The sequence below is a fragment of the Streptomyces scopuliridis RB72 genome (assembly GCF_000718095.1).
Taxonomy (GTDB): Bacteria; Actinomycetota; Actinomycetes; order Streptomycetales; family Streptomycetaceae; genus Streptomyces; species Streptomyces scopuliridis.
This window is the reverse complement of the sequence record NZ_JOEI01000014.1, coordinates 229,226-278,255: the sequence shown is the minus strand read 5'-3', so window position 1 is coordinate 278,255 and position 49,030 is coordinate 229,226. Positions and strand designations below refer to the sequence as shown.

The 49,030-nt window shown below is 69.4% G+C and carries 48 protein-coding genes (1 of these 48 only partly in view); 25 read left to right on the top strand and 23 right to left on the bottom strand.

The features are described 5' to 3' along the window. Window positions 1–4: 4 nt before the first annotated feature. The 8 genes from IF11_RS0120010 to IF11_RS0119975 all read left to right on the top strand — a co-directional run bounded on the left by IF11_RS0120010 (window position 5) and on the right by IF11_RS0119975 (window position 6,939). Window positions 5–946 carry a type II secretion system F family protein gene (locus IF11_RS0120010; RefSeq protein WP_030353022.1) on the top strand — a complete coding sequence of 314 codons (942 nt, stop codon included), beginning with the start codon at window positions 5–7 and terminating at the stop codon, window positions 944–946. A gap of 31 nt (window positions 947–977) precedes the next feature. After that, complete coding sequence (locus tag IF11_RS0120005) at window positions 978–1,865, top strand: DUF5936 domain-containing protein (RefSeq protein ID WP_030353021.1); 888 nt, start codon at window positions 978–980, stop codon at window positions 1,863–1,865. Between the two features lie 86 nt (window positions 1,866–1,951). Then, window positions 1,952–3,289 (top strand): sensor histidine kinase, encoded by a 1,338-nt coding sequence (locus IF11_RS0120000; protein ID WP_051746068.1) that lies wholly within the window; start codon window positions 1,952–1,954, stop codon window positions 3,287–3,289. A 78-nt stretch (window positions 3,290–3,367) separates the two neighbouring features. Further along, on the top strand, window positions 3,368–4,456 hold the full coding sequence (locus IF11_RS0119995; protein WP_030353019.1) for a response regulator transcription factor: 1,089 nt from the start codon (window positions 3,368–3,370) through the stop codon (window positions 4,454–4,456). Between the two features lie 281 nt (window positions 4,457–4,737). Next, the gene (locus IF11_RS0119990) at window positions 4,738–4,974 is read left to right on the top strand and encodes a hypothetical protein (protein ID WP_030353018.1); all 237 of its coding nucleotides are present in this window, start codon (window positions 4,738–4,740) and stop codon (window positions 4,972–4,974) included. Between the two features lie 2 nt (window positions 4,975–4,976). Next, window positions 4,977–5,651, top strand: coding sequence for a pilus assembly protein TadG-related protein (locus tag IF11_RS0119985; protein WP_240627605.1), 675 nt, complete (start codon window positions 4,977–4,979; stop codon window positions 5,649–5,651). Window positions 5,652–5,683: 32 nt separating this feature from the next. Further along, complete coding sequence (locus IF11_RS0119980; protein WP_030353017.1) at window positions 5,684–6,283, top strand: hypothetical protein; 600 nt, start codon at window positions 5,684–5,686, stop codon at window positions 6,281–6,283. Further along, on the top strand, window positions 6,283–6,939 hold the full coding sequence (locus tag IF11_RS0119975) for an OmpA family protein (protein WP_030353016.1): 657 nt from the start codon (window positions 6,283–6,285) through the stop codon (window positions 6,937–6,939). The genes IF11_RS0119980 and IF11_RS0119975 overlap by 1 nt, the downstream gene beginning before the upstream one ends. Before the next feature lie 72 nt (window positions 6,940–7,011). Here the strand turns inward: IF11_RS0119975 and IF11_RS0119970 are convergent, their stop codons facing one another. Both IF11_RS0119970 and IF11_RS0119965 read right to left on the bottom strand, forming a co-directional pair. Continuing rightward, a complete protein-coding gene (locus IF11_RS0119970; RefSeq protein WP_030353015.1) occupies window positions 7,012–7,203 on the bottom strand; it encodes a hypothetical protein in 192 nt (63 codons plus the stop codon). Between the two features lie 11 nt (window positions 7,204–7,214). Continuing rightward, window positions 7,215–8,066, bottom strand: coding sequence for a helix-turn-helix domain-containing protein (locus tag IF11_RS0119965; protein WP_030353014.1), 852 nt, complete (start codon window positions 8,064–8,066; stop codon window positions 7,215–7,217). 275 nt (window positions 8,067–8,341) lie between these two features. Between IF11_RS0119965 and IF11_RS0119960 the strand changes: the two genes are divergently transcribed. From IF11_RS0119960 to IF11_RS37850, 5 genes are all read left to right on the top strand, one after another. Beyond that, window positions 8,342–8,887, top strand: coding sequence for a hypothetical protein (locus IF11_RS0119960; protein WP_051746067.1), 546 nt, complete (start codon window positions 8,342–8,344; stop codon window positions 8,885–8,887). An 81-nt stretch (window positions 8,888–8,968) separates the two neighbouring features. Continuing rightward, complete coding sequence (locus IF11_RS0119955; protein WP_030353012.1) at window positions 8,969–10,555, top strand: polymorphic toxin-type HINT domain-containing protein; 1,587 nt, start codon at window positions 8,969–8,971, stop codon at window positions 10,553–10,555. Window positions 10,556–10,590: 35 nt separating this feature from the next. Continuing rightward, on the top strand, window positions 10,591–11,103 hold the full coding sequence (locus IF11_RS0119950; RefSeq protein WP_030353011.1) for a hypothetical protein: 513 nt from the start codon (window positions 10,591–10,593) through the stop codon (window positions 11,101–11,103). 219 nt (window positions 11,104–11,322) lie between these two features. Next, on the top strand, window positions 11,323–11,865 hold the full coding sequence (locus IF11_RS0119945) for a hypothetical protein (protein ID WP_051746066.1): 543 nt from the start codon (window positions 11,323–11,325) through the stop codon (window positions 11,863–11,865). Between the two features lie 173 nt (window positions 11,866–12,038). After that, entirely contained in the window at window positions 12,039–12,821 is a 783-nt protein-coding gene (locus IF11_RS37850; RefSeq protein ID WP_157848442.1) for a hypothetical protein, read from the top strand. Here IF11_RS37850 and IF11_RS0119930 read toward each other — a convergent pair. Continuing rightward, window positions 12,814–13,185, bottom strand: a complete 372-nt coding sequence (locus tag IF11_RS0119930; RefSeq protein WP_030353008.1) for a DUF192 domain-containing protein — start codon at window positions 13,183–13,185, stop codon at window positions 12,814–12,816. The genes IF11_RS37850 and IF11_RS0119930 overlap by 8 nt on opposite strands. A gap of 126 nt (window positions 13,186–13,311) precedes the next feature. Between IF11_RS0119930 and IF11_RS0119925 the strand changes: the two genes are divergently transcribed. Together IF11_RS0119925 and IF11_RS0119920 are read left to right on the top strand one after the other, a co-directional pair. Continuing rightward, the gene (locus IF11_RS0119925; protein ID WP_030353007.1) at window positions 13,312–14,310 is read left to right on the top strand and encodes a prepilin peptidase; all 999 of its coding nucleotides are present in this window, start codon (window positions 13,312–13,314) and stop codon (window positions 14,308–14,310) included. Between the two features lie 108 nt (window positions 14,311–14,418). Beyond that, window positions 14,419–15,201 carry a class I SAM-dependent methyltransferase gene (locus IF11_RS0119920; protein WP_030353006.1) on the top strand — a complete coding sequence of 261 codons (783 nt, stop codon included), beginning with the start codon at window positions 14,419–14,421 and terminating at the stop codon, window positions 15,199–15,201. Between the two features lie 320 nt (window positions 15,202–15,521). On the opposite strand, the gene mgrA is transcribed toward IF11_RS0119920, so the two are convergent. Continuing rightward, window positions 15,522–16,559 carry an L-glyceraldehyde 3-phosphate reductase gene (gene mgrA / locus IF11_RS0119915; protein WP_030353005.1) on the bottom strand — a complete coding sequence of 346 codons (1,038 nt, stop codon included), beginning with the start codon at window positions 16,557–16,559 and terminating at the stop codon, window positions 15,522–15,524. Window positions 16,560–16,708: 149 nt separating this feature from the next. On the opposite strand from mgrA, the gene IF11_RS0119910 reads away from it, so the two are divergent. From IF11_RS0119910 to IF11_RS37845, 5 genes are all read left to right on the top strand, one after another. After that, window positions 16,709–17,470: an isoprenyl transferase gene (locus IF11_RS0119910; protein WP_030353004.1), complete on the top strand. Its 762-nt coding sequence runs from the start codon at window positions 16,709–16,711 to the stop codon at window positions 17,468–17,470. Between the two features lie 374 nt (window positions 17,471–17,844). Further along, window positions 17,845–19,179 carry an RNA 5'-3' helicase PhoH2 gene (gene phoH2, locus IF11_RS0119905; RefSeq protein ID WP_030353003.1) on the top strand — a complete coding sequence of 445 codons (1,335 nt, stop codon included), beginning with the start codon at window positions 17,845–17,847 and terminating at the stop codon, window positions 19,177–19,179. Window positions 19,180–19,567: 388 nt separating this feature from the next. Next, window positions 19,568–20,278, top strand: a complete 711-nt coding sequence (locus IF11_RS0119900) for an aggregation-promoting factor C-terminal-like domain-containing protein (RefSeq protein WP_030353002.1) — start codon at window positions 19,568–19,570, stop codon at window positions 20,276–20,278. A gap of 150 nt (window positions 20,279–20,428) precedes the next feature. Further along, window positions 20,429–21,808, top strand: a complete 1,380-nt coding sequence (locus tag IF11_RS0119895; protein WP_051746064.1) for an AI-2E family transporter — start codon at window positions 20,429–20,431, stop codon at window positions 21,806–21,808. Further along, complete coding sequence (locus IF11_RS37845) at window positions 21,805–22,575, top strand: hypothetical protein (protein WP_051746063.1); 771 nt, start codon at window positions 21,805–21,807, stop codon at window positions 22,573–22,575. The genes IF11_RS0119895 and IF11_RS37845 overlap by 4 nt, the downstream gene beginning before the upstream one ends. Window positions 22,576–22,660: 85 nt before the next feature. Here IF11_RS37845 and IF11_RS0119885 read toward each other — a convergent pair whose 3' ends face one another. Then, window positions 22,661–23,191, bottom strand: coding sequence for an alkyl hydroperoxide reductase (locus IF11_RS0119885; protein ID WP_030352999.1), 531 nt, complete (start codon window positions 23,189–23,191; stop codon window positions 22,661–22,663). Window positions 23,192–23,197: 6 nt separating this feature from the next. Further along, the gene (locus tag IF11_RS0119880) at window positions 23,198–23,752 is read right to left on the bottom strand and encodes a peroxiredoxin (RefSeq protein WP_030352998.1); all 555 of its coding nucleotides are present in this window, start codon (window positions 23,750–23,752) and stop codon (window positions 23,198–23,200) included. A gap of 147 nt (window positions 23,753–23,899) precedes the next feature. Between IF11_RS0119880 and IF11_RS0119875 the strand changes: the two genes are divergently transcribed. Further along, window positions 23,900–24,910: a hydrogen peroxide-inducible genes activator gene (locus tag IF11_RS0119875; protein WP_078490789.1), complete on the top strand. Its 1,011-nt coding sequence runs from the start codon at window positions 23,900–23,902 to the stop codon at window positions 24,908–24,910. A gap of 19 nt (window positions 24,911–24,929) precedes the next feature. Here IF11_RS0119875 and IF11_RS0119870 read toward each other — a convergent pair whose 3' ends face one another. The 5 genes from IF11_RS0119870 to IF11_RS0119850 all read right to left on the bottom strand — a co-directional run bounded on the left by IF11_RS0119870 (window position 24,930) and on the right by IF11_RS0119850 (window position 29,795). Continuing rightward, on the bottom strand, window positions 24,930–27,335 hold the full coding sequence (locus tag IF11_RS0119870) for an FtsX-like permease family protein (protein ID WP_030352996.1): 2,406 nt from the start codon (window positions 27,333–27,335) through the stop codon (window positions 24,930–24,932). After that, a complete protein-coding gene (locus IF11_RS0119865; RefSeq protein ID WP_030352995.1) occupies window positions 27,332–28,018 on the bottom strand; it encodes an ABC transporter ATP-binding protein in 687 nt (228 codons plus the stop codon). The genes IF11_RS0119870 and IF11_RS0119865 overlap by 4 nt, the downstream gene beginning before the upstream one ends. Beyond that, window positions 28,015–28,539 (bottom strand): PadR family transcriptional regulator, encoded by a 525-nt coding sequence (locus IF11_RS0119860; RefSeq protein ID WP_030352994.1) that lies wholly within the window; start codon window positions 28,537–28,539, stop codon window positions 28,015–28,017. The genes IF11_RS0119865 and IF11_RS0119860 overlap by 4 nt, the downstream gene beginning before the upstream one ends. Before the next feature lie 69 nt (window positions 28,540–28,608). After that, window positions 28,609–28,905, bottom strand: a complete 297-nt coding sequence (locus tag IF11_RS36785; RefSeq protein WP_051746062.1) for a type II toxin-antitoxin system antitoxin — start codon at window positions 28,903–28,905, stop codon at window positions 28,609–28,611. Next, window positions 28,851–29,795, bottom strand: a complete 945-nt coding sequence (locus IF11_RS0119850) for an SPFH domain-containing protein (protein ID WP_030352992.1) — start codon at window positions 29,793–29,795, stop codon at window positions 28,851–28,853. Before IF11_RS0119850 ends, IF11_RS36785 begins: the two co-directional genes overlap by 55 nt. A 258-nt stretch (window positions 29,796–30,053) precedes the next feature. Between IF11_RS0119850 and IF11_RS0119845 the strand changes: the two genes are divergently transcribed. Continuing rightward, window positions 30,054–32,285 (top strand): transglycosylase domain-containing protein, encoded by a 2,232-nt coding sequence (locus IF11_RS0119845; protein WP_030352991.1) that lies wholly within the window; start codon window positions 30,054–30,056, stop codon window positions 32,283–32,285. A gap of 70 nt (window positions 32,286–32,355) precedes the next feature. Here the strand turns inward: IF11_RS0119845 and IF11_RS0119840 are convergent, their stop codons facing one another. The 8 genes from IF11_RS0119840 to IF11_RS0119805 all read right to left on the bottom strand — a co-directional run bounded on the left by IF11_RS0119840 (window position 32,356) and on the right by IF11_RS0119805 (window position 43,884). Further along, complete coding sequence (locus IF11_RS0119840) at window positions 32,356–33,819, bottom strand: catalase (RefSeq protein ID WP_030352990.1); 1,464 nt, start codon at window positions 33,817–33,819, stop codon at window positions 32,356–32,358. A 186-nt stretch (window positions 33,820–34,005) separates the two neighbouring features. Further along, on the bottom strand, window positions 34,006–35,883 hold the full coding sequence (locus IF11_RS0119835; protein WP_030352989.1) for an ATP-binding SpoIIE family protein phosphatase: 1,878 nt from the start codon (window positions 35,881–35,883) through the stop codon (window positions 34,006–34,008). 333 nt (window positions 35,884–36,216) lie between these two features. Further along, window positions 36,217–36,930 carry a hypothetical protein gene (locus tag IF11_RS0119830; protein WP_133243222.1) on the bottom strand — a complete coding sequence of 238 codons (714 nt, stop codon included), beginning with the start codon at window positions 36,928–36,930 and terminating at the stop codon, window positions 36,217–36,219. A gap of 17 nt (window positions 36,931–36,947) precedes the next feature. After that, window positions 36,948–39,299: a DUF6571 family protein gene (locus IF11_RS0119825; protein ID WP_051746061.1), complete on the bottom strand. Its 2,352-nt coding sequence runs from the start codon at window positions 39,297–39,299 to the stop codon at window positions 36,948–36,950. Beyond that, window positions 39,296–39,709, bottom strand: coding sequence for a hypothetical protein (locus tag IF11_RS0119820; RefSeq protein WP_240627606.1), 414 nt, complete (start codon window positions 39,707–39,709; stop codon window positions 39,296–39,298). Before IF11_RS0119820 ends, IF11_RS0119825 begins: the two co-directional genes overlap by 4 nt. A gap of 172 nt (window positions 39,710–39,881) precedes the next feature. Beyond that, entirely contained in the window at window positions 39,882–40,556 is a 675-nt protein-coding gene (fomD, locus tag IF11_RS0119815) for a cytidylyl-2-hydroxypropylphosphonate hydrolase (RefSeq protein ID WP_030352985.1), read from the bottom strand. A gap of 74 nt (window positions 40,557–40,630) precedes the next feature. Further along, window positions 40,631–42,028 carry a class II fumarate hydratase gene (locus tag IF11_RS0119810; protein WP_030352984.1) on the bottom strand — a complete coding sequence of 466 codons (1,398 nt, stop codon included), beginning with the start codon at window positions 42,026–42,028 and terminating at the stop codon, window positions 40,631–40,633. A 167-nt stretch (window positions 42,029–42,195) separates the two neighbouring features. Beyond that, complete coding sequence (locus IF11_RS0119805) at window positions 42,196–43,884, bottom strand: fumarate hydratase (RefSeq protein ID WP_030352983.1); 1,689 nt, start codon at window positions 43,882–43,884, stop codon at window positions 42,196–42,198. Between the two features lie 345 nt (window positions 43,885–44,229). On the opposite strand from IF11_RS0119805, the gene IF11_RS0119800 reads away from it, so the two are divergent. Together IF11_RS0119800 and IF11_RS0119795 are read left to right on the top strand one after the other, a co-directional pair. Continuing rightward, on the top strand, window positions 44,230–44,928 hold the full coding sequence (locus tag IF11_RS0119800; RefSeq protein WP_030352982.1) for a DUF1707 SHOCT-like domain-containing protein: 699 nt from the start codon (window positions 44,230–44,232) through the stop codon (window positions 44,926–44,928). 238 nt (window positions 44,929–45,166) lie between these two features. Then, window positions 45,167–45,541, top strand: a complete 375-nt coding sequence (locus IF11_RS0119795) for a WhiB family transcriptional regulator (RefSeq protein WP_030352981.1) — start codon at window positions 45,167–45,169, stop codon at window positions 45,539–45,541. Window positions 45,542–45,618: 77 nt separating this feature from the next. Here the strand turns inward: IF11_RS0119795 and glpX are convergent, their stop codons facing one another. Beyond that, a complete protein-coding gene (gene glpX / locus IF11_RS0119790; RefSeq protein WP_030352980.1) occupies window positions 45,619–46,650 on the bottom strand; it encodes a class II fructose-bisphosphatase in 1,032 nt (343 codons plus the stop codon). A gap of 123 nt (window positions 46,651–46,773) precedes the next feature. Here glpX and IF11_RS0119785 point away from each other — a divergent pair, with 123 nt between their 5' ends. Beyond that, the gene (locus tag IF11_RS0119785) at window positions 46,774–47,358 is read left to right on the top strand and encodes a DUF4245 domain-containing protein (protein WP_078490788.1); all 585 of its coding nucleotides are present in this window, start codon (window positions 46,774–46,776) and stop codon (window positions 47,356–47,358) included. A gap of 96 nt (window positions 47,359–47,454) precedes the next feature. On the opposite strand, the gene IF11_RS0119780 is transcribed toward IF11_RS0119785, so the two are convergent. The 3 genes from IF11_RS0119780 to xseA form a co-directional block, all read right to left on the bottom strand. Next, on the bottom strand, window positions 47,455–48,045 hold the full coding sequence (locus IF11_RS0119780) for a malonic semialdehyde reductase (protein WP_030352978.1): 591 nt from the start codon (window positions 48,043–48,045) through the stop codon (window positions 47,455–47,457). A 132-nt stretch (window positions 48,046–48,177) separates the two neighbouring features. Next, a complete protein-coding gene (locus IF11_RS0119775; RefSeq protein ID WP_030352977.1) occupies window positions 48,178–48,414 on the bottom strand; it encodes an exodeoxyribonuclease VII small subunit in 237 nt (78 codons plus the stop codon). 81 nt (window positions 48,415–48,495) lie between these two features. Then, window positions 48,496–49,030: the 3' portion of an exodeoxyribonuclease VII large subunit gene (gene xseA / locus IF11_RS0119770; protein WP_030352976.1), read on the bottom strand. 674 nt of this gene lie beyond the right edge of the window; 535 of the gene's 1,209 nt are visible here — the last part of the coding sequence; its start codon lies beyond the right edge, outside the window — the gene reads right to left on this strand; it ends in the stop codon at window positions 48,496–48,498.

The following is a 49,030-nucleotide window of genomic DNA, read 5'->3' as shown; positions in this document are numbered from 1 at the left end:
CGACATGGATAATCTCCCGCTCCTGACGATCGGCGTCACGCTGCTCACCTGTGTGCTCGCCGTCATCGGCGTGCACGTCTACTCGTCGGGCAAGGCCCAGCGGCAGGTACTCGTCGCGCGCATGTCCCAGACAGGACAGATCACCACGGCGTCCGGCCGCCGCCGGCGCTTCGTCGGTATCGACCAGTGGCTGCGTACGACGAAGCTCGGCAAGCGCATCGAGCGCAAGATCGCGGTGACGGGCCTCGATCTGACCCCCGGCGAGTACTTCGTGTACGTCGTGGCCGGGCTGCTGGCGCTGTACTTCACCATCGGGGCGATCTTCGCCCAGTTCTTCGGCCTGCTGGCGGCGCTGATCGGCGTCTGGGGCGGTAACGCCTTCCTCAACTGGCAGCGCGCCAAGCGCACGGAAGCCTTCATCAACCAGCTGCCCGAGCTGACCCGCGTACTCGCCAACGCCACCCAGGCCGGACTGGCGATGCGTACCGCCCTGGCGATGGCGGCCGAGGAACTCGACGACCCCGCGGGCGAGGAGCTGCGCAGGGTCGCCGACCAGCTCGCCGTCGGCCACTCCATGGACGACGCGCTCGGCGAGCTGGCCGACCGGCTGCCCTCGCGCGAGCTGGTCGTCCTCGTCACCACGCTGGTGCTCTCCAGCCGGGCCGGTGGCCAGGTCGTGAGCTCGCTGCGCAACCTCACGGAGACGCTGGACGAGCGCAAGGAAACCCGCCGAGAGGTCAAGACCATGCTCTCCCAGATCAGGGTCACCGCCGTGGCGGTGCCGATGCTCGGACTCGGCTTTCTGCTGGTGATCAACGCCATGTCGGCCGGAGCGCTGGACAAGATGACGGGATCGGTGCTCGGCCAGGCCGCGGTCGTCGTGGCCTTCGCGATGTACGGCGCGGGCTTCTTCCTGATCCAGCGCATGTCCCGGGTCCAGGTCTGAGTCCGGGTCCGAGGAAGGAGGAGAGAACATGATGGGTCTGCTGCTCGCGGTCGTTGTCGGACTGTCCGTCTACGGAGCCTTCCAGGGCGTCCGTCTCTATCGCGCCGACGCCAAACTGCCCGGCGACCTCGCCATCGCGCTGGAGGTCGGCGCCACCCGTACCACTGCCGTCGGTTCCGGTATAGACCGGCTCGGCATGCGTTACGCCCCGTCCGTGCTCCGGATGATGGGGCCCAAGCGCGTCGACGCGCTGCGCCGCCGGCTCGACATGGCGGGCAACCCCGGCGGTATGACGGTGGACCGCTACGCCGCCCGGCGCGCGGTCTACGGATTCCTCGGCGCGTTCGCCGCGCTGGCGCTCCTCCTGCGGGGCCAGCCGATCATCGCGATACTGGCCCTGGCGTACGGCCTGGTGTGGACGGACGTCATCATCCGCTCGCACATCGCCCGCCGGAAAGAGGACATCGAGCGCACCCTGCCCGACTTCCTCGACGTCCTCGCCGTCGTCGTCTCCGCCGGTCTGGGCTTCCGGCAGGCGCTGGAGCGCGTCGCGGAGAAGTACAAGGGGCCCTGGTCCGACGAACTCCGCATCACGCTGCGGCAGATGGACATGGGTGTCAGCCGGCGCGAGGCATTCGACCAGCTGCGCAGGCGCAACGCCTCCGAGCAGGTGTCGATGTTCGTCACCGCGCTCCAGCAGGGCGAGGAGCTGGGTGCCCCGATCGTGGACACGCTGATACAGATCGCCAATGACATGCGCCGGACCGACGCGCAGAACGCGCGGCGCCGGGCCGCCCAGGCCGTACCGAAGACCACACTCGTCGTCACGATGGTCATGCTCCCGGCCACCATGCTGCTGATCGTCCTGAGCTTCTACTACGGCTCCGGTGTCGACTTCGGGGACATCCTCGGACAGTGACCCCACCACGGCGGCCCAGCACGGCGGCCCCGCACCGGCGACCACATGACGCGTGAGCCCGATCCCCAGTACGGGAGGTGACCCCCATGGCCCAGAAGACCCTCATTCTCACGGGCGGCAACAACAGTGAGGTGCCGCGTTCTGCCACCGCCGACCCGAAGCACGTGCCGGCGCTGCCGATCCAGGTGAACGCCCTTCAGGCGCTGTGCCGGCAGGTCTTCGGTTTCCGGCTCGCGATGATCGCCCTCGCCGCGCCCTTCGCCCTCAGGAGTACGGCGTCGGGGTTGGCGATCTGGCTCGTCGGCTCGGCCGTGCTCGTCACCTTCATGGTCTCCTACGTCCTGCTGCGGGACTGGGAACGCTTCGGACCGATTCTGCTGCGCCATCCGCTGCTGCTCGCCGCCGACATGTTCTTCGGCGCTCTGCTGCTGGCCACGGCCTCCCCGGACTCGACGCTGGCGTATGTCACCATCTGCACCCCGCTGCTCGCCGGGCTGGTCTACGGCTGGCGCGGCGCCGCGCTCTTCGCCGTACTCCAGTCGCTGATCGTCGCCGGGGCCTACGCCGTCAACAGCGAGGCGGAGGCGGGCTTCAACGCGCTGCTGCTGCCGGGGCTGTGCGTCATGGCGGGCGCGATCGGCAGCACGCTGCGCAACCTCATGCTCGGCTTCGGCACCGCGAGCCAGGCGCTGACCGAGGCCCGCGCCCGGCTCGCGGTCAGCGGCGCGGTCGAGGAGGAACGCGCCAGGCTCGCCCGTGAGATGCACGACTCGGTGGCCAAGACGCTGCACGGCCTGGCCATGGCGGCGGACGGCCTGGCGAACTCGGCTGACCGCATGGAACCGCGCACCGTCAAGCACCAGGCCGAACTGGTGGCCCGCTCGGCGCGCCGGGCCGCCGCCGAATCGCGGGAGCTGCTCTCGGACCTGCGGCGGGAGTCCGGGCTGGACGGCGGGATCGACGTCCTGGGCGAACTCCACTCCCGTACCGACGACTTCGGTCGCCGCCATGGCATGTCCGCCACCTTCAGGCGGCTCGGTGAGCTCCCCGTACCACCGATCCCGCACGCCGTGGCCCGGCACGCGCTGACCATCGCCACCGAGGCGATGGAGAACGCGCAGCGGCACGCGAAGGCCGAATTCGTCCATGTCTCGGCCGGTGTGGCCGGGGACGTGCTGCGTATCAGCGTGTACGACGACGGACAGGGCCTGCCGCCCGGCACCACCCTCAACGACCTGCGCCGGGCCGGGCACTTCGGGCTGGTCGGCATGGTCGAGCGGGCTGCCTCCATCGGGGCCCGTATCCGCATCGGCAGGGGCCGGGCGGCGAAGGGTACGGAGGTACGGCTGGAACTGCCGCTGAACGCACTGCGACCTACAGAGGGGGGACAGTGGCCGCCGAGCCCCGTCCCACAGCTCAACTGAACATGACCTGACCGAACCGACCTGACGTGACCAGACCCGACACCCATTCGTCCCCACATTTGAGAGGAGGCCGCAGCCATGCCGGACGACATCTCCAGCACTTCCGGGCAGCACTGGACGCAACAGGCCCATGCCTCGCAGCACACGTCCTCGCACACCACACCGCTCAGCTCGGAACAGACCGCCGGAGTCCCCACATCCGCACCGCCGGCGGCATCCGGAGAACTCCCCGACTTCCCCCATACGATGCCGGCCGCGCCGCCCCTGCGCGTCGTGGTCGCCGACGACAACCCGGTGGTACGGGCGGGCCTCACCGTCCTGCTGTCCGGACGTGACGACATCGAGGTCGCCGCGGAGGCCCAGGACGGCCGCCAGGCGTACGAACAGGCCGTACAGCACCGGCCGGACGTGATCCTGCTGGATGTGCGTATGCCGGGGGTGGACGGGATCTCCGCCCTGCCTCATCTGGTGCGGCTGGCCCCGGTCCTGATGATGACGTACAGCCGGGAGAGCGAGATCGTCCACGAGGCGCTGCGACTGGGCGCGGGCGGCTATCTCGTCCACGGCGAGTTCACGGCGGACCAACTGGTCGAAGCGGTACGGGACATCAAACAGGGCAGGGCCCACTTCACCTACTCCGCGTCCAGCGCGCTGCTGGCGACGGTACGGGGCGGCGCCGGCGGGCGACCGGAGGGCGGGCAGCTCCCGGAGGGTCTGGGGACGGCGTTCACCGGGCCCGGATATTTGCCGAGTGTTCCCGAGCAAACGTCTGCGTCTGCATATGCGACCGCCGCCGGGCATCCGTCGCACTTTCCGCCAACCAACGCCCAGGTGGCTGCGGTTGACCCGGAGTTGAACGCGCAACAATTTGCTCAAGACCCTTCGCTTTCGCAAGCGAATGTGGGACATTCTCTTCAGGGGCGGCAATCGTCCGGGGCGGCCTCGGCGGCCCTGTACTCCGAACTGAGCCAGCGGGAGGTGGAGATCATGGACCTGATCGGGTCGGGAATGACCAATCAGCAGATCGCCGCGGCCTGCTTCATCAGTCAGAAGACCGTCAAGAACCACATCAACCGCATCTTCGCCAAGCTCAACGCGGGCAGCCGCGGGGAGGCCATCGCCCTGTGGCACGGGATCGCGCGCGGGGGGTCGGCGAGCCATGGCTGAACGCGCGCGAGACGACCGGGCATCCGGGACGGCGGGCTCCGGGATACCGGATTCCGTGCGGCCGGGCTCCGGGATACCGGGCTCCGCGATACCCGGCGGGGCCCAATCCCCGCGTTGGGCCCCGGGTTGGGCCCTCAGGCCCATGCTGAGGGGGTCGTCCCCGGCGTACGTTTCTCATGTCGCCAGCGAGACCGGCCGGGAGGAAGCCGGAAACGCGAACGACACCAAAGACTCGTACGAGTCGGCCGGTACACGGCCGGCCGACACCGGAGGAGAACACCATGTCGAACATCACGCTGAAGGCCGCCACCAACGCCAAGCTCTACGTCGGCACCTGGGCGAACACGGCCGTCACGGCGATGAAGCGCCGCAGCGACAAGGGTCAGGGCGCCGTCGAGTACGTGGGCGTGATCGTTCTGGTGGCGCTGATCATCGTGGCGATCGTGGGCACTGGTGTCGCGGACGACATCGCGAACGGCCTGTCGGACAAGGTCAGCGAGATTCTGGACGCCAGCTGACCGTGAAGCGTTCCGGTGAGGCAGGGCAGGCCGCTCCCATCTACATCACGATGGTGGCGGGCCTGCTCTTTCTCGCGCTCGCGCTCTTCACGGTCGGTCAGGCCGGTGCGAAACACAGTGGTGCGCAGTCCGCGGCGGACGCCGCGGCCTTGGCGGCGGCCCAGGAGTCCCGCGACGATTTCGTCAGCGTGAAGGTCCTGGAGAATCTGCTGAACCCCGCATTTTTGGACGACATCTTCAACGGCGACCCCATGGGCACCGCGGTCGGATGCGAGGCCGCGGAACGTTTCGCCGACCGGAACGAGGCCGTTCTGGTGACGGACGAACGCGGCGAAGGCTGCCGTGCCATGGAGGACAGGTGGGGCTTCAAGGTCCATGTCGAGACCAAGAAGCCGATGGGTGCCACCATCCTGCCGGGAACCGCGGACAAGAAGGCCGAGGCGTTCGCCACGGCGATCGTGGAACCCCGGTGCACCTTCAAGCCCGCTGAGGATGAGGAGAATCCGCCCACAGACGGCGAGGAACCGCCGCCGGACGGGGACAACCCGGGCGACACCGAGCAGGTGTCACCGGGCTCGCTCGAATGTGGCGGCACTATGTGGGACATCGATCCGGAGCATCTCGACCTGCTCCCGGACTCGGCCGATCTATTCTCCGTCCGACTGGCCCAGGACTGACCACCGCGAGCGAACGCAAAGGAACAGGATTAATGAGTCTGTGGCATGGGGCGAAGGCCCGGAGGGCGGCCGGGGCCGCTCTCGCTGTCGTGGCGTTGAGCGTCTCCCTGACAGCCTGTGGGGGCGGCGACGCGGACGGCAAGGAGCAGAACACCGGCGCGTCGTCCTCCGCTCCTGGCGACGAGAAGCCCAAGGAGAGTGAGGGGAGCGGCGGCACCACCGTCCCCGACACCAGCAAGACCTTGGCAACGATCAACGGCAGCAACGGGTTCCAGTTCGTCATCCACACCGCGACCCGCGACGATGGTGGCTTCCTCACGGTGACGGGGACGATCAAGAACACCAGCGGCAGCGACCAGTCGGCTCCGGTCCAGTGGAACGGCTCGGAGTCGCAGGTGAAGCGGACGGGCCGTTCCCTGGCGGGTATGACGCTGGTGGACAAAGCGGAGAAGAAGCGTTACTACGTCCTGCGCGACACGGACGGCTACCCGCTGACCACGACCGGCATCAGTCGTATCGACGGTGGTGGGAGCGAGGGCTTCTTCGCCCAGTTCCCGGCCCCGCCGTCGTCCACGACCCAGGTCGACCTCCAACTGCCGCTGATGCCCTCCGCGACGATTGAGATCTCCTGATGCGTGCCGCGACGCCCCGCGCGCGCAGGGCATCCAGGCGCCCGGCGGCGACGGCGCTCGCCGCCGTCGTGCTCTTCGCCGGTGTGCAGTTCAGCATGGCACCCGGTGCGCACGCTGACGAGACCCCCAGTACGCCGCCCGGCACCGAGTCGACCTCGCCACCACCCCAGGTGGACGGCAACGCCCCCGGCCTCAAGCTCCGCGCGGGCGCCACACTCGCGCCGGCCAAGGTGCTCGACATCATCTCCGTCGTCGAGTCCGAGGGCGGTGAAGAGCGCCGCGAGGACACGAACGAGAACGTGAAGTTCGCGCTCCAGGCCGAGGTCCTCTTCGGCAAGGACAGCGCCAGGCTGTCGTCGGCCGCGAACTCCCGTATCGCCGCCATCGCCGATGAGATCAAGAAGCAGGGCGCGACGAAGGTCCGGGTCTTCGGCTTCACGGACGACCTCGGCTCCGCCGCGCACGGCGACGTGCTCTCCAAGCAGCGCGCCGAAGCCGTGCACGGTGTCCTGCAAGGGCAACTGACGTCCGCCGGGATCACCTTCGAGATCCGCGGTTACGGCGAGCAGTACCCGATCGCGGACAACAGCACCGAAGAAGGCCGCAAGAAGAACCGTCGCGTGGAGGTCTCCTTCCCGCGCGGGGAGAGCTCGTAGGCTTCCGAGTCACCTGCCGAGGGGGCGGGCCCACAACCGGTTTGTGGACCCGCCCCCTCGGCGCGTGTGCGTTCAGAGCAGGTGGTCGGCCTTACCGGCCTTGATCTCGCGGATCAGATTGCGCAGGGCGTCGCGGCTGTCGGTGAGGTACTGGTCCTCTTGGCCGCGTACGGAGATATAGCCGTTGCCCTTGTCGTCCGTGCCTATGCGGAAGCAGTTGTTGCCTTCGGCGCAGAAGGCGTCTTCCCAGTAGATCTCTGGCATGTTGACCTCTCTCAGAGTTCGTGTGCGATCCCGTGGATGAAGTCACGCGACTGTTCGGAGTTAAGTGTGTGGTTCTCCATCCAGTCCAAGTGGCCACGGTATTTGGCGAGTTGAGCCTCGGCGTGACTGAACTCGGGACCGTGGGCCGAGTCGAGCTGAACGGTGTCCAACTGCGGGACCGGACCCTCGGCGTACAGGACGGCGTGCCCGGCACCTGGGAACTCCCCAACGGCAACCGGCAGTACGCGCACCTCGATGTTCTCGCGTTCGGACATGGCGCACAGATGGTCAAGCTGCTCACGCGTGGCCCGACGGCCCCCGAACTGCATGCGGAGGGCGGCTTCGTGTACGTATCCGACGTACTGAACGGGGTTGTCGCGCTCCAGCACCTGCTGACGCTGGAGGCGGTGGGAGACGCGTAGCTCGATCTCGGAAGTGGGCAGCGAAGGGATGGCCGAAGCGAACACGGCGCGCGCATAGCCGCTCAAGTGCAGCAGCCCCGGAAGGTGGACGGTCTGGAGCGTGCGCAGGCGTGTGGCACGCCACTCCAACTCGGCGACGTCGAGCAGTCCTTGAGGCAATTTGCCCCGGTACTGCTCCCACCAGCCCGGCTGCAGATTCGCGGCCATGTTGGCGAGGGCGGCGATGTACTTCTCGTCCGGGCAGTCGTAGTTGCTGCACAGTATGCGCACGCGCTCAGGCGAAGTCGCCCGGATTCCGGACTCCATATTCGAGACCTTTGTACGGTCGAGGCCGAGTAGACCGGCGGCGTATTCCGTCGTCAGTCCCGCCGCTGTACGCAACCTGCGCAGTTCGGCACCCAGCCGCCTCTGACGCTCGGTCGGTGTTGTTCTCGTAGGCATACGTCTCTTCCTCCGGCCTGGTGTGGCCAGTCTGCCCCGGGACGGCCAGCAAGGTCCATCCATCAGGGGGCAATGTTCGGCAGTAAGTGGCACACGTTCCACTCTTGAGTCTACAGTGGGTAACGCATCGCTCACGCAGCTGAGTTGGAAGTGCATCACGCGGTCCTGCCCGCAGCTCCTTCCCTGGGAGGGGCGGTCCCGCGTCAGGGAGACAAGCCACTGCTCAGCCGCGTCGCGGAAGACGACCCAACTCGCCCCGTCCGAGGGAGACATCCATGCCGCTCATGCGCGCCACGCACTGCCCGGTGGCCCAACCCGTCCTCGCCAACGCGGGCCTCGCCGGCCGCCGCCGAAACCGGCAGCCCCGCATTGAGAGCCTGGCCTACAGCTTCACCCTTCCCGGTGAACCCCATTGCGCGGCCACCGCGCGTACCGCGATCCGGTCCGCGCTGGACGTGCACGGGCTCGCCCCGTACGCGGACCTGGCCGTACTCGCCGCCACAGAACTGATCGGCACAGCGGTCAAACTGACGCCGGACCGGGAGCTCTACCTCTCCCTGCGCTACCGCATGGGCGCCCTCCGCCTCGTCCTCTGGGACCAGCACCCGCGCCACACCGACCCCGACGACGTGAGCCTTTGCACGGAACGCCGCCGGAGCGCGCTCTGGCTGCTCGCCGCATGCGTCAGCGACTGCGGGGGCGAGTGGGGCACCTCCGAGGCGGAGCCACCGCAGCGAGGGGTCAAGTCGTGGGCGGTACTGCCGTGCAGGAGCCCGGAGTTGGGTCCTGGGGCCCAAGACCGGGGACGTATGCGCGCATAACCTGGGTGTATGTCGCCATCGGGGGTTGTGCGTCAATTTCGTTGTGTGCGTCGTCGCGCGCGGAGGGCCTCACGGAGGTCCATGCCGCGTACCGGCACCAGGTTGCTCGGGCTGCGTCGGGCGCAGCGGGGGCAGGGGGCCATTGAGTATGTCGGTCTCGTGGCGGTCGTCGCCGCGATCGTCGGCACGCTGGTGGTGACCGGTGTGGGGCCGACGATCGCCGAGGGGCTCAGCACGCAGGTGTGCCGGATCACCGGCGGCGACAACTGTGGTGGCGGCGGTGGAGGTGAGAACGACCAGGGAGGCCAGGACGATTCCGCCTCCGACGCCTCCGACGCCTCCGACGCCTCCGACACCGGCGATACCGGTGGCGGCGAGAAGCCGCAGACCCAGATCGACTACGAGGCCGCCCTCAAGGAACTCCAGGACGCCCAGGCCGCCGAGAAGTCCGACTCCGACAAGGCCAAGGAGGCCGCGAAGGAGCTGGCGAAGATCCTGGCCGACGAGCTGGGGATCACCGACGCCCTGGACTGCGTCACCAAGGGCGACATGGGCGCCTGTACGGAGACGCTCGTCAACGTACTGCTCAGCCTCATCGGCGGGGCCGTGGGCAAGCTCGCGGCGAAGTACGGGGCGCCGTGGAAGTGGAAGAAGGCCGTCGAGCTGGTCAGAAAGCTGAAGAAGCACGGCGGCGATCTGTACGACGGCATCAAGGGCCTGATCAAGAACCGCAAACGCGTCAGCGAGGCCGAGGACAAACTCGCCGACGCGAAGCGGAAACTCGACGCCGAGAACAAGGGCAAACCCAAAGACGGCGACAAAGAGACACCGGACAAGAAACCCACCACATGCCCCGTCCGGCACAGCTTCCTGCCCGGTACGCCTGTGCTGCTCGCCGACGGCACGCGACGGGACATCGACCGTATCTCGGTGGGTACGCGCGTCCTCGCCACCGACCCGGTGACGGGCGTGACGGAGTCCCGCGCCGTGCGGCGGACCATCGTCACGTACGACGACAAGCACTTCACCCGGCTCACGGTCCTGGACGGCGGCGTACCGGCCCGTCTCACGGCCACGGACGCGCACCCGTTCTGGCTGAGCGACGAGCGCCGCTGGGCCGAGGCCGGCGAGCTCTCCCCGGGAGACGAGCTGCGTACGCCTACGGGCTCGACGCGTACGGTCACCGCCGTCGCCCGCTACACCCAGCGGCAGACCACGTACGACCTGACCGTCGCGGGCATCCACACCTATTACGTAGGGATCGGCTCCGCCGCCGCACTCGTTCACAACAACGACTGCGACATGTCCCCGGAGGATGTCGAGGCGGCCAGGAAGCCGGACGTCGGCGAGGGCGACGCCAAGAAGTTCAAGGATCACTTCCTGCGGCACAAGAAGCTCATCGAGGACGCCCTCGGTACGAAGTACAAGAAGCTCAAGGAGGACGGTCCCCGGTTCCGTGAGGACATCGGAAAAGCCATCAAGGACGGCACATTCGAGCTGGTCGGGAAGGGTACGTTGAAGAAGGGCGAGCCGGAGGGGCTGATCTATCGTGGCAAGGGCGTGACGGTCGTCCTGCGGGAGAACGGCGACTTCTGGACGGCGCTCAAGAGCGGCGAAGGACTCGACACCTCGATCGAGATCACGCAGAAGGTCCCCAAGAAGAAGTAGCCCGAGCGGAATCATGCGAAGAAGGGGTGGCCGGGATGAGCAGCCAGTGGCGGCCGGTCGAAGAGGCGCTCCGCGCCCACCATGTCCGCGATGTGCTCGTTCCCGGCTGGATCGACCGGGACGGCGACGTACCGGAGTTCCGGCCGCAGCCGATGGTTGTATGGCTGCGGCTGGACGACGGGTTCCTGCGTTTCGAGTCCGCCGGCCAGTACGACCGGCTGGCCTCCGCCCGGGTGCCGGCCGTCAGTTGGGCGGACATCGGGGTACTGGCCGACGCCGAGGACGAGGTGATCGTCGCCTCGTACGGCGAGCAGCTCTTCGGCGACGGCAGGAGCGAGTGGCGCTGTACGCGGATCCGGGTCTATCCGGGCGGCGGGGCCGAATGCAGATGCCTCGCCCTGGACTTCGAGGGCGGGCACACGCTGTTCCTCGACCCCACCTGGACGTTCGGCATCCGGCTCGGCAACGAGGCACAGGAGAAGTGCTGGGTGGAGCTGTACGGGGACGGTGCCTGCGGTGTCGAGACCACGCTCGTGCCGGGCGGATAAGGGCGGACAGGCGCGGATCGCGGACGGACCGGGAACGGACCGGGAACGGACCGGGCCCCCGGTTTGGGCCCGGACCCACGCGTGTACGGGGTCCCAGGGCCCATGACCCCGTGCCCCGGAGCGCATAGCGTCCGCCTCGCTGGAGTCGCGTACGTCCAGGACACAGAACCCGGACGCCCACGCGCGAGCCGCCGGAGTCGTCGACGGGGGAACGTGCACATGCTCTGCAACTTCTTGATCAGCCAACGGCTTGAACCGTCCGAGCTCATCGCCGCACTGGCGTACGCGACGGGGGTCCGGCCCGGCCAGGTGGACGTCTGCGCCGAGGCGGACAGCCAGGACCTGCGCGACTGGGAGGCGTTCGTCCTCTGTACGCACCACCGGGTGCGGGGCGATGTGGCGATGAGCCTGGACGTACAGGTGCAGCCCGCGACCGTCGCGTACGGCGCGCCCGAGACCGAGGCGGAGCTGGCCGAGGCCTTGGCCGCCCGTACGGGGGTCGCGGTGCTCTATCCGGACGACCGCGTCGACCCGGAGACGTACTGGCTGGCGGCCCCGGCCGGCGGATCGTCCGCCACGGTGGTGACCCGGGCGCGGCTGGTGGCCTCGGATGTCGCCTCGGCCGAGGAGCGGCCGGTGTACACCGTGAACGCCGTGGAGACGGCGGTGGCGGCCTTCCCCGGTGCCGAGGTGACACCGCTCGCCGAACCGGCCGGCATGAACGCGCCGATCGACACGAGCCAGTTGGGAGTGACCGGATGAGCACACGCGCCGAAGACAGGCAGGGCCCGGCCACACCCGGGCCTCACACACCCGGGCCTCACACACCCGGGCTTCACACACCCGTGCCTCGCACACAGGGGCTTTACACACGGGGGCCGGACACACGGGGGCCGGACACACCGGGAACGGCACGGCGTGTGGCCCTGTCCGCCGTGACCGCCGCACTCGCGCTCGGCCTCATGGGCGCCTGCGGAGGCGGGGAACACAGCGACGCGAAGGAAGCCGGCAGCGAGGCCCCGGCCACCCCGCCCCCGGCCACCCCGCCCCCGGCCACCTCACCCCCCGCCGCCTCGTCGGCCACCCCCTCGCCCGCCGCACCTTCACTCGCGGCAACTCCCCGCCCGGACCTCACCGGCATCGGGGCGAGCGACGGAAAGGTCCTCACGCAGGGCGAGTTGGACCGGGCGGTCCTCGCCGACGGCGATGTGTCCGGCTTCACGTCCGGTCCGATGGACGCCCCGCCGCCCGGGGGCGAGACCGCCGACAGGAGCGAGTGCCTGCCCCTCACCGCCGTGCTCAACGGCAAACCGGAACCCCTCGGAAAGGCCGTCGCGTACCGCCAGCTCGTCGGCCCCGAGAACGACCGCCCCGCCGTCTCCGAATTCCTCACCACCCACGGCGTGCGGGACGCGAGCACCCTGTTCAACCGGCTGCGGGCCGCCGTCACGGCGTGTGCGGACGGCTTTACGGCCTCCGGTGGTGACGGCCCCTCGAAGTACACGGGCGTGAAGCCGTTGAGCCCGGTCAAGGCGGGGGACGACGCGCTCGCCTATCAGCTGACGGGGGACTTCGAGGGTGATCCGGTCCCGCTCGTCTTCCATCTCGTACGGGTGGGCGGCACGGTAGCCACGTTCTACACCGCGAACTTCGAGAACGGCGCGACCCCGCAGCTGCCGCCCGCCCTGCTCGCCGCCCAGGCCGCCAAACTCACGTAGCGCGCTCCGCGTCCACGCTCACACTCAGCCGCACCCCGGGCCGCAGCCCCCACCGCTCCATCGCCCCGCCCTCCGCCTCCAGCACATGGCGGGCCCGCCAGCGCGGCAGGGGGAGCCGGCCCGGCTTCAGCGTGTGGACGTCGATGACCTTCAACTCCTTGTCCAGATACGCCACATCGATGGTGAAGCGCATCCTGAAGGTGTGCACGCTGTTGCACGGGGTGATCAGCAGCGCGCCCGCTATCCTGTCGCGTCCGAGCAGCCCGCGCCGCCGAGTCCCGTACGACGCGGCGATCTCCAGCGCCACCGGAACGTCCTGCCCCGCGACCGTCAACTGCCCTGTGCCGTTACGCCAAGTGCCCATGGCCGTAGACCGTAGCGCCCGGAGTCCCGCCCTACGCGCCGGAGGGCCGGGGATGGGCCCTGAGGCGCGGAGAGTGGGCCCCTGGACCCATGACCGGGCCCGGCGGCGCGCCCTAGGGTCGGTGGTGTGTACGCCACGCTGATCGTCGTCGCCGCGCTCTGGGGTACGGCCACCGGACTGCTCCTGCCGCGTGCCGCCTACCGGCTCTCCGTCGAGCCGGAGGACCCGTGGCGGGACAGCTGCCCGGCCGGACACCCGATCACGGGGCCCGCCGGCGGGTGGCTCGGCGTCGCGAGGTGTACGGGCTGCGCGGCTGCCGCGCGGTCCGGTACGGCGGAAAGCTCCGGTGCCGACGTCAAAAGCCCTGGCGTCGGCACCGGCCACGCAGCCGCCGGTCCAGCGAGCGCCGCCACCGACCCCGTCGGTACGGCGACCGATACGGCGGCCGGTCCCGAGACCGGTTCCGCGACCGGCACAGCGGCCGGCTCCGAGACCGGCACAGCGGCCGGTTCCGCGAGCGCGGCAGCCGGCGCGTCCAGTGCCCGCGTCCGCTACGCGCCCTCCCCCCTCGTCCCTCTCCTCACCGCCCTCGTCTGCGCGGTCCTCGCCGCCGCCACCGGCCCCCGCCCCGAACTCGCCGTATGGCTGCTGCTCACGCCCTTCGCGGTGCTGCTGGCCCTCGTCGACCGCGCCGTCCACCGGCTGCCGGACCGGCTGACCCTGCCGCTCGCGGCGGCGGCCGTCGTACTGCTCGGGCTGGCCGCACTGCTTCCCGGCGGCGGAGGCGGCGGCAACGACGGCACGGGCCCCGGCGGCTCGTGGCCGACCGCGCTGCTCGGCGGACTCGCCCTCGGTGCCTGCTACTTCGTGCTGTTCCTGATCAACCCGAACGGCCTGGGCTTCGGCGACGTCAAGCTCGCCCTCTCGCTCGGCGTAGTGCTCGGCTGGTACGGCTGGCTCGTCCTGTTCGTCGGGGCCTTCGCCGGGTTCCTGATGGGCTCGCTCTACGGGTTCGGGCTCATTCTGCTGCGCCGGGCCGGGCGCAAGTCCGCGTTCCCCTTCGGTCCCTTCATGATCGTCGGCGCCCTGACCGGCATCGTCCTCGGCGCTCTCGCCGGCGCGTAAGAGAACCCGTACGACAGAGAACCCGTACGACAGAGGACCCGTACGACCTACGACCCTCCGGCCCGAAAAGCGTTCGCGGGCCCAAGGCGCCGCTGCCACGATCACCCCATGCCGCACACCCACTCCCGCACCTTCGAAGAGCTGATCGCCGAGGCCGGGGCCGTCTCCGTCGACGGCTGGGACTTCTCCTGGCTGGACGGCCGGGCCACCGAGGAGCGCCCCTCCTGGGGCTACGCCCGGTCGATGGCGGACAGGATGTCCCGCGCCACCGCCGCCCTGGACATCCAGACCGGTGGCGGTGAGGTCCTCGCGTCCGTACCGAAGCTCCCGCCGCTCACCGTGGCCACCGAGTCCTGGCCGCCGAACGTGGCCCGGGCCACCGCCCTGCTGCACCCGCTCGGCGTCGCGGTCGTCGCCGACCCGGACGAGCCGCCGCTGCCCTTCGCGGACGACGCCTTCGATCTGGTCGTCAGCCGCCACCCCGTACACGCCTGGTGGGAGGAGATCGCGCGGGTGCTGCGCCCCGGCGGCCGTTACTTCTCCCAGGAGGTCGGCCCGGCCAGCGTCTTCGAACTCGTCGAGTACTTCCTGGGGCCGCGGCCGCCGGAGGCACGGGCCGCCCGCGACCCCGAGCGGGCCGGGGAGGCGGCCGGGGCGGCGGGCCTGGAGGTGGTCGATCTGCGCACGGCCTCCCTCCGTACGGAGTTCCGCGACATCGGGGCCGTCGTCTACTTCCTGCGCAAGGTGATCTGGATGGTGCCCGGCTTCACCGTCGAGCGGTACCGCGAGCGGCTCGCGGCGCTGCATCGCCGTATCGAGACCGAGGGGCCCTTCGTGGCGACCACGACGCGCTTTCTCATCGAGGCGGTCAAGCCCGTACGCGGTCACTGAGCCGCCGAGCGCTGTCACTGAGCCGCCGAGCGCGGTCACTGAGGCCCCGTACCCGGCCACTGAGGCACCGGCGTCAAGCCGGCACCCTCACGGAGGTCGCTCCCGCGGGTCACGGCGCGGGGTGGCAACTACTCGCCACCGCGGACGCCGGAAGCCCTGAAATGCCTGGTACTACGGGCCTCACACGGCCGGCCGCCGTTTTCGGAGCGACGGCACGGCCCGTCGCGGCGCCCACCATCAGTTATGAAGGGTTATGGTGGAAACCCCCCCTCGGGCCGGTCCGTATCCCCCCCCCACGGACCGGCCCGTTTTTTTCTGCGTCAGCCCCGCCCGGCCCAGATGTTCGTCCCCGCCGTGTCCACCGCGAAGCCGTCGATCTCCTTCAGCTCCTCGGCGGAGAGCTTCGGCCCGGCCAGCGCCGCGACGTTCTCCTCCAGCTGCTTCGTACTCGACGCCCCGATCAGCGCGGACGTCATCCGCGGGTCGCGCAGCACCCACGTCAGCGCCAGCTGCGCCAGCGACTGACCGCGCCGCCGCGCGATCTCGTTCAGTCCGGTCAGCCGCCGCACGACCTCGTCCGACAGCAGATCCGGGTCCAGGGACTTGCCCTGGGTGGCCCGCGACCCCTCCGGGATGCCCTTCAGATACTTGTTCGTCAGCAGCCCCTGGGCGAGCGGCACGAAGGAGATACAGCCCATCCCGGCCGCCTCCAGGGTGTCCAGCAGTCCGTCGTCCTCGGTCCAGCGGTTGATCATCGAGTACGAGGGCTGGTGGATGAGCGCGGGCACGCCCATCTCCTTCAGCAGCCCGGCCGCCTCGGCGGTCTGCTCCGCGGTGTACGAGGACACACCGACGTACAGCGCCTTGCCCTGCCGCACGGCGGACGCGAGCGCCCCCATCGTCTCTTCCAGCGGGGTGTTCGGGTCGAATCGGTGGGAGTAGAAGATATCGACATGGTCGAGCCCCATCCGCTTCAGGGACGCGTCCAGCGACGACAGCAGATACTTACGGGAACCCCATTCACCGTAAGGGCCGGGATGCATCAAATAACCGGCCTTGGTCGAAATGATGAGTTCATCCCGGTAGGCCGAGAAGTCCTGCGCGAAGATCTTGCCGAAATTCAGCTCGGCGGATCCCGGCGGCGGACCGTAGTTGTTCGCCAGGTCGAAGTGCGTGACGCCGAGATCGAAGGCGCGGCGCAGGATCGCGCGCTGTGAATCGAGGGTGCGGTCGTCGCCGAAGTTGTGCCAGAGGCCGAGCGAGATCGCGGGCAGTTTCAGGCCACTGCGCCCGCTGCGCCGGTACTCCATGGAGTCGTACCGGTCGCCGGCTGCGAGGTATGAGGGAAAATCAGTCACGCTTCTCTCCCTATCACGTACTTGTGACAGACCGGGTTGGGTCACCGTGGGGCCCGCGCAGTAATGTGACGGCTTCGGGGTCCCCGGGCCGGCCCCAGGATCCCGTCAGTGGACGCGCCGGTCCCCATGGAATCGAGAGGGTGGACTCAGTGAACCTGCGCGACCTGGTGTATCGGCTCTACGCACGCCGGGTGGAAGGCCGCCTCGACCACACCCAGGTGCCCAAGCACATCGGAGTCATCCTCGATGGCAACCGTCGCTGGGCGCGGGCGGCCGGCGGCACGGCCGAGCAAGGACACAAGGCCGGCGCCAACAAGATCCAGGAGCTGCTGGGCTGGTGCTCCGAGACCAATGTGGAGGTGGTCACGTTGTGGCTGCTCTCCACGGACAATCTCGACCGTCCCGAGAACGAACTGACCCCGCTCGTCGCCATCGTCGAGAACGCGGTCCGTCATCTGGCGGCCGACGGCCGCTGGCGGGTGCACCACGTCGGCACGCTCGATCTGCTGCCCGCCCATACGCAGACCGTTCTCAAGGAGGCCGAACAGGCCACCATCGGCAATGAGGGAATACTCGTCAATGTCGCCGTGGGTTACGGCGGCCGGCAGGAGATCGCGGACGCGGTCAGCTCTCTTCTGATGGACCACGCGAGCAAGGGAACCTCTTTCGAGGAGCTCGCCGAGATCGTCGACGTCGATCTGATCTCGTCCCATCTCTACACGCGCGGCCAGCCGGACCCGGATCTGGTCATCCGCACCAGCGGCGAGCAGCGTCTCTCCGGCTTCATGCTCTGGCAGAGCGCCCATTCGGAGTACTACTTCTGCGAAGTCTTCTGGCCGGCCTTCCGTAAAGTCGACTTTCTGCGAGCACTGCGCGATTACGCCGCGCGTCACCGGCGCTACGGGACCTGACCTCCCCCTTCTTCCGTAAGGACGCCGCGAGGCGACCACTCGGCGCCGCCCGGTGCCCGGCCGATTCCGCCGGGCCGGCCCGCTCGCTTCACCCACGGTTCATCCACCGTCCGCCCTACGCCCTGGCATGGCGGCGCGTGTTCGAGGGAATACCTCCCCCAGGTCGACGTCCGAAACAAGTCAGTGGGCGTCGCATCTCAGCGGACGGCATGGGGCCGTCCGCCCGGGAGGCCCTTTGCACCAGGACGACCGTGCGCCGAGTCGTACGGGCGACATGGAGGGCCGGAGTCCGGCCCGCGCATGGGGTCAGGACCCGGCCCACCCGCCCGCGACGCCGTCGCACCCCGACCTCATCCGAGGGGGTACGTCCTTCCGTGGTGACCAGCACAAAGCGCCGCATGCCCGACAGGCGCACCTACGTTCTCGACACCAGCGTCCTGCTGGCCGATCCGAACGCCATGTCCCGCTTCGACGAGCACGAAGTGGTGCTCCCGATCGTGGTGATCACGGAGTTGGAGGCCAAGAGGCACCACCCGGAGCTCGGCTACTTCGCCCGGCAGGCGCTGCGCCTGCTCGACGACTTCCGCATCCGGTACGGCCGTCTCGATGCCCCCATCCCCCTGGGCGACCTGGGAGGCACGCTGCGCGTCGAGCTCAACCACTCTGATCCCGGCATCCTGCCCGCCGGCTTCCGCTTGGGGGACAACGACTCACGGATTCTCGCGGTGGCCCGCAATCTGCAGGCCGAGGGGTACGACGTCACGGTCGTCTCCAAGGATCTGCCGCTGCGTATCAAGGCGTCATCGGTCGGGCTTCTCGCCGAGGAGTACCGCGCCGAGCTCGCCATCACCGAATCCTCCAGTTCCTCCGGCTGGACGGGGATGAGCGAGCTGTCCCTCGCCGCGGATCAGGTGGACCTTCTGTTCACCGAGGACTCCCTCTATGTGCCCGAGGTGAGTGACCTGCCCGTGCACACGGGTCTGGTGCTCCAGTCCGAGCGCGGCAAGGCGCTCGGCCGGATCACCGCGGAGGGCCAGGTCCGGCTCGTCCGCGGGGACCGCGAGGCCTTCGGGATCCATGGCCGCAGCGCCGAGCAGCGCATCGCGCTCGATCTCCTCCTCGACCAGGACATCGGCATCGTGTCGATGGGCGGCCGGGCGGGCACCGGCAAGTCGGCGCTGGCCCTCTGCGCGGGGCTGGAGGCGGTCCTGGAGCGCCGGCAGCATCAGAAGGTGATGGTCTTCCGGCCGTTGTACGCGGTCGGCGGGCAGGAGCTGGGCTATCTGCCCGGCACCGAGGCCGAGAAGATGAGCCCGTGGGCGCAGGCCGTCTTCGACACGCTCTCCGCGGTCGCCGGCCGTGAGGTCATCGAGGAGGTGCTGGGGCGCGGCATGCTCGAAGTGCTGCCGCTCACGCATATCCGCGGCCGGTCCCTGCACGACGCGTTCGTCATCGTCGACGAGGCCCAGTCCCTGGAACGGAACGTATTGCTGACCGTTCTGTCCCGTATCGGGGCGAACTCCCGGGTGGTGCTCACGCATGATGTCGCCCAGCGCGACAATCTCCGGGTGGGGCGTTACGACGGAATTGTCGCCGTCGTCGAGAAACTCAAGGGGCATCCGCTCTTCGCGCATGTCACGCTCACCCGCTCCGAGCGTTCACCGATCGCGGCGCTTGTGACCGAAATGCTGGAGGACGGTCAGATCTAACCCCGTATCACCACACTTGGCGCCGCCCGGCGAAAGCGCAGCAGCTTAGCCGGGCGGCGCTGTGTCGCGCCGCTATTTCCGTGATTCTTCCGGGGCGAACAGGGTGTGAGCTTTCCCACGCAACGAAGAATTGCCTCCCGCCGTTACCTTCCGGCAGAGTCTTGCTTCCGTCAGGCCCCGCATGCGGCACACGCGCATCTCCAGAGATGCGGCACCACACAACTCAACAACTGCCGCCGTATGCCGCCCGCGCACCACGCGGCAGTCCCCGCAGGGGGGTTGCCCACCGGGCCCGTGTCTCCCGTGACCCCGCAGTACGGAGACCAGTGCCAGGGGCACGATTGCGTCCGCGAGGTCACGTGTGCGGATGATGCTGGAAGGACACCGTGTGAGCCGGATCTCGGTCCGGGGATTCGCCGTGGCATCTGCCACTGCGGTCACCACCGTCGGCGCTGTCGTGGGTGTTGCCTCGGGCGACCCCCAGGTCTCGGACGACAATTTCGAGGCGACCGCAGCCGACATGACGCTCCTCGCTGACATCCCCGCGGGCCAGCAGGCCCAGGTGCAGACCGCGTCGCTGACGCAGCAGGCCGACGTACAGGCCGCCGCCGCCGACGCGACCGCCAAGAAGTCAGCGGAGGAAGCGGCCCGTATCCAGGCTGCCAAGGACGCCAAGGCGAAGAAGGAGGCCGCCGACGACGCGGCCGAGCGCGAGCGCAAGGCCAAGGAGGCCGAGGAGCGCGCGAGCCGTGACGAGGTCCGTTCCGCCTCGGCTTCGGCCTCGTCCTTCCCCGCGCAGGCCTCGTACACCGTCGCCGAGGTCAAGGCGATAGCGCGGCAGATGGTCCCCGCGGACCAGTTCCAGTGCTTCAGCAACATCGTGAACCACGAGTCCACCTGGAACTACCGGGCGCAGAACGCGTCTTCCGGTGCCTACGGTCTCGTGCAGGCGCTTCCCGGCTCCAAGATGTCCTCGGCCGGCGCCGACTGGCAGACCAACCCGGCCACACAGATCAAGTGGGGCCTGAACTACATGGACGGCCGGTACGGCAGCCCCTGCGGCGCCTGGTCGTTCTGGCAGGCCAACAACTGGTACTAGGGCGTGACCGGCTGAATCCGGTCCCGCCGGCGCTCAACCTCACGAAGCCCCCCGCCGTCCTACGGCGGGGGGCCTCGCGCGTGTACGGTCGATTCGAACGTGCTCCGGGGGAGTGAGTTGGGGACAGCGCAGGGGGGAAGAGGAAGCTTCATGTCGAAAGTGCCCGCATGGCTCGGTCAGGTCGGTGCCGAACTGACCCGAATGGGAGAGCGGCTGGACCAGCGCAGGGCCGAGGCCGAGGAGGAGGACCGGCCGGTCCCCAGGGCCGCGCCCGAAAGCGTCCCGCCGCCCCCGGCGTACGCCCCCTCCGTCGCGGCCAAGCCCGACCCCGTCGCCGCCATCCCCTGGGGGATGCGGGTCGCGGGCGAGGCGGCCTGGCGGCTGCTCGTCCTCGCCGGGCTGCTCTGGGTGCTGATGCGGGTCATCGGCGCCGTACAGCTGGTCGTCATGGCCTTCGCCGCCGGTCTGCTGATCACGGCGCTCCTCCAGCCCACGGTCGCCTGGCTCAAGCGGCTCGGCATGCCCCGCGGACTGGCCACGGCGCTCACCGCGGTCGCCGGCTTCGTCCTCATGGGGCTGGTCGGCTGGTTCGTGGTGTGGCAGGTCATGGAGAACATCGACGATCTCTCCAACCGCGTCACGGACGGCATCAACGAGCTGAAGCGCTGGCTGCTCGACAGCCCGTTCCATGTGACCGAGGGCCAGATCAATGACATCGCGAAGACCCTGAGCGATGCCGTCGGTTCCAACACCGAGAAGATCACGTCCGCCGGGCTGCAGGGCCTGACCGTGATCGTCGAGCTGCTGACCGGCATCGTCCTCGCGATGTTCTCGACGCTCTTCCTGCTCTACGACGGCAGGAAGATCTGGCACTGGACGCTCAAGCTCGTCCCGGCCCAGGCCCGTGAGGGCGTCGCCGGAGCCGGGCCGCGCGCCTGGCGCACCCTGACCGCGTATGTACGCGGCACGGTCCTGGTGGCGCTGATCGACGCGCTCTTCATCGGTCTGGGGCTCTACTTCCTCAGTGTCCCGCTGGCCGTGCCGCTCGCGGTCTTCATCTTCCTCGGCGCGTTCATCCCGCTGGTGGGCGCGCTGGTGTCGGGTGCGCTGGCGGTGGTCGTCGCGCTGGTCACGCAGGACGTGTTCACGGCGCTGATGGTCCTGTGCGTCGTCCTGGGGGTCCAGCAGATCGAGGGGCATGTGCTGCAGCCCTTCATCCTGGGCCGTGCGGTACGGGTGCATCCGCTCGCCGTCGTGCTCTCCGTGGCGATCGGCAGTCTGGTCGCGGGCATCGGCGGGGCGGTGGTGGCGGTGCCGCTGGTGGCGGTGACCAACACGGTCGTCGGCTATCTCCGCGCGTACAGCGCGGAACAGGCCCTGCCGGACTCACCCGCGCGGGAACCGGACCCGTCGTCGTCCCCGGCCCCGGCCTCCTCTTCGGCCCCGTCCCCCGAGGAGGCTCCGGAAGCCCCGGCCGTGGCGCCGTCGGCCAGGCCCGCCACCGCCGAGGCCGGGGACGGCCGGGAGTGATCTCCGAGCCGGAGCTGGAGGGCGAGGACGGCGGGCAGGACCGCACGCAGCCGCCGGCCCCGGAGACTCCCCGGGAGCCCGACGGCTCCGGGACGGTCGTCGGCGACGGCTTACCGACACCGCCGCCGCACCGCGTACGGTGGCTCTGGGCCCTCGGCGGCGCGGTGGTCGCCTCCGCCGTCTGGGCGGGCGGACTGTACGTGTACGACCGGACGGTGCCGGATCTGCGCGGCTACCGGATCAGCGAGGACCTCTGCCTGGACGCCGATCTGTCCGCGCTCTCCGAAATCCTCGGCGGACAGCGGGAGTCGCGGCACGCGGTGGAGGAACAGCGCGCCATCGACCGGTCCTTCTGCGATGTCACGATGATGCCGGGACGGCCGGGCGAGGCGAAGGACGACGCCCTGCCGACGTCGTACTCGTCCGTCACCGTCAACTACAGCCTGCACAAGGAGACCGACCCGGCACCGGAGTTCGAGGCGACGCTGACCCCGCTCGCGCTCTCCCATGTCATCGAGCGCAAGACCAAGCGGATCCCGGAACTGGGCGAGCGGGCCTATCTGATGACGGACTCGGGCGGATACACGCCGGAGCTGAAGGTCCTCGACGGCCGGGCCGTGTTCTCGATCGGGATCGTGAGCCAGTCCATCAGCCAGGGCCCACCCGCTGACGGACAGCCGGCGGATCCGGAACCGATCGATCCCGCCGTCCTCGAACCCGCCATGGTCGAGGACATGAAGGCGCTGATGGCCGCCGTCAAGGAGTGACCGGACAACGGGGTTACGCAACAGGCCCCCGCGCTCCACATCCGGGTGGAGGGCGGGGGCCCTGTTCCGTACAGGCTCTACCCGTTCAGGCGAGCACGGCCTCGGCGTCGAGCGTCGTGCCGACCGCCTGGATCACCGCGGCGATCTTGAAGGCTTCCTGGATCGTCTCGCGGTCCACACCGGCCGTGCGGAGCACCTGCTCGTGCGAGTCGAGGCACTGGCCGCAGCCGTTGACGGCGGAGACGGCGAGCGACCAGAGCTCGAAGTCGACCTTCTCCACCCCCGGGTTGCCGATGACGTTCATCCGCAGACCGGCCCGCAGCGTCCCGTACTCGGGGTCCGACAGCAGATGCCGGGTCCGGTAGAAGACATTGTTCATCGCCATGATCGCGGCGGCCGACTTGGCGGCGGTGTACGCCTCGGCGCTCAGATTCGCCTTCGCCTCCGGCTCCAGCTCGCGCAGCACCCGCGCCGAGCGCGAGGCGATCGCGCAGGCCAGCACGGTGCCCCAGAGCTGCTGCGCCGGCAGCCCGCTGTTGCCGATGACCGAACCGAGGTTCAGCCGCAGGTCCTTGGCGTAGTCGGGCAGGGCCGACTTCAGTTCATCGAGGGCCATCGGGGATCACTCGCCCGACAGGAGCTTGACGGGGTCGAGGGTGTTCTCGCCCTTGTTCCAGTTGCACGGGCACAGCTCGTCGGTCTGGAGGGCGTCGAGCACCCGCAGGACCTCCTTGGGGTTACGGCCCACGGAACCGGCGGTCACCATCGTGAACTGGATCTCGTTGTCCGGGTCGACGATGAAGACGGCGCGCTGCGCGAAGCCGTCCGCGCCCTCGATGCCGAGGTCGCGCATCAGCTCGTGCTTGGAGTCGGCGAGCATCGGGAAGGGCAGGTCACGCAGGTCCGGGTGGTCCTTGCGCCAGGCGTGGTGCACGAACTCGGAGTCGCCGGAGAAGCCGAGGATCTGGGCGTCACGGTCGGCGAACTCGTCGTTCAGCCGGCCGAAGGCCGCGATCTCGGTCGGGCACACGAAGGTGAAGTCCTTGGGCCAGGCGAAGATGACCTTCCACTTGCCCTCGTAGGTCTTGTGGTTGATCTCCTCGAACTCCTTGCCCTTCTCCAGCGAGACACAGGCAGTCAGTTCGAACGAGGGGAACTTGTCACCAACGGTGAGCACAGGCTCTCCTTGTGGGGGTGGGAAGTCCCTTTTGGGGTCTTCCGGGCGGTCGGGCGGCTCACTGATGGTGGCACAGTCAGCATTGATCATAGAAATAGCTAGACTCGGTCGCCGTGATCGGAGGTACCTATCAGTGAGGTCGGTTCAGTGGGGTCGGGGTCAGTCACGCAGCACATCAGGCAGTCCGGCCCGCGCGGCAAACAGCCCAGCCTGTCCCAGCTGCGCGCCTTCGCGGCGGTGGCCGAGCATCTGCACTTCCGGGACGCGGCCGCCGCGATCGGGATGAGCCAGCCCGCGCTCTCCGGCGCCCTCTCGGCGCTGGAGGAGGTCCTCGGCGTCCAGCTCGTGGAGCGTACGACCCGTAAGGTGCTGCTCTCCCCGGCCGGCGAGCGGCTGGCGTCCCGGGCGATGGCCGTACTGGACGCGGTGGGCGCGCTGGTGGACGAGGCCGAGGCGGTACGGGCGCCCTTCACCGGCGTCCTCAGGCTCGGCGTGATCCCGACCGTCGCGCCGTATCTGCTGCCGACCGTGCTCCGGCTGGTCCATGAGCGCTACCCGGAGCTCGACCTCCAGGTGCACGAGGAGCAGACCTCGTCCCTGCTGGACGGTCTGGCCGCGGGCCGGCTGGATCTGCTGCTGCTCGCCGTACCGCTCGGTCAGCCCTCGGTCACCGAACTGCCGTTGTTCGACGAGGACTTCGTCCTGGTCACCCCCGACGACCACCCCCTCGGCGGCTGCCGCGATCTGCCGCGCGAGGCGCTGCGCGAACTGCCGCTGCTGCTCCTGGACGAGGGCCACTGCCTGCGTGACCAGGCGCTGGACATCTGCCGGGAGGCGGGCCGCGCCGACGGCGTGCCCGTGACGACCACGGCGGCCGGCCTGTCCACGCTGGTGCAACTCGTCGCGGGCGGCCTCGGGGTCACGCTGCTGCCGCGTACGGCCGTACAGGTCGAGACCGGCCGCAACGACCGGCTCGCCACGGGATACTTCGCGGACCCCGCCCCGGCGCGCCGGATCGCGCTGGCGATGCGTACGGGGGCGGCGCGGGGCGGGGAGTTCGAGACCTTCGCCGACGCGCTGCGGGAGTCCCTGCGAGCCCTCCCGGTACGTCTGACCGCTCCGTCGCCGGAAGCCCCGCGCGTGCCGCGTCAGAGCTGACACCGCACCCGTCGTACGGTCACTCCGACCGCAGGCCGTCCGGCCGCATCATCCGCCACAGGGGCGGCAGGCTGGCCACCGTCACCAGCAGGATCACCGCGATGCCCGCGCCCGCGAAGGGGGCGAAGACCCACCAGTCGGCGACCGGTTTGGCGACCATGTCCAGCAGTACGGCGCCGAGGGTCAGACCGCCCGCGATGGCCAGCAGCGTGCCGAGCGCGACCGGGATCGCGGTCTGCCAGAGCACCGACCAGGCGAGTGTCGAGCGACGGGTGCCGACGGCCACCAGGACCGACAGCAGGCGTCTGCGCTCGCGCAGTTGCTCGATCTGGGAGACCAGCACGCTCGCGGCGATCAGCGCCATCGTGGCGGTGCCGCCGGCCAGCAGGCCGGTCTGCACGCTCGCGTACCGCCTGTCGCGTTCGACGGCCTTGGGCGTGATCACCCGCATCGTCGGATCGAGCGCGGCCGCGGTGTTGCGTACGTACTCCTCGGCGTCCGCGACCCGCTCGTCGATCCGGATCGTGGCGATGGTCAGCGCGTCGGGCACGCGGCTCGGGTCGAGGGCGCCCGGGGTGGCGAGGATGCCGTGGTTCTTCCTGCCCACCGGGTCGGTCCTGGCCTCGACCGTACGGGCCGACGCGGGCAGCGTCCACAGCGAGGGCGCCCGGACGCCGTTCGCGGTACGGGTGCCGAGGTCGACCGGCTTGCCCGGCCTGGCCGTCTCGTCGACCCAGTCGTTCTGCTCCTTCCGCCCCGGGATATGGGACACGAAGGCGTCTCCGTCCGCGCAGGACGGCAGCTCGGCCAGTTCCCGCAGGGTGGCGCAGGTGCCTACGGTCAGGATGGTGGTGGGCTGGATCTCGTGCGGGGCCACGGGTCCCGGCCTGACCACATAGCTCTCGGCCACGGCGACGGCCGCCGTGACGCCCTTGGTGCCGCGGAAGCCGTCGGTCATCTCCTGGGCCAGCCGGCCGCTGCCGTACGACGCCTGGACGGTGATGTTCGCCCGCGTCGGGTCCTGACCGGTGGGCCTGACGAATTCCTCGTGCATCCCGGCGAACATCATCTGAACGGCGATAGCGCCCGCCACCGCCGCGGTGATGCCGATGACCGCCCGGGACGCAGAGCCGCCGCTCAGCTGGAGCCGGCGGGCGGCGAGCTGCCACGGCACCGGTCCGCCGGTCAGCCCCGCCACCACGGCCTCGACGAGCCAGGGCAGCAGAGTGGTCAGCCCGACCAGCACCAGCACCGCGCCGGCCGCGATGGGGTACGGATCGACGGCGGTGCCCTCGCCGACCGTTCCGACCGTGCTCAGGACGGTGACACCGACGACGGGCATCAGCAGCCGCCACCACAGCCGCCGGCGCCGGGGGCGGGCCTCGCGTACGACACCCAGCGGTTCGATGGTGACCGAGCGCAGCGCGACCAGCGTCACCACGACCGCCGCCACCGGTACGGCCGTCACGATCAGCGCGACGAGCTGCGGCGCCGGGACCAGATCGGCGGGGAAGGCGCTGAGATTCCACAGCCGCACCCCGCCCGTCAGCGGCCGCAGCGCCAGGAAGAGCCCGAATCCGGCGAGCAGGCCGAGCGCCGCGCCGAACAGCGCCTCCCCGGCCGCGATACGCCGGGTCATCGCGATATCGGCGCCCACCAGCCGCAGCGCCGCGAGTCTGCGGTCCCTGCGGTCGCCGCCGAAGCGGACGGCGGTGGCGATGAAGATGACCACCGGCATCAGCAGCACCACAGAGATCAGCACGATCAGCACGATCAAGTACGGGCTGATCGGCGAGGGTCGCACGACGGAGCCGTAACCGGCCGTCCGATGGCCGCCCTTGGCCGTGGTGAGGGTGTCACTGCCCGCGTAGAAACGGAGTTCCTCCGGATCGAGCAGACCGGCGCCGGCGATGGTGCCGGTGACACGATGGCCGAGCCGCTCCTTGAGGAGCGCGCCGCCGGGCGAGTCCAGCAGTGTCCGCAGGGCGGGGGAGACCACCATCTCGCCGGGCCCCGGCACCTTCGCGACACCGGGCGGCAGCGGCGGGCGGGCGCCGTCCGGGCGCAGCAGCTGGCCGCCGACGGTGGAGCCGCGGTACTCGGTCCCCGCGTTGATCCACACCAGCGTCGTGTCCGAGCGCGGCACCGGCGCCCCGTCCGCCACCTCCGCGACGGCGCGTGCGCCCTCGCGCTCGGCGCGCGCGTCGATCAACTGCGGCACGGACGCGGCGAAGAAGAGGAGGGTGACACCGAGCCCGACCCCCACGGCGGTCAGGAGGGTACGGATCCAGCCCTCGCGTCCGCCCGCGGCGGCGAACCGTACACCGAGCCCGAGATCCCGGGCCCAGGTGCGGAGCCGGCCGGGCGCCCGCTTGGGGACCGGGCGAGCGTACGTGGCGGACCCGGGCCGGTCGAGGAGCGTCATACGGTGAACTCCGCCTCCCGGGCCTTGCCGTCCCGCATGATCACCTCTCGGTCCGAGTAGGCGGCGACCCGCGCCTCGTGGGTGACCAGGACGACGGCGGCGCTGGTGGACCTGGCCGCCTCGGTCAGCAGCTCCATCACCCGCTCGCCGTTGAAGGAGTCGAGCGCGCCGGTCGGTTCGTCGGCGAAGATCACGCGCGGTGAGCCGGCCAGGGAGCGGGCGACCGCGACGCGCTGGCCCTGTCCGCCGGAGACCTCGCCGGGGCGCTTGGCCCCGACATCGGCGACCTCCAGCCGCTCCAGCCACTCCCGCGCGGCGCGTTCGGCGTCCTTGCGCCGGACGCCGGTGAGCCGCAGGGGCAGCGCCACGTTCTCCAGGCAGGTCAGTTCGGGGACGAGCTGGCCGAACTGGAAGACGAAGCCGAACTCGCCGCGGCGCAGGGCGCTGCGCTCGGCGTCCGGCATATCGGTCAGCACCCGGCCCTGATAGGTGATCGTGCCCGAGTCGGGGGACACGATCCCGGCGAGGCAGTGCAGCAGCGTCGACTTGCCCGAGCCCGACGGGCCCATGACGGCGACGACTTCGCCCGGGTGGATCGAGAACGTCACTCCGTCGAGCGCGGGGGTCGGTCCGTACGACTTGCGCAGCTCGTCGGCGATGAGCAGGGAGCCGGCGGGGGTCATCGGCGTATCGCCGTGGCGAGCCGGTCCAGCCGGGCCGCGGTCAGCTCCAGCCAGCGCAGATCGGCCTCCAGATGGAACAGCGCGTGATCGCAGATCAGCTGGTCGGCGAGGTCGCCCTCGCGCTTGCGCGCGGTGAGGTCCCGCATCATCCGCAGATGCTCGGCGCGCTGGGCGTCGAGCAGATCGGCGGCGCTGCGGCCGGTGAGCAGCGCGATGACGACCTTGGTGTAGAGGGTCGACTGGAGGTACGGCTCCGGGCTCTCCGGCTGCGCGAGCCACCGGCCGACATCGGTGACCCCGGCCTCGGTGATCGCGTATCTCTTGCGCTCGGGGCCGCCGCCGGCCTCGACGCCGTCGACCACGACGAGCCCGTTCTTCAGCAGCCGGGACATGGTCGAGTAGACCTGTCCGTAGTGCAGGGGGCGGTCGCGGCCGAATTGATCGTCGAAGGACCGCTTGAGGTCGTATCCGTGGCGCGGTCCCGACTCCAGGAGTCCGAGAAGAGTGTGGCCGATTGACATGCGGAGCACTCTACACCGCGTGTATACATCACATGTATAGCGCTGGTCCGGCGACCTTCCGAGGGTAGGTCACTCCGTCTCGGGTGTCACCGGAGTGGCTGATTCCGTACCTGCCGACGGGCGCGTCTTCGGCGGCCGGCCCCGGCGCGGGATCGGCGCCGCGTCGGCGGGCAGCCGGCCCGCCTCGCCCAGGGCCCGGCGGAGCAGGAACTCGATCTGCGCGTTGGCGCTGCGCAGTTCGTCGGACGCCCACCGTGCGAGGGCGTCGTACACCGCCGGGTCCAGTCGCAGGAGCACCTGCTTGCGTTCGGTCACTGGTAGAGCGTGCCCGTGTTCACGACCGGCTGGGCGGCCCGGTCCCCGCAGAGCACGACCAGCAGATTGCTCACCATCGCGGCCTTGCGCTCCGAGTCCAGTTCCACGATGTCCTGCTCGGTGAGCCGGGTGAGCGCCGCCTCGACCATGCCGACCGCGCCGTCCACGATCAGCCGGCGGGCCGCGACGACCGCGCCCGCCTGCTGGCGCTGGAGCATCGCCGAGGCGATCTCGGGCGCGTAGGCGAGATGCGTGAAGCGGGACTCGATGATGTGGACACCGGCCGCCTCCACGCGCGCGTGCAGTTCGACGGCGAGCTTCTCGGTGATCTCCTCGGCGTTGCCGCGCAGCGAGAGACCGGTCTCCTCGTGGGCGTCGTACGGGTACTCGATGGCGATGTGCCGTACGGCCGCCTCGGTCTGTGTGGAGACGAACTCCAGGAAGTCGTCCACCTCGAACATCGCCTGCGCGGTGTCCTCGACCTTCCAGACCACGACCGCCGCCAGCTCGATCGGGTTGCCGTAGGCGTCATTGACCTTGAGGACGGCCGTCTCGTGGTTCCGTACCCGCGTCGAGATCTTGGTGCGGGAGGTGAGCGGGTTCACCCAGCGCAGTCCGTCGGTACGGATCGTGCCGCGGTAGCGGCCGAAGAGCTGGACGACCCGGGCCTCGCCCGGCGCCACCATGTTCAGTCCGCACATCGCGAAGAACGCGGCGATCCCGAGGAGTACGCCGATCACGATCAGCGCCGCCTTCAGCCCGGCCGAGCTGAGCGTGGCACCCAGGACGATCAGGGCGACGCCGGCGACGAGACCGAGCAGTCCGAGCAGCAGGGCGAGCCCGCCGCCGATGCTGTGGGCGGGATTTTCCCGGACCCGTGGTGCGGGCATCTCGGGTATGTCGTCCGTCGCGGATGACGTAGGTGTGCTGGTGGAGGCCATGTTCCATCCCCGTTTCCGGTCCACTGCCGCCGATGGGCGGTAGCTAGCATTGTGATTACACATTATGCCCTGCCGCAACCCTCTGACGCTCCCAGGAGTCGGTTCAAGTGGGTAGGTGCTGATTGTCACGTCCCAAAAGACCTGATCGGCGCCCTTTGTCACAGCAAGCGGTGTTAGCTTTCTGAGCTGATTCCGGTGGGTGAGCGGCTACGGACGAGTGACGAGTTCTGACGGCAAGAGAGCGGAGCGTTGACGGCGATGGGCCGAGCGGAAGCCAGACGGGGGAGCCGGCGCGGAGCGCGCCGCGCCGCGAAACCGGGCGGCATACGCCGCTTCTTCACGCTGAGAAGACTGCTCGGTACGTTCTTCGGGCTCTGTCTGCTCGCCATGGGCGGGCTGCTCGTGCTCTATTGGCTGGTCCCCGTGCCGAGCGCCAACGCGCAGGCCGAGATGCAGAGCAACGTCTACAAGTACAGCGACGGCACGATCCTCACCCGCACCGGCAAGATCAACCGTGAGATCGTCGGCCTGGAGAAGATCCCCAAGGACGTCCAGCGCACCTTCGTCGCAGCCGAGAACAAGTCCTTCTACCAGGACTCCGGCGTCGACATCAAAGGTACGACCCGCGGCCTGATCAACACCCTCTCCGGCAAGGGCAAGCAGGGCGGCTCGACCATCACCCAGCAGTACGTCAAGAACTACTACCTGAACCAGGACCAGACGGTCACCCGCAAGCTCAAGGAGCTGGTGATCTCCCTGAAGGTGGACCGGAAGAAGAGCAAGAGTGAGATCCTCGCCGGGTACATCAACACCAGTTACTACGGCCGCGGCGCGTACGGCATCCAGGCCGCGGCCCAGGCGTACTACGGGATCGACGCCTCCGCGCTGAACGTCTCCCAGGGCGCGTATCTCGCCGCGCTGCTCCAGGCTCCCAGCCAGTACGACTGGGCGGCGGCCACCGCCACTGGCAAGAAGCTGGTCACCGAGCGCTGGAACTATGTCCTCGACAACATGGTCAAGCAGAAGTGGCTCGATTCCACCACCCGCTCGGGGCTGAAGTTCCCGGTGCCGCACGCGCCGAAGGCCGCCCCCGGGATGGAGGGCCAGGCCGGGTATCTCGTCGAGGCCGCCAATGACGAACTGGCCCGCCAGGGCGTCGACAAGGCGGAGATCGCCAAGGGCGGCTGGACGATCACCCTCAATATCGACGAGAAGCGGCAGAAGGAGCTCGTCCAGTCCGTCGACAAGCAGCTGGAGAGCAAGCTCGACCGCAAGAACAACAAGACGGACGCGACGGTCCAGGCCGGCGCCACCTCCGTCGACCCGAAGACCGGCCGGGTGGTCGCGCTCTACGGCGGTACGGGCGCCACCGAGCACTGGATATCCAACGCCACCCGCACCGACTACCAGCCCGCCTCGACCTTCAAGCCGGTCGTGCTCGCCTCCGCGCTGGAGAACGGCGCGGAGACCCAGGACGGCCGGAAGATCGGTGTCAACACGAGGTACGACGGCACCAGCAAGCGGCCGGTCGAGGGCAGCGACACCCCGTTCGCCCCGGAGAACGAGGACAACCGCGACTACGGTCCGGTCAGCGTCCAGACCGCGATGAACAAGTCCATCAACTCCGTCTTCGCGCAGATGGTCGTGGACGTCGGCCCGCCCGAGGTCAAGAAGACCGCCCTGGACCTGGGGATGCGGGACAAGGGCTTCCCCGAGCGGCCCGCGATCACCCTCGGCACGATGAACGCCTCCACGTGGGACATGGCGGGTGTGTACGCGACGCTCGACAACCACGGCAGGAAGATCACGCCGACGATCGTCAAGTCCGCCGAGCACAAGGACCGTACGGTCGAGCTCCCCGACCCGGTCGGGAAGCAGGTGATCAGCCGGGAGACGGCCGACACCGTCACCGGTGTCCTCCAGGGCGTCGTCGACAACGGCTCGGGCTTCGAGGCCAATACCTCCGCCTATGACGCGGCGGGCAAGACCGGTACCTCGGAGAACAACAAGTCCGCGTGGTTCGCCGGCTACACCCCGCAGCTCACCACCGTCGTCGCACTGTTCGGCGAGTCCACCAAGGAGGGCGGCGGACAGGTCACGCTGACCGGCACCGCCAACTCCGGCCGGGCCAACGGCGGCGGCTTCCCCGCCAGGATCTGGGCCGGCTACACCCTGGACGCGCTGAACGGCGGTTCCGACGCGACGTTCGACCTGAACATCCCGGCGCCCGTGCGGGAGACGCCGTCGACGCCGGCGGCCCCGAGCACCCCGGAAGAGACCCCGTCCACGGATCCCTCGCCCTCGGCGCCCCCGGAGCCCACCCCGTCCGACTCGACCCCGAGCCCGCCCCCCTCCGAGCCGCCGGTGGAGAGCTCACCGAGCACGGAGCCCGGCGGAGGAGGCCCGAGCAGCCCGGGGAACAGCGAGTCGCCCGCTCTCCCGCCGGGCGCGGGCAACCCCAACGACGGGTCGGCGCCGGTCCGCCCGTAACGCGGACACCATGCGGGACGCGGTCGCCGGGCGCGCTGATCACAGCGCGCCCGGCGACCGCGTCTGTACGTCAGCCGCCGTTCGCCTTCTTGGCGATCCGGTCGCCGATCACCTTGTCGATATTGCGCCAGTACTGGAGCGCCCGGTCCAGAACAGGACGGGACACGCCCTGCTTCAGATGCCCGGAGACATTCGACACCAGCCGGTCGCGTGCCGCGTCGTCCAGCACCTGACGGACCTGCGTGCCCGCCTGGCCCCAGTCGTCGTCCTCGCGGTGCAGCTTGTACGCCTCGCGCACCATCTCACCGGCCGCCGCCCAGCCCGCCGGGTCGCCGAACCGGTCGACGTCGGCCGCGGGGCCGCCGTACGAGTTCGGCGCGTACGGCCTCGCCGCGTTCGACGCCTCGTACCGCATCGGGCCGTCCTTGGCGTACGAATTGACGTGCGAGCGCGCCCTGTTGGGCGGCAGCTGCGCGTAGTTCGGGCCGATCCGGTAGCGGTGCGTGTCCGGGTACGAGAAGAGCCGGCCGAGCAGCATCTTGTCCGGGGACGGGCCGATGCCCGGCACCAGATTCGAGGGCTCGAACGCGGCCTGCTCGATATGGATGAAGAAGTTGTCCGGATTCTTGTTGAGCGTCATCCGGCCGACATCGATCAGCGGGTAGTCGCCGTGCGGCCACACCTTCGTCAGATCGAAGGGATTGAAGCGGTAGTCGGCTGCGTCCTCGAACGGCATGATCTGGACCTTCAGGCTCCAGGTCGGCGCGTTCCCGGACTCGATCGACTCGTACAGATCACGGCGGTGGTGGTCACCGTCCGAGCCCGCCATCTCGTCGGCGTCGGCCTGGGTGAGGTAGTCGATGCCCTGATCGGTCTTGAAGTGGTACTTCACCCAGAACCGCTCACCGGCGCCGTTCACCCACATATAGGTGTGCGAGCTGTAGCCGTTCATATGCCGGAAGGACGCCGGGATGCCCCGGTCGCCCATCAGCCAGGTGACCATGTGGGCGGACTCGGGGGAGAGCGTCCAGAAGTCCCACTGCATGTCGTTGTTGCGCAGTCCGGTGGCCGGGTGGCGCTTCTGCGAGCGGATGAAGTCCTGGAACTTCATGGGGTCGCGGACGAAGAAGATCGGCGTGTTGTTGCCGACCATGTCGTAATTGCCGTGCTCGGTGTAGAACTTCAGGGCGAAGCCACGGGGGTCGCGCCAGGTGTCGGGCGAGCCGAGCTCACCCGCGACCGTCGAGAACCGGGCCAGCATGTCGGTGCGCCTGCCCGGCTGGAAGAGGTCGGCCTTGGTGAACTGGCTGACGTCATGGGTCACTTCGAAGAAGCCGTACGCACCCGCGCCCTTCGCGTGGACCACCCGCTCGGGGACCCGTTCCCGGTTGAACTGGGCCATTTTCTCGATGAGGTAGTGGTCCTGCATCAGGATGGGGCCGTCGGGGCTGATGGAGAGCGAGTGCTCGTCGCTCTCCACCGGAATACCGGCGTTGTTGGTCGTGTAGGGAGTCTTGGGGGATGACGCGGACACGTGCGGGCCTCCCGTCGCTAGCGGGCCCGGGAGACGAGGGGGCCAGGGGACCAGGGAGTGATCCCAGGCCCTGTCCCGGGCTGGGACAGCGGTCGCTACGGCCGCCTGCCCCAGCTAACCTCTACGACACCTTGTCGGCAACATATGCCTTTGGGGTGGTTTCATCCCCTATGCCCCCTGTGTCCCCTAGGTCCGCGTCGGGATCTCGAACCAGACCACCTTGCCGGTGGAGAGCCGGGTCGCCCCCCAGCGCCGCGCCAGCCGGTTGACCAGGAACAACCCCCGGCCGCCCTCGTCGGTGTCACGGGCCCGCCGCTGCCGGGGCAGCTGCGGCGAATCGTCCCCGACCTCACAGCGCAGTACGTCCGTACGGAGCAGCCGCAGCGTCACCGGCCGCTCCGCGTACCGCACGGCATTGGTCACGACCTCGCTGATCAGCAGCTCGACCGAGTCGCTCAGCTCCTCCATGCCCCAGCGGGCCAGCGCCCGGCGGGCCAGCCGGCGTGCCCGGCCCGGAGCCGCGTCCTCTGGTTCCAGGAACCAGTACGCGACATCACTGGGCGCGATCCCGTCGAAACGGGCCGCGAGCAGCGCGATGTCATCGTCGCGGTCGCCGGGGCCCAGGACATCGAGGACGTCGTCGCAGAGCGCCTCCAGCGGCGGCGAGTGGTCGGGCCCGGTCAGTTGAGCGGTGGACGCGAGCCGCTCCCGCAGCTGCTCGATCCCCGTCCACACGTCCCGCAGCCGGGACTCGACGAGCCCGTCCGTGTAGAGGAGCAGGGTCGCTCCGGCGGGCGCGTCCAGCTCGACGGCCTCGAAGTCCACCCCGCCGACCCCGATCGGCGCGCCGGGCGGCACCCGGAGCACCTCTGCCCGGCCGCCCAGGTGCAGCAGTATGGGCGGCGGATGACCGGCGTTGGCGATGGTGATCCGGTGCGAGACCGGGTCGTACACCGCATAGAGGCAGGTCGCCATCCGGTCCGTGCCGAGCCGCTGCGCCTGCTCGTCGAGGTGGTGCAGGACTTCCTGCGGCGGCAGGTCCAGCCCGGCGAGGGTCTGCGCGGTCGTCCGCAGCTGGCCCATGATCGCCGCGGAGGTCATGGAGTGGCCCATGACATCGCCGACGACCAGCGCGACCCGGCTGCCGGGCAGCGGGATCGCGTCGTACCAGTCGCCGCCGACCCGCGCGGTCTCGGCGGCCGGCAGATAGCGGGAGGCCAGCCGTACGCCGGTGGGCTGGGGCAGATTCTCCGGCAGCATCGTGCGCTGGAGCTCATCGGCGATATACGCCTCGCGGCCGTACAGCACCGCCTTGTCGATGCCCAGCGCCGTATGCGTCGCCAGCTGCGCCGCGACCAGCAGATCGTTCGGCTCGAAGGCGGCGCGGTCCGGCCTGCGCAGGAAGACCGCGGCGCCGATGACCCGCCGCCGGCCGCGCAGCGGCGCGAGGATCGCGCGGTGTCCCGACGGTACGGTGCGGTCGGCGCCGAGCAGCTCGGGCAGCGCGGCCCGGGCCGCGGCCGAGTCGCCGAAGACCGGGCGTACGCCCCGCAGCACCTCGGAGAGCGCGCCGCCGGAGCGCACCTCGCACAGCTCGGCGGCCGGCATCACATCCGACTGCGGGTCGAGGATCGGCAGCCGCAGCCCCTCGCTGATCTGGAGCGGGATGCCGCCGCTGCCCTCCGTGTCGTCGTCGGTCAGCCGCAGCCGGTCCGTACGCCGCAGCCGCAGCACGAACGGCGCCACCGGGCGCTCGTCACCGACGGGCAGCGGATCACGAAGGTAGACCAGTATGGCGTCGGAGAACGTCGGTACGGTCGCCCGGCACAGCCCGAGCACGATCTCGTCCAGATCTATGCCGCGCGCGATACGCCGGGTCGCGGCCCCCACGAAGCGCAGCCGGTCGCCCTCGCGCCGCGCCGTAGCGACGGGGTCCGGCGCCGGGGCCGGCACCGCGGGCTGCGGCACGGCGGAAGCACCGGCTTCCTGCCGCGGCCGGGTGCGTTCCTGCGGCCGGGCAACCAGGGGCTGCCGGCCTTCGTGGGAGGGGGGATGCTCCGTCACGCGTGGGATTCCGTCCGTCCGGGCCGGGGGTGCGATGCGATCGTTTCGACTGGCGAAACTACCGCGCGGCAGGCGGCGTCGACAGGGCGGCAGCCCTTACGCACGGCTCCACCCCCTCGTAGTGGCTCACGGTCGTTGTTGTGCGGTCGTTGCGGGCGAACAGTGTGACGTGCGGTGTCGTGTGTGGTGTGACCAACGGTCAGTTGGCTTTCCGTACCGGTCTGTTGCCCCGCTCCGGTCTTCCGGAGGACGATCCTACGTTTCAACCCCGGGGGCGTATCAAGGATCTCACGAGGTCGTATGCGTCCGAGCGCGTTCCCGGACGTGAATCGGTCACTTCACCGGGAGTGGGGTGAGCTCGCCCAGCGTCTCGGGGAGACCGCTCTGCTTGAAGCAGCCGAGCTCCTTGGCCAGGGCGACGGAGGCGGAGTGGAGGATACGGACTTGGGCTTCGCGCTTCTGGGCCCGGGGTTCCGCGTCGAGACCCGTGGTGCCGGCCGTCGCGATGAGGCCGAGGCCTTGGCTGTCCTGGCCGGAGGCGGACGGGCAGGAGAAGAACAACGAGGCGCCATCGTCGTAGGAGGCGGCGTCCCCGATGGCGAAGCGGGTGGTGTTGTACGTGCTGTGGGTGCGCTTGCCGCCGGTGGGCGGGGTGTCCTTGTACCACTGGAAGGTGATCCACAGAGCGCGCGCACTCGGATCACTCCCTTGGGGGGAGACACTGCACAGCATGCGCTCCGGCTTTCTGCTGGACTCCTTCAGATCGGCGACGAGTACTCCAACGAGTTGCTTCATGGACTGACTGGTGTCCGGACCCGGCTGGAATTTGTCGGTACCGCTGATCTGTTGGAGGGCGGCTGCCGCTTCTTCACGGAGGGAGCCGTCGCACACCGCGTCCATGCTGATCAGGGGGGACGACGCCGCTCCCGTCGGCTCACGAGTGGAGTCGGATCCGTCGGGGTCCCCGGAGCAGCCCACGGCCGTCCCCGCTGCCGTGATGGTCAGCAGGGCGGTCACCACCCATGACCGGAAGGCATTGGTTTTCATCCGCACTGTCTCTCGCCTCACTCCGTGACCGGCAGACTGCCGGCGAACTCCTTGGCCTGGCTCCCCGAGGTGTATCCCGTCTTCTGCGCACTCTGAAAGAGCAGCTTGAGTTCTCGGTATTCGACGTTGTGCCGCTCATCAGGGTCGACCCCTTCCAGGACCGACCTGGCAGGGGTCCAGGAGGACTGGATCCCTGCCTCGTAGATCGCGCTTACCTTGCCCTGCCGTACGTCGGCGAGATTACGGTGCTGCGATTCCCCGTACGCGTCCAGGTTGGATTCGATCTGGCTGGTCAGCTGGTCCTCAACCTGACCTGCCACGATGGGCACCACAACGGCGGCCGCACCAGACGCGGGCTCGGGGACGAAGGAGAAGGCCGTGCCCGTGATCGCTCCGATGATCGCCTTGTCCCGCTCGGTCCGTGCGTCGACGGACGCGTTGTAATCCGCTTCTGCCTTGGCCCCGTCTGCCGTGAGCTGGTCGCCCCACGCCCGGTCCAGAATGCCCTGGACCTCGGCGCCCTTCATGATCGCGGTCTCGGCATCGGTCGCAGAGACATCCCCGTTGGGCTCGATGACCGGGGGGTTGGCATCGAGCATCGACGTGGTGTAGATCTGCTGGGCGCTGCCCATGACCTTGTACGTGTCCTCATTCTGGCCGAGGGTGCCCAGGAACCGCTGAGTGTCGCCCGCATCGAAGCGCGGGCGTTCCTCCACCGTGCGCCCGCCTCCGTGCAGCGGGTCCGCGAAGAGTGATCGGTCGTCGTCACTGCCGTCCAGGCCCCAGTTGAGGTCGTCGACGTAGGCGGCGCCGATACGTGCCAGGCTGTCCTCGATCCCCGCCTGCTTCTTCATCAGCGCAGAGCCGCTCTCCTGGGTCCTCTTCTCGTCCGTCCCCTCGGCGGGCTGCCCGTACCGCTCGATGACCCGCTCCGCAACCGACGCCGTGTCCGCGTCCCTGTGCAGCACGGGCGGGTTCGCGTCGTACGCCGAGCCCTTGGTGGCCGACTCCAGCGCGTGGCCCAGCGAGTCGTGGCCCGCGATGCCCTTCGCCTTGTCCGACACCTGGTCCTGCATCCAGTCGCGGTCCTGGGTGAGGTAATCGAAGTTGGCGTCCGAGTTGAGGAACTCCGTGGAGGCCTCGGAGTTGTGCCCCAGCGCCTCCATGAAGCCCACCATCGGGTCCCTGCCGCCGTCGTCGTCGTCTCCGTAGTGCAGCCGCTCGTAGGAGCCCGAGCGGTCCCACGGCAGGACGTCCTCGCGGCTGACCCGGCGCTGCAGGCCGCCGTACTCGTCCGTGGTGTTCTTCTTCTCGAACGCCATGAGGTCCGTGCCGTAGTCGTTCAGGAACTTCTGGTCGTACGTCCCGTAACGCATCAGATTGCTCATGACCTGGTAGCCGTACACCCGGTTCTGCCCGGGCCCGTTGATGTCCTTGGGGCCCTCGGCGAGCAGCTGCCGCTTCCAGGTGTCCATGTCCGCGCTGTCGGACCGCGTGGCGGTCGCCAGAGTGCCGCCGAGGCCCTGCTCCAGCGCGCCCAGGAGCTTCATACGCTCCTTCTGCTCGGGCGACAGGCCGGTCCGGGAACGCGGGCTGACATAGAACTGCGAGTCGTCCGCGAAGTCGGCGTACAGCTCGACCATCTTCTTCGGGCCCACATCCTTCGCGAAACGCTCGGCGAACAGCGGGTCGTTCTGGTTTCTTTTGAGGTAGTTGTTCAAGGAGGCCAGCTCGGTGTTGGTCGCGTCGGATCCCTTGGCGTAGATCTTCGCGGCCTCGTCGGCCTCCGCGATCTTCTGGGCCGCCTGGTCCCGGTCCTTGTACGGCTTTCCACCGGAGAAACCGGTGTCGGTCCCGTCGACCAGCGCGCGCAGTACCGTCCCCGCGGTGGTGTCGCTCGTGGTGGCCGCCTTGAGTATGCGCTCGACCTCGTCCCGGAGGTCTGTCACATCCTGGGGCGTGTGCTCGGGCACCTCCGTGCCCTTGGCGGCCCGGTCGGGATGGATGTTCATCGTGACGGTGAAGCCGCCGTCGGTGCTCGTGACGGTGAGGTTCTTCGCCGCGCCCCGGGCGATGGCGTCCTTGAGCTGCCCCTGGTAGCCGATCAGCTCGGCGCGGGTGTCCTGGAGGATATTGCGGATGGAGGTCGCCTGGGTGACGGCGTCGGCGAACTCGCGCGCCGTCTTGGTGATGAACTCCCGGGTGACCGTGGCGTTGTAGCCCGCCCAGTCCGCTTTCTGGGCCCGTTGACGCAGCCCCGTCTCGGCCTCGGTCTTCAGCTTCTCCAGCTTGCCGATCATGGCGGTCCAGTCGGTGACGGCCTCACCGAGCTGGGCGAAGGAGGCGAACCGCAACGCGTCCGGATTCATCGTCGCTGGTCCCTGTCATCGAATCCCGCGTCCAGCTCGGAGATCTTGCTGATGGCGGTCAGCGCGTGCTCGTCGTCCTTGCGGTGCGCCGTGTTGGAGTATTCGAGGTGGTTGGAGATATGGGCGCACGCGTCCAGGACGGTGCGTACCTGCGCTTCCCACCGGTCGACGACATGCGACAGCGCCCTGCCCACGTCGAAGTCGGCCTTGAGCCCGGTCGCGGCCGAGGCACTGGCGGCCTTGGCGTGTTTGCCGTCTCTCTCCAGATGGCCGAAGAGCTGGTAAGCCGCGTCGCCGAGGGCGGCCAGCGACTTCTGGCTGACCCGCAGATCGCCCCGCGTACCGCTCTCGGAGCCCGTACCGGCCCCGCCACGGCCGCCGTTGCCGTCATCGAGTCCGTTGAGTCTCATGTGCGTGGTGTTCCGTTCGGCTGACTCGGCCTTCAGTCGCTCCCACTCGTCCCACGCCACAACAGAACTCCCCGTGCACCGAATAATCGAGCAAAATTAACAACGTCAGGTTTCCGCGATGTTTCTGACGCTTGGTCATTCGGAAGGCCCCGCACGGATGTTCAGTGCAGGTTCAGGGCGTGAGCCGCGCCGCCGTGCGGTCCCAGTCCGCGGGCAGCTCCGGCACCGGCCAGTGCGGCTCCGGCCGCCAGTGTTCCCAGCCGTCGCTGAACGGGGCGCCCCACGCGTTGATCACCTCGACCGCCGCGCGGCCGGCCTCCCCGACGCGGCGGGCCTGCGCCGGTGCCATCAGGCCGTCGTGCTGTGCCTGCGCGAACTCGTCCTCGTCGCGCCAGCGCCAACTGCGGTCCGGATAGACGTCGATGTCGAGGAAATGGTCCTCGGAGTCGATGCCCCCGGCCCAACGGGTACGCGGCTCCTCCAGGTTGACGTACCAGTTCTGGAACCGCCAGCCGCGCTCCCACCACAGCCACACCGACCACGGCTCGCCGGGTCTGGCCAGCTTCAGGACGCCCATCCCGTACCAACGGTCGCGCACCACCGTGCGCGGCTTGGTGTAGCGGGTGGCCAGCGGCTCGCGGTGGACCGGGGTGCCGTCCGCGAGGGCCGGCCGTACACACGGGGTGTCCGGCGCGAGCCAGGCCGCGAGCAGGTCGTCGGTGTCCTGCACGACCGTGACGGGACGGCAGATGTGCACGCGGTCCCCGGCGTTCTCCCGGTATCGCCACAGGATCTGTGTGCCGGGCGCCCAGTGCTGTCCGTTCGTCGCCCTCACCGTCGCTGTCATGCGCAGATCTTAGGCGGTGGCGTGCGGGGCGCCACGGCACACCTCACGTATTCACGGCCGCGTCATCCGAGGCTTCACGGGCGCGTCATCCGCAGCACATCCAGCGCCTCGTCGAGCTGCTCCAGCGTGAGATCCCCGCGCTCCACATAGCCGCCCGCCAGAACCGTCTCGCGGATCGTCATGTGCTCGGCGAGCGACCTCTTGGCGACCTTCGCGGCCTCCTCGTACCCGAGGTACTTGTTCAGCGGGGTGACCACGGACGGCGACGACTCGGCGTACTCGCGGGCCCGCTCGACCTGGGCCGTGACGCCGTCGACCGTACGGTCCGCGAGCAGCCGGGAGACGTTCGTGAGCAGCCGTACGGACTCCAGGAGGTTCTTGGCGATCACCGGGAGCATCACGTTCAGCTCGAAGTTCCCGGCGGCGCCGGCCGTCGCGACCGTGGCGTCATTGCCGATGACCTGCGCGGCGACCATCAGCACGGCCTCCGGGATCACCGGATTGACCTTGCCGGGCATGATCGAGGAGCCGGGCTGGAGATCGGGGAGGCTGATTTCGGCCAGTCCGGTGCGCGGGCCCGAGGCCATCCAGCGCAGATCGTTGGCGATCTTGGTGAGGGAGACGGCGAGCGTACGGAGCTGGCCCGAGGTCTCCACGAGTCCGTCGCGGGCGCCCTGCGCCTCGAAGTGGTTACGGGCCTCCGTCAGCGGCAGACCGGTCGCGCGGGCGACCTCCGCGATGACGGCCGCGGAGAAGCCGGGCGGCGTGTTGATGCCGGTGCCCACCGCCGTACCGCCGAGGGGAAGCTCGGCGAGCCGGGGGAGCGAGGCGGCCAGCCGCTCGCCCGCGTACCGGATCTGCGCGGCGTAGCCGCCGAACTCCTGGCCCAGGGTGACGGGCGTGGCGTCCATCAGATGCGTACGGCCCGACTTCACGACGTCCCGGAACTCCTCGGCCTTGCGCTCCAGGGAGGCGGCGAGATGGTCCAGCGCCGGCATCAGCTCGCCGGTGACGGCGGCGGTCGCGGCGATATGGATGCTCGACGGGAAGACATCGTTGGAGCTCTGCGAGGCGTTCACATGGTCGTTCGGGTGGACCTCACGGCCGAGGCGCTCGGTGGCGAGCGTGGCGAGCACCTCATTGGTGTTCATGTTCGAGGAGGTGCCGGAACCCGTCTGGAAGACATCCACCGGGAAGTGCTCGTCCCAGCGGCCCTCCGCGACCTCGGCCGCCGCGTCCTGGATGGCGTCCGCGATGTCCTTGTCGATCACACCGAGATCGGCGTTGACCTTGGCGGCGGCGGACTTGATCCGGGCCAGGGCCTCGATATGGGCGCGTTCCAGCGGCTGTCCCGAGACGGGGAAGTTCTCCACCGCGCGCTGTGTCTGGGCACGCCACTTCGCGTGCGCGGGGACCCGTACCTCGCCCATGGAGTCGTGCTCGGTCCGGTACTGGTGCTCGTCGGTCGTCATCGTCGTCGTACCTCCTGCAAGGGTGAGCGTCCGGCTGATCCGATGTGTTCCCCGTACGTTCCCCCGAGGCGTCCCCCCGGAGTGTCGTGGAGACGGGAACGCCCTCCCCGGAGGAAGGCCGGGGAGGGCGCGTCGAAGAGGCCGTGCGGGGCCCGTACGGGGGAGCGTCAGGCGAGACCGGGGCCGCGGACCGGGATGCTGGTGAACGTCGGCGCCGGGGCCGGCTCGGTGAAGAAGTCGTTGCCCTTGTCGTCCACGACGATGAACGCGGGGAAGTCCTCCACCTCGATCTTCCAGACCGCCTCCATGCCCAGCTCCTCGTACTCGACGACCTCGACCTTCTTGATGCAGTCCTGGGCGAGCCGGGCCGCCGGGCCGCCGATCGAGCCGAGATAGAAGCCGCCGTGCGCCCCGCAGGCGTCGGTGACCTGCTTCGAGCGGTTGCCCTTGGCGAGCATGACCTTCGAGCCGCCCGCCGCCTGGAACTGCTCCACGTACGAGTCCATCCGGCCGGCGGTCGTCGGGCCGAACGAGCCGGAGGCGTACCCCTCGGGCGTCTTCGCCGGGCCCGCGTAGTAGACCGGGTGGTCCTTCAGGTACTGCGGCATCTCCTCGCCCGCGTCGAGCCGCTCCTTGATCTTGGCGTGCGCGATGTCACGGGCCACCACGAGCGGGCCGGTGAGCGAGAGCCGCGTCTTGACCGGATACTTCGTCAACTCGGCGAGAACGTCGTCCATCGGACGGTTGAGGTCGACCCGCACGACACTGGGTCGATCAGCGGCTTCGCCGCGGGCCTCGTCGAGGTGTTCGTCGGTGGTCTCCGGGAGGAAGCGCGCCGGGTCCGTCTCCAGCTGCTCCAGGAAGACGCCCTCGGCGGTGATCTTCGCGACGGCCTGCCGGTCGGCCGAGCAGGAGACGGCGATCGCGACGGGCAGCGAGGCGCCGTGGCGCGGCAGCCGCACCACCCGTACGTCGTGGCAGAAGTACTTGCCGCCGAACTGCGCGCCGATCCCGATCTTCTGCGTCAGCTCGAAGACCTTCTCCTCCAGCTCCTTGTCACGGAAGCCGTGGCCGGTGGGGGAGCCCTCGGACGGCAGCACGTCCAGGTAGTGCGCGGAGGCGTACTTCGCGGTCTTGAGCGCGAACTCGGCGGACGTACCGCCCACCACGATCGCCAGGTGGTACGGCGGGCACGCGGCCGTACCGAGCGAACGGATCTTCTCCTCCAGGAACTTCATCATGGAGGACTCGTTGAGGACCGCCTTGGTCTCCTGGTAGAGGAACGACTTGTTGGCGGAGCCGCCGCCCTTCGCCATGAAAAGGAACTTGTACGCGCCGCCGTCGGTCGCGTACAGCTCGATCTGCGCGGGCAGGTTCGAGCCGGTGTTCTTCTCCTCCCACATGGTGAGCGGAGCCATCTGCGAATAGCGCAGATTCAGCTTCGTGTACGCGTCGTAGATTCCATGCGAAAGGGCTTCCTCGTCGCCGCCGCTCGTCAGTACGTTCTGCCCGCGCTTGCCCATCACGATCGCTGTACCGGTGTCCTGGCACATGGGCAGCACGCCCGCCGCCGCGATATTCGCGTTCTTGAGGAGGTCGAGCGCCACGAACTTGTCGTTCGAGGACGCCTCGGGGTCGTCCACGATCCTGCGCAGCTGGGCGAGATGGGCCGGGCGCAGATAGTGCGAGATGTCATGCATCGCCTCGGCGGCGAGCGTACGCAGCGCCTCCGGCTCGACCTTGAGGAACGTACGGCCGTCGGCCTCGAAGGTGGAGACACCTTCGGCGGTCACCAGCCGGTACGGCGTGGTGTCCTCTCCCAGCGGAAGCAGATCCGAGTACGCAAACTCCGGCATTACGGCCATTCCTCACTCGACAGACAGCGGCGTGGCCTCCATTGGCGACGCGCGACGCGTCCTCCAGCGTAGGGCGCGGCACCGGCAGCGGTGCTGTGAGGTAGGGCTCAGTCGCCACGCCGCGCCGGGGCGTGGCGGTTCTGCCAGGTCCTGTCCGGTCGATCTTCGCGGATCAGCCCGCGGCGTCTGGTGCCGTGCATCGCAAGGCGGAGGAGCGCCCTCGTACTGGACGTACTTGGGCGACTCCGACAACGCGGCGAGGTGCGGTGCCAGGCGTCGCGGGCCCGTGAAGATCGGCCGGACAGGACCTAGTCGCGATCTATCGCGTTTCGCTACCCTGGGGCCGTGGACCTCGAAAAGCACCCTCAGAAGCCGGTCGCGCAGAAGCCGGTCGCGCCGGCCGAGCCCCCGGCCATCCGGGCCTCCGACGCCGACCGTGACCGGATCGCGGACATCCTTCGGGAGGCCCTCGCGGAGGGCCGGCTGGACGCCGAGGAGCATGCCGAGCGGATCGACTCCGTCTACCGGGCCAAGACCGTCGCCGAACTGGAGCCGCTGGTACGTGACTTGCCGGCCACCGGCGCCGACGGCCGGCGGGGCGTGCCGGGCGAGTCCTCGTCGGCCTCGTACGGATACGGCCCGGAGGACCCCACGGCCTCCGCCGAGAACCTCGTCGCCGTCTTCAGCAGCTCGACCCGCAGGGGCCGCTGGCGCATCGGCCGGAAGACCAACGCCTTCTCGCTCTTCGGTAATATCGAGATCGACCTGACCGAGGCACTCTTCGGGCAGCGCACCACCGTGATCAACGCGACGGCCATTTTCGGGAATGTCGAGATCACGGTCCCCCAGAACATCTCGCTGCGCGGCAACGGCACCGGCATTTTCGGCAATTTCGAGGTGCTCACGCTGGAGGCCGAGGAGCAGGACGCGCCGACCGTCGTCGTGAACGGCTACTCGGTGTTCGGCAATGTCGAGGCCAAACCAAAGCGCGGCAAGTTCATCGCCGATCTCCGTCATCAGCTCCGCAAGCACCTCGGCCACTGACTGTCCCGAGTCGTCCGACCCGGCCGACTCGTGTGACTCCTTTGACTCCTTTGACGCGTCGGCCCCGGCGCTTTCGGCTACTTCCGGCCAAAGGCGCCCCGTTGTGGGGGGCGCGTCCGGAATTCCGTACCGCGTTCCGGACTCCGAACTGGCTGCCACTCAGTGCATAGGCGTGCGTACAGCGGGTAGGGAAAGCTTCATCGTCTCTCGCTCGCGAAGCCGTCGTCAGGAGTAGACCGTGCTGCAACTGCCGCATCAGCCCCTGCAGGTCGCCGCCGTACCGCCCCAGCGGAGTCCCGCTCGGGAGGATCAGGCCGGGCCCTGGCATTCGGAGGCGGTATGCCGCCGGGACGAAGCCGGATTGTTCTTCGCCCCTTCCAAGGAGCCGACAGCCGCGAGACTGGCGCGGGAGGAGGCCGCGAAGCGGGTCTGTGCCCGCTGTCCGGTCATGGTCGACTGCCGGGAGCATGCCCTGCTCCAGCCCGAGCCGTACGGGGTGTGGGGCGGGCTGACCGCGGCCGAGCGCCGGGTGGTGCTGGCCCGTCGCCGGCGGCGAGAGGTGGAGCTGCGGAAGGCCGCCACGGCGGGCGACCGGATCGCCGCCGCCGGTTGAAGCGTGGCGGTACGTACAGGTCGATGCGTACACGGAGGGGGCGCCCCGCCGCACAGCTGGGGCGCCCCTCCGTATGACTACTTGGCGCGGTCGAAGTCGATCGTGCTGTAGGCCCGCAGCTTCGAGAGCCGATGGGTCGAGTCGATCTGCCGGATCGTGCCCGACTTCGAGCGCATGACCAGGGACTGGGTGGTCGCGGTCTCCGAGCGGTAGCGCACCCCGCGCAGCAGCTCGCCGTCCGTGATGCCCGTGGCGACGAAGAAGACATTGTCGCCACTGACCAGATCGTCCGTGGACAGAACGCGGTCCAGATCGTGCCCGGCGTCGATCGCGCGCTGCCGCTCGACCTCGTCCTTGGGCCACAGCTTGCCCTGGATGACACCGCCGAGGCACTTTATGGCGCACGCCGAGATGATGCCCTCGGGGGTGCCGCCGATGCCCATCAGCAGGTCGATGCCGGTGCCTTCGCGCGCGGCCATGATCGAACCGGCCACATCGCCGTCGGAGATGAACTTGATCCGGGCGCCCGTCTCCCTGATCTCCTTGACGATGCCCTCGTGGCGGGGACGGTCGAGGATGACGACGGTGACGTCGTCGGGTGAGGAGTGCTTGGCCTTGGCGACCCGGCGGATATTGACCGCGACAGGCGCGTTGATGTCGACGAAGTCGGCCGCCTCGGGACCGGTGACCAGCTTGTCCATGTAGAAGACCGCGGACGGGTCGAACATGGCCCCGCGGTCGGCGGCGGCCAGGACGGCGATCGCGTTCGGCATGCCCTTGGCGTTCAGGGTGGTGCCGTCGATCGGGTCCACGGCGATGTCGACCTCGGCGCCGGTGCCGTCACCGACATGCTCGCCGTTGAACAGCATCGGGGCTTCGTCCTTCTCGCCCTCGCCGATGACGACCACGCCGTTCATCGACACGGTGGAGACGAGCGTGCGCATGGCGTTCACCGCGGCGCCGTCCGCGCCGTTCTTGTCGCCGCGCCCGACCCACCGGCCGGCCGCCATCGCGGCTGCTTCGGTGACCCGGACCAGCTCCAGGGCCAGGTTGCGGTCGGGTGCCTCGGGAGACACCTCAAGGGGAGGCGGTAGTTGATGCTCGGTCATCGGAGCGCACCTTTCTGTACGGCGACGGCCGGAAAAGAGGGTGATACGACTCTATCCGTACATCGACAAATTGAGCAGAGGGCCCCACGTATGAGCGCCGCGCCGTGATGCGACCATGGTGCGGTGGCGAGTAAGCGAGGCAAACAGACGGTGCGGGACCTGTTCCTGTCGATGGCGGTCATCGGGCTCGTCGTCGCCGGGATGTACCTGTTCATCCCGCATGACGAGAAGGCGACCCCGGTCAAGGCGGTCGACTACCGGGTCGAGCTGCTGACCGCGCGGCGCGCGGCGCCGTATCCGGTGCTGGCGCCGACGGGCCTGGCGGAAACCTGGAAGCCGACGTCCGTCTCGTACAAGCGCGACAGTGACAACGCCTGGCACCTCGGGTATCTGGCCCCGGACGGCGAGTACGTCGCGGTCGAGCAGTCGACGGGGGCCCCGGAGAAGTACGCGGCGGAGGTCAGCCGACAGGCCGCGGACACCGGCAAGACGCAGCAGGTGGCGGGCGAGACCTGGCAGCGCTGGGAGGGGCCGAAGTACGACGCCCTGGTCCGGACGGACGGGGACGCGACGACGGTGGTGACGGGTACGGCGTCCTACGAGCGGCTGGCGGAGATGGCCGCCGCGCTGGAGGCCGAGAAGCCGGGGGCCGGGGAGCCGGGGGCCGGGGAGCCGGAATCCGGGGAGCCGGAGTCCGGGAAAGCCTGAGATCGCGACGTCCTGACGGGCGAGGCCGCCGTCTCTCGTACGGGATGTACGGGACGGCGGCCTCGTCGTCTGTCGGACCCGGCCGGCCGGCCGGGCTCAGACGGTGGTGATGGCCTCGTCGAAGGAGAGCCGCGGGGAGCGCGGGTACCAGGCGTTCTCGCCGGGCTTGCCGATGTTGATGATCATCAGCGGGGTGTGGTCGCCGTCCAGGAACTCCTTCTGGACACCGGCGGCGTCGAAGCCGGTCATCGGGCCGGCGGCGAGACCGGCGGCGCGGACGCCGACGATGAAGTAGCCGGCCTGGAGGGCGGCGTTCAGCGAGGCGGCCTGCTCACGGGCCGGGCGCTCGCTGAAGAACGCGTCCTTGGCCTGCGGGAAGGCGGGGAAGAGCTGGGGCAGCTCCTCGTGGAACTCGTTGTCGGCGGCCAGGATCGCGACCAGCGGCGCGGTGGCGGTCTTGGCCTGGTTGCCCTCGGACATGAGCGGTACGAGGCGCTCGCGGGCCTCGGCGGAGCGGACCAGGACGACGCGCAGCGGCGACTGGTTGAAGGCGGTCGGGCCGTACTTGACCAGGTCGTAGATGGCCTGCACCTGCTCCTCGGTCACCGGCTCGTCGGAGAACGTATTGGCCGTGCGTGCCTCACGGAAGAGGAGGTCCTGAGCGGCGGGGTCAAGAACGAGGGACATCTGAAGTACCTTCCGAGGGCGTGATGGATCAGGCAAACAGCATTCACCGTACAAGTGGATGTGTGAACCTTCAACAAAAGCCTGGCTGGGGTGACTCGACTCACAGCCGCCCAGAAGCCCCCGGACGTCAGGTCACTGTGGGTCGGCGCCGTCCCGCTCCGGGGACTCGTCCGCCAGCGACGCGTCGAGCCGCGCCCTGGCCCCCTCCAGCCAGCGGCGGCACACCTTCGCCAGCTCCTCGCCCCGCTCCCACAGCGCCAGCGAGTCCTCCAGTGACGTACCGCCGGCCTCCAGCCGCCGTACGACCTCGATCAGCTCGTCCCGCGCCTGCTCGTAACCGAGCGTCGTGCCCTCGTCCGTCCTGGCCATCTGATCCACCCTAGTTACGCGCGCGTGCGCGCGGTCCGACAACGATTCCGGCAACGATTCCCTCAGCGATCACGTCAGCGCTCACTCGGCGACCCGCACCGTGAACTCACCCTCCGCCACCCTGGCCCGCAGCTCCTCGGCCGCGGTGACCTCCTCCGGGGAGCGTACGACCGTCCCGTCCGGCCGCTGGAGCACCGCGTACCCGCGCTCCAGCGTCGCCGCCGGCGACAGCGCGACCACCCGGGCGCGGGTGTGTGACAGCTCCGAGTCCGCGCGGTCCAGCAGATGCCGCAGCACCCGCCGGCTCCGGTCGGCGAGCGCGTCCACCTCGGCCGCGCGTTCGTCCACCATCCGGTGCGGCCGCTCCATCACCGGCCTGGCCAGCGCGTGGGCGAGACCGCGCTCCTCGCGGTCGAGCAGCCCCCGTACCGTCCGCAGCGCGCGGTCCCGCAGGGCCTGTACGCGGTCCTGCTCCTCCCCGACGTCCGGCACGATCCGCTTCGCGGCGTCGGTCGGCGTCGAGGCCCGTACGTCCGCCACCAGGTCGAGCAGCGGCGCGTCCGGCTCATGGCCGATCGCGGAGACCACGGGCGTACGGCACGCGGCCACCGCCCGT

Coding starts and splice junctions, on each gene's coding strand:
- IF11_RS0120005 (WP_030353021.1), top strand. CDS start 978: ATGGGTCTGCTGCTCGCGGTCGTTGTCGGACTGTCCGTCTACGGAGCC.
- IF11_RS0119975 (WP_030353016.1), top strand. CDS start 6,283: ATGCGTGCCGCGACGCCCCGCGCGCGCAGGGCATCCAGGCGCCCGGCG.
- IF11_RS0119810 (WP_030352984.1), bottom strand. CDS start 42,028: ATGACGACCGACGAGCACCAGTACCGGACCGAGCACGACTCCATGGGC.
- IF11_RS0119970 (WP_030353015.1), bottom strand. CDS start 7,203: ATGCCAGAGATCTACTGGGAAGACGCCTTCTGCGCCGAAGGCAACAAC.
- IF11_RS0119950 (WP_030353011.1), top strand. CDS start 10,591: ATGAGCAGCCAGTGGCGGCCGGTCGAAGAGGCGCTCCGCGCCCACCAT.
- IF11_RS0119780 (WP_030352978.1), bottom strand. CDS start 48,045: ATGTCCCTCGTTCTTGACCCCGCCGCTCAGGACCTCCTCTTCCGTGAG.
- IF11_RS0119955 (WP_030353012.1), top strand. CDS start 8,969: ATGCCGCGTACCGGCACCAGGTTGCTCGGGCTGCGTCGGGCGCAGCGG.
- IF11_RS0119920 (WP_030353006.1), top strand. CDS start 14,419: ATGCCGCACACCCACTCCCGCACCTTCGAAGAGCTGATCGCCGAGGCC.
- IF11_RS0119825 (WP_051746061.1), bottom strand. CDS start 39,299: ATGAATCCGGACGCGTTGCGGTTCGCCTCCTTCGCCCAGCTCGGTGAG.
- fomD (WP_030352985.1), bottom strand. CDS start 40,556: ATGACAGCGACGGTGAGGGCGACGAACGGACAGCACTGGGCGCCCGGC.
- IF11_RS0119820 (WP_240627606.1), bottom strand. CDS start 39,709: ATGAGACTCAACGGACTCGATGACGGCAACGGCGGCCGTGGCGGGGCC.
- IF11_RS0119960 (WP_051746067.1), top strand. CDS start 8,342: ATGCCGCTCATGCGCGCCACGCACTGCCCGGTGGCCCAACCCGTCCTC.
- IF11_RS0119775 (WP_030352977.1), bottom strand. CDS start 48,414: ATGGCCAGGACGGACGAGGGCACGACGCTCGGTTACGAGCAGGCGCGG.
- IF11_RS0120000 (WP_051746068.1), top strand. CDS start 1,952: ATGGCCCAGAAGACCCTCATTCTCACGGGCGGCAACAACAGTGAGGTG.
- IF11_RS0119805 (WP_030352983.1), bottom strand. CDS start 43,884: ATGCCGGAGTTTGCGTACTCGGATCTGCTTCCGCTGGGAGAGGACACC.
- IF11_RS0119860 (WP_030352994.1), bottom strand. CDS start 28,539: ATGTCAATCGGCCACACTCTTCTCGGACTCCTGGAGTCGGGACCGCGC.
- IF11_RS0119990 (WP_030353018.1), top strand. CDS start 4,738: ATGTCGAACATCACGCTGAAGGCCGCCACCAACGCCAAGCTCTACGTC.
- IF11_RS0119865 (WP_030352995.1), bottom strand. CDS start 28,018: ATGACCCCCGCCGGCTCCCTGCTCATCGCCGACGAGCTGCGCAAGTCG.
- IF11_RS0119945 (WP_051746066.1), top strand. CDS start 11,323: ATGCTCTGCAACTTCTTGATCAGCCAACGGCTTGAACCGTCCGAGCTC.
- IF11_RS0119850 (WP_030352992.1), bottom strand. CDS start 29,795: ATGGCCTCCACCAGCACACCTACGTCATCCGCGACGGACGACATACCC.
- IF11_RS0119845 (WP_030352991.1), top strand. CDS start 30,054: ATGGGCCGAGCGGAAGCCAGACGGGGGAGCCGGCGCGGAGCGCGCCGC.
- IF11_RS0119885 (WP_030352999.1), bottom strand. CDS start 23,191: ATGGCCCTCGATGAACTGAAGTCGGCCCTGCCCGACTACGCCAAGGAC.
- IF11_RS0120010 (WP_030353022.1), top strand. CDS start 5: ATGGATAATCTCCCGCTCCTGACGATCGGCGTCACGCTGCTCACCTGT.
- IF11_RS0119930 (WP_030353008.1), bottom strand. CDS start 13,185: ATGGGCACTTGGCGTAACGGCACAGGGCAGTTGACGGTCGCGGGGCAG.
- IF11_RS0119980 (WP_030353017.1), top strand. CDS start 5,684: ATGAGTCTGTGGCATGGGGCGAAGGCCCGGAGGGCGGCCGGGGCCGCT.
- IF11_RS0119895 (WP_051746064.1), top strand. CDS start 20,429: ATGTCGAAAGTGCCCGCATGGCTCGGTCAGGTCGGTGCCGAACTGACC.
- glpX (WP_030352980.1), bottom strand. CDS start 46,650: ATGACCGAGCATCAACTACCGCCTCCCCTTGAGGTGTCTCCCGAGGCA.
- IF11_RS0119870 (WP_030352996.1), bottom strand. CDS start 27,335: ATGACGCTCCTCGACCGGCCCGGGTCCGCCACGTACGCTCGCCCGGTC.
- IF11_RS0119830 (WP_133243222.1), bottom strand. CDS start 36,930: ATGAAAACCAATGCCTTCCGGTCATGGGTGGTGACCGCCCTGCTGACC.
- IF11_RS0119995 (WP_030353019.1), top strand. CDS start 3,368: ATGCCGGACGACATCTCCAGCACTTCCGGGCAGCACTGGACGCAACAG.
- IF11_RS0119965 (WP_030353014.1), bottom strand. CDS start 8,066: ATGCCTACGAGAACAACACCGACCGAGCGTCAGAGGCGGCTGGGTGCC.